61 protein-coding genes (2 of these 61 cut by a window edge) are annotated in these 54,679 nt (G+C 72.2%); 31 read left to right on the top strand and 30 right to left on the bottom strand.

The genetic code is table 11. The features are described 5' to 3' along the window. The 7 genes from AB0H62_RS19650 to AB0H62_RS19620 form a co-directional block, all read left to right on the top strand. Positions 1-1,257, top strand: partial view of an NAD-dependent succinate-semialdehyde dehydrogenase gene (locus AB0H62_RS19650; protein ID WP_360587310.1) — the 3' portion only. Its footprint begins 234 nt before the window's first position; the window shows 1,257 of its 1,491 coding nt (coding positions 235-1,491); its start codon lies beyond the left edge, outside the window; its stop codon occupies positions 1,255-1,257. Next, complete coding sequence (locus AB0H62_RS19645; RefSeq protein ID WP_360587308.1) at positions 1,254-2,486, top strand: iron-containing alcohol dehydrogenase; 1,233 nt, start codon at positions 1,254-1,256, stop codon at positions 2,484-2,486. Before AB0H62_RS19650 ends, AB0H62_RS19645 begins: the two co-directional genes overlap by 4 nt. Beyond that, on the top strand, positions 2,483-3,409 hold the full coding sequence (locus AB0H62_RS19640; RefSeq protein WP_360587307.1) for a 3-hydroxyacyl-CoA dehydrogenase: 927 nt from the start codon (positions 2,483-2,485) through the stop codon (positions 3,407-3,409). The genes AB0H62_RS19645 and AB0H62_RS19640 overlap by 4 nt, the downstream gene beginning before the upstream one ends. A gap of 233 nt (positions 3,410-3,642) precedes the next feature. Then, entirely contained in the window at positions 3,643-4,788 is a 1,146-nt protein-coding gene (locus tag AB0H62_RS19635; protein WP_360587305.1) for a substrate-binding domain-containing protein, read from the top strand. Positions 4,789-4,819: 31 nt separating this feature from the next. Beyond that, complete coding sequence (locus tag AB0H62_RS19630; protein WP_360587303.1) at positions 4,820-7,354, top strand: ATP-binding cassette domain-containing protein; 2,535 nt, start codon at positions 4,820-4,822, stop codon at positions 7,352-7,354. Further along, entirely contained in the window at positions 7,351-8,379 is a 1,029-nt protein-coding gene (locus AB0H62_RS19625) for an ABC transporter permease (protein WP_360587301.1), read from the top strand. The genes AB0H62_RS19630 and AB0H62_RS19625 overlap by 4 nt, the downstream gene beginning before the upstream one ends. Next, entirely contained in the window at positions 8,379-8,534 is a 156-nt protein-coding gene (locus AB0H62_RS19620; RefSeq protein ID WP_220241113.1) for a hypothetical protein, read from the top strand. The genes AB0H62_RS19625 and AB0H62_RS19620 overlap by 1 nt, the downstream gene beginning before the upstream one ends. A gap of 41 nt (positions 8,535-8,575) precedes the next feature. On the opposite strand, the gene AB0H62_RS19615 is transcribed toward AB0H62_RS19620, so the two are convergent. Continuing rightward, a complete protein-coding gene (locus AB0H62_RS19615) occupies positions 8,576-10,315 on the bottom strand; it encodes a helix-turn-helix domain-containing protein (RefSeq protein WP_360587299.1) in 1,740 nt (579 codons plus the stop codon). 137 nt (positions 10,316-10,452) lie between these two features. Here AB0H62_RS19615 and AB0H62_RS19610 point away from each other — a divergent pair, with 137 nt between their 5' ends. The 3 genes from AB0H62_RS19610 (at position 10,453) to AB0H62_RS19600 (ending at position 12,452) form a co-directional block, all read left to right on the top strand. Further along, complete coding sequence (locus AB0H62_RS19610) at positions 10,453-11,136, top strand: GntR family transcriptional regulator (protein ID WP_220241111.1); 684 nt, start codon at positions 10,453-10,455, stop codon at positions 11,134-11,136. A gap of 67 nt (positions 11,137-11,203) precedes the next feature. After that, entirely contained in the window at positions 11,204-11,773 is a 570-nt protein-coding gene (locus AB0H62_RS19605) for a TetR/AcrR family transcriptional regulator (RefSeq protein ID WP_255638059.1), read from the top strand. 82 nt (positions 11,774-11,855) lie between these two features. Next, on the top strand, positions 11,856-12,452 hold the full coding sequence (locus tag AB0H62_RS19600; RefSeq protein ID WP_220241109.1) for a TetR/AcrR family transcriptional regulator: 597 nt from the start codon (positions 11,856-11,858) through the stop codon (positions 12,450-12,452). A 14-nt stretch (positions 12,453-12,466) separates the two neighbouring features. On the opposite strand, the gene AB0H62_RS19595 is transcribed toward AB0H62_RS19600, so the two are convergent. Continuing rightward, a complete protein-coding gene (locus tag AB0H62_RS19595; RefSeq protein ID WP_360587296.1) occupies positions 12,467-13,102 on the bottom strand; it encodes a DUF4232 domain-containing protein in 636 nt (211 codons plus the stop codon). Between the two features lie 174 nt (positions 13,103-13,276). On the opposite strand from AB0H62_RS19595, the gene AB0H62_RS19590 reads away from it, so the two are divergent. Further along, entirely contained in the window at positions 13,277-13,636 is a 360-nt protein-coding gene (locus AB0H62_RS19590; protein ID WP_220241107.1) for a hypothetical protein, read from the top strand. Between the two features lie 11 nt (positions 13,637-13,647). Beyond that, on the top strand, positions 13,648-14,301 hold the full coding sequence (locus tag AB0H62_RS19585) for a phosphate uptake regulator PhoU (RefSeq protein ID WP_220241106.1): 654 nt from the start codon (positions 13,648-13,650) through the stop codon (positions 14,299-14,301). A 237-nt stretch (positions 14,302-14,538) separates the two neighbouring features. Here AB0H62_RS19585 and AB0H62_RS19580 read toward each other — a convergent pair whose 3' ends face one another. Continuing rightward, positions 14,539-15,681, bottom strand: coding sequence for a serine hydrolase domain-containing protein (locus tag AB0H62_RS19580; protein ID WP_360587294.1), 1,143 nt, complete (start codon positions 15,679-15,681; stop codon positions 14,539-14,541). A gap of 104 nt (positions 15,682-15,785) precedes the next feature. Between AB0H62_RS19580 and AB0H62_RS19575 the strand changes: the two genes are divergently transcribed. Then, positions 15,786-16,625 carry an alpha/beta hydrolase gene (locus AB0H62_RS19575; protein ID WP_360587292.1) on the top strand — a complete coding sequence of 280 codons (840 nt, stop codon included), beginning with the start codon at positions 15,786-15,788 and terminating at the stop codon, positions 16,623-16,625. An 18-nt stretch (positions 16,626-16,643) separates the two neighbouring features. On the opposite strand, the gene AB0H62_RS19570 is transcribed toward AB0H62_RS19575, so the two are convergent. Together AB0H62_RS19570 and AB0H62_RS19565 are read right to left on the bottom strand one after the other, a co-directional pair. Beyond that, positions 16,644-17,147: a hypothetical protein gene (locus AB0H62_RS19570; protein ID WP_220241103.1), complete on the bottom strand. Its 504-nt coding sequence runs from the start codon at positions 17,145-17,147 to the stop codon at positions 16,644-16,646. A gap of 144 nt (positions 17,148-17,291) precedes the next feature. After that, on the bottom strand, positions 17,292-17,672 hold the full coding sequence (locus AB0H62_RS19565) for a hypothetical protein (protein WP_220241102.1): 381 nt from the start codon (positions 17,670-17,672) through the stop codon (positions 17,292-17,294). 60 nt (positions 17,673-17,732) lie between these two features. Here AB0H62_RS19565 and AB0H62_RS19560 point away from each other — a divergent pair, with 60 nt between their 5' ends. Both AB0H62_RS19560 and AB0H62_RS19555 read left to right on the top strand, forming a co-directional pair. Beyond that, positions 17,733-18,338, top strand: coding sequence for a hypothetical protein (locus AB0H62_RS19560; protein ID WP_360587289.1), 606 nt, complete (start codon positions 17,733-17,735; stop codon positions 18,336-18,338). A gap of 4 nt (positions 18,339-18,342) precedes the next feature. Then, positions 18,343-19,482 carry a hypothetical protein gene (locus tag AB0H62_RS19555; protein ID WP_360587287.1) on the top strand — a complete coding sequence of 380 codons (1,140 nt, stop codon included), beginning with the start codon at positions 18,343-18,345 and terminating at the stop codon, positions 19,480-19,482. Here the strand turns inward: AB0H62_RS19555 and AB0H62_RS19550 are convergent. Continuing rightward, entirely contained in the window at positions 19,400-20,401 is a 1,002-nt protein-coding gene (locus AB0H62_RS19550; protein WP_360587285.1) for a DMT family transporter, read from the bottom strand. The genes AB0H62_RS19555 and AB0H62_RS19550 overlap by 83 nt on opposite strands. Before the next feature lie 73 nt (positions 20,402-20,474). On the opposite strand from AB0H62_RS19550, the gene AB0H62_RS19545 reads away from it, so the two are divergent. Then, positions 20,475-21,398 (top strand): LysR family transcriptional regulator, encoded by a 924-nt coding sequence (locus AB0H62_RS19545; RefSeq protein WP_360587283.1) that lies wholly within the window; start codon positions 20,475-20,477, stop codon positions 21,396-21,398. Between the two features lie 142 nt (positions 21,399-21,540). On the opposite strand, the gene AB0H62_RS19540 is transcribed toward AB0H62_RS19545, so the two are convergent. The 3 genes from AB0H62_RS19540 to AB0H62_RS19530 form a co-directional block, all read right to left on the bottom strand. Further along, positions 21,541-21,834, bottom strand: a complete 294-nt coding sequence (locus AB0H62_RS19540; protein WP_220241097.1) for a muconolactone Delta-isomerase family protein — start codon at positions 21,832-21,834, stop codon at positions 21,541-21,543. A gap of 97 nt (positions 21,835-21,931) precedes the next feature. Beyond that, positions 21,932-22,861, bottom strand: a complete 930-nt coding sequence (locus tag AB0H62_RS19535; protein WP_220241096.1) for a LysR family transcriptional regulator — start codon at positions 22,859-22,861, stop codon at positions 21,932-21,934. A gap of 21 nt (positions 22,862-22,882) precedes the next feature. Beyond that, complete coding sequence (locus AB0H62_RS19530; RefSeq protein ID WP_360587280.1) at positions 22,883-24,310, bottom strand: hypothetical protein; 1,428 nt, start codon at positions 24,308-24,310, stop codon at positions 22,883-22,885. A 57-nt stretch (positions 24,311-24,367) separates the two neighbouring features. Between AB0H62_RS19530 and AB0H62_RS19525 the strand changes: the two genes are divergently transcribed. Further along, entirely contained in the window at positions 24,368-25,060 is a 693-nt protein-coding gene (locus AB0H62_RS19525; RefSeq protein ID WP_220241094.1) for a TetR/AcrR family transcriptional regulator C-terminal domain-containing protein, read from the top strand. Positions 25,061-25,063: 3 nt separating this feature from the next. Here AB0H62_RS19525 and AB0H62_RS19520 read toward each other — a convergent pair whose 3' ends face one another. Continuing rightward, complete coding sequence (locus tag AB0H62_RS19520) at positions 25,064-27,367, bottom strand: LuxR C-terminal-related transcriptional regulator (protein ID WP_360587278.1); 2,304 nt, start codon at positions 27,365-27,367, stop codon at positions 25,064-25,066. Positions 27,368-27,955: 588 nt separating this feature from the next. Here AB0H62_RS19520 and AB0H62_RS19515 point away from each other — a divergent pair. Together AB0H62_RS19515 and AB0H62_RS19510 are read left to right on the top strand one after the other, a co-directional pair. After that, a complete protein-coding gene (locus AB0H62_RS19515) occupies positions 27,956-29,524 on the top strand; it encodes a phosphodiester glycosidase family protein (protein WP_360587276.1) in 1,569 nt (522 codons plus the stop codon). Positions 29,525-29,788: 264 nt separating this feature from the next. Then, positions 29,789-33,421 carry a discoidin domain-containing protein gene (locus AB0H62_RS19510; RefSeq protein ID WP_360587274.1) on the top strand — a complete coding sequence of 1,211 codons (3,633 nt, stop codon included), beginning with the start codon at positions 29,789-29,791 and terminating at the stop codon, positions 33,419-33,421. A gap of 54 nt (positions 33,422-33,475) precedes the next feature. Here the strand turns inward: AB0H62_RS19510 and AB0H62_RS19505 are convergent, their stop codons facing one another. Next, positions 33,476-33,973 (bottom strand): SCO family protein, encoded by a 498-nt coding sequence (locus AB0H62_RS19505; protein ID WP_220241091.1) that lies wholly within the window; start codon positions 33,971-33,973, stop codon positions 33,476-33,478. A gap of 89 nt (positions 33,974-34,062) precedes the next feature. On the opposite strand from AB0H62_RS19505, the gene AB0H62_RS19500 reads away from it, so the two are divergent. Both AB0H62_RS19500 and AB0H62_RS19495 read left to right on the top strand, forming a co-directional pair. Beyond that, positions 34,063-34,551, top strand: a complete 489-nt coding sequence (locus AB0H62_RS19500) for a hypothetical protein (protein ID WP_360587272.1) — start codon at positions 34,063-34,065, stop codon at positions 34,549-34,551. Next, entirely contained in the window at positions 34,508-34,657 is a 150-nt protein-coding gene (locus tag AB0H62_RS19495; RefSeq protein ID WP_360587270.1) for a hypothetical protein, read from the top strand. The genes AB0H62_RS19500 and AB0H62_RS19495 overlap by 44 nt, the downstream gene beginning before the upstream one ends. A gap of 8 nt (positions 34,658-34,665) precedes the next feature. On the opposite strand, the gene AB0H62_RS19490 is transcribed toward AB0H62_RS19495, so the two are convergent. Further along, positions 34,666-34,968 (bottom strand): hypothetical protein, encoded by a 303-nt coding sequence (locus AB0H62_RS19490; protein ID WP_360587268.1) that lies wholly within the window; start codon positions 34,966-34,968, stop codon positions 34,666-34,668. A gap of 181 nt (positions 34,969-35,149) precedes the next feature. Here AB0H62_RS19490 and AB0H62_RS19485 point away from each other — a divergent pair, with 181 nt between their 5' ends. Further along, positions 35,150-35,803 (top strand): TetR family transcriptional regulator, encoded by a 654-nt coding sequence (locus tag AB0H62_RS19485; protein ID WP_360587568.1) that lies wholly within the window; start codon positions 35,150-35,152, stop codon positions 35,801-35,803. Between the two features lie 131 nt (positions 35,804-35,934). Continuing rightward, positions 35,935-37,167: a cytochrome P450 gene (locus tag AB0H62_RS19480; RefSeq protein WP_360587266.1), complete on the top strand. Its 1,233-nt coding sequence runs from the start codon at positions 35,935-35,937 to the stop codon at positions 37,165-37,167. Here AB0H62_RS19480 and AB0H62_RS19475 read toward each other — a convergent pair. Next, on the bottom strand, positions 37,157-37,717 hold the full coding sequence (locus AB0H62_RS19475) for a TetR/AcrR family transcriptional regulator (protein ID WP_360587264.1): 561 nt from the start codon (positions 37,715-37,717) through the stop codon (positions 37,157-37,159). The genes AB0H62_RS19480 and AB0H62_RS19475 overlap by 11 nt on opposite strands. Positions 37,718-37,828: 111 nt before the next feature. On the opposite strand from AB0H62_RS19475, the gene AB0H62_RS19470 reads away from it, so the two are divergent. The 4 genes from AB0H62_RS19470 (at position 37,829) to AB0H62_RS19455 (ending at position 41,280) form a co-directional block, all read left to right on the top strand. Beyond that, positions 37,829-38,677 carry an SDR family NAD(P)-dependent oxidoreductase gene (locus AB0H62_RS19470; protein ID WP_220241079.1) on the top strand — a complete coding sequence of 283 codons (849 nt, stop codon included), beginning with the start codon at positions 37,829-37,831 and terminating at the stop codon, positions 38,675-38,677. Between the two features lie 107 nt (positions 38,678-38,784). Then, positions 38,785-39,171, top strand: coding sequence for a YciI family protein (locus tag AB0H62_RS19465; protein ID WP_220241077.1), 387 nt, complete (start codon positions 38,785-38,787; stop codon positions 39,169-39,171). Next, the gene (locus AB0H62_RS19460) at positions 39,164-40,414 is read left to right on the top strand and encodes a DUF6596 domain-containing protein (RefSeq protein WP_360587566.1); all 1,251 of its coding nucleotides are present in this window, start codon (positions 39,164-39,166) and stop codon (positions 40,412-40,414) included. The genes AB0H62_RS19465 and AB0H62_RS19460 overlap by 8 nt, the downstream gene beginning before the upstream one ends. After that, positions 40,411-41,280 carry a hypothetical protein gene (locus tag AB0H62_RS19455; RefSeq protein WP_220241074.1) on the top strand — a complete coding sequence of 290 codons (870 nt, stop codon included), beginning with the start codon at positions 40,411-40,413 and terminating at the stop codon, positions 41,278-41,280. The genes AB0H62_RS19460 and AB0H62_RS19455 overlap by 4 nt, the downstream gene beginning before the upstream one ends. A 58-nt stretch (positions 41,281-41,338) precedes the next feature. Here the strand turns inward: AB0H62_RS19455 and AB0H62_RS19450 are convergent, their stop codons facing one another. The 3 genes from AB0H62_RS19450 to AB0H62_RS19440 form a co-directional block, all read right to left on the bottom strand. Beyond that, positions 41,339-41,539 carry a hypothetical protein gene (locus AB0H62_RS19450; protein ID WP_220241072.1) on the bottom strand — a complete coding sequence of 67 codons (201 nt, stop codon included), beginning with the start codon at positions 41,537-41,539 and terminating at the stop codon, positions 41,339-41,341. 24 nt (positions 41,540-41,563) lie between these two features. Next, positions 41,564-42,151: a TIGR03086 family metal-binding protein gene (locus tag AB0H62_RS19445; RefSeq protein WP_220241071.1), complete on the bottom strand. Its 588-nt coding sequence runs from the start codon at positions 42,149-42,151 to the stop codon at positions 41,564-41,566. A 79-nt stretch (positions 42,152-42,230) separates the two neighbouring features. After that, positions 42,231-43,331, bottom strand: coding sequence for an ionic transporter y4hA (locus AB0H62_RS19440; protein ID WP_360587261.1), 1,101 nt, complete (start codon positions 43,329-43,331; stop codon positions 42,231-42,233). A gap of 80 nt (positions 43,332-43,411) precedes the next feature. Here AB0H62_RS19440 and AB0H62_RS19435 point away from each other — a divergent pair, with 80 nt between their 5' ends. Further along, positions 43,412-45,019 carry a malic enzyme-like NAD(P)-binding protein gene (locus AB0H62_RS19435; protein WP_360587259.1) on the top strand — a complete coding sequence of 536 codons (1,608 nt, stop codon included), beginning with the start codon at positions 43,412-43,414 and terminating at the stop codon, positions 45,017-45,019. Between the two features lie 161 nt (positions 45,020-45,180). Here the strand turns inward: AB0H62_RS19435 and AB0H62_RS19430 are convergent, their stop codons facing one another. Genes AB0H62_RS19430 through AB0H62_RS19415 form a run of 4 tightly spaced genes read right to left on the bottom strand, consistent with a single transcriptional unit; the run spans position 45,181 to position 48,863 of the window. Continuing rightward, positions 45,181-46,275 (bottom strand): Vms1/Ankzf1 family peptidyl-tRNA hydrolase, encoded by a 1,095-nt coding sequence (locus AB0H62_RS19430; protein ID WP_360587257.1) that lies wholly within the window; start codon positions 46,273-46,275, stop codon positions 45,181-45,183. A gap of 26 nt (positions 46,276-46,301) precedes the next feature. Beyond that, positions 46,302-48,092, bottom strand: coding sequence for a thiamine pyrophosphate-requiring protein (locus AB0H62_RS19425; protein ID WP_360587255.1), 1,791 nt, complete (start codon positions 48,090-48,092; stop codon positions 46,302-46,304). A gap of 49 nt (positions 48,093-48,141) precedes the next feature. Further along, positions 48,142-48,453 carry a DUF3618 domain-containing protein gene (locus tag AB0H62_RS19420; RefSeq protein WP_220241065.1) on the bottom strand — a complete coding sequence of 104 codons (312 nt, stop codon included), beginning with the start codon at positions 48,451-48,453 and terminating at the stop codon, positions 48,142-48,144. Next, positions 48,450-48,863 carry a phage holin family protein gene (locus AB0H62_RS19415; protein ID WP_255638057.1) on the bottom strand — a complete coding sequence of 138 codons (414 nt, stop codon included), beginning with the start codon at positions 48,861-48,863 and terminating at the stop codon, positions 48,450-48,452. Before AB0H62_RS19415 ends, AB0H62_RS19420 begins: the two co-directional genes overlap by 4 nt. 229 nt (positions 48,864-49,092) lie before the next feature. Between AB0H62_RS19415 and AB0H62_RS19410 the strand changes: the two genes are divergently transcribed. Next, positions 49,093-49,500: an SRPBCC family protein gene (locus AB0H62_RS19410; protein WP_220241061.1), complete on the top strand. Its 408-nt coding sequence runs from the start codon at positions 49,093-49,095 to the stop codon at positions 49,498-49,500. Between the two features lie 57 nt (positions 49,501-49,557). On the opposite strand, the gene AB0H62_RS19405 is transcribed toward AB0H62_RS19410, so the two are convergent. The 8 genes from AB0H62_RS19405 to AB0H62_RS19370 form a co-directional block, all read right to left on the bottom strand. Then, positions 49,558-50,169 carry an endonuclease gene (locus tag AB0H62_RS19405; RefSeq protein ID WP_360587253.1) on the bottom strand — a complete coding sequence of 204 codons (612 nt, stop codon included), beginning with the start codon at positions 50,167-50,169 and terminating at the stop codon, positions 49,558-49,560. A 40-nt stretch (positions 50,170-50,209) separates the two neighbouring features. Then, positions 50,210-50,506, bottom strand: coding sequence for a hypothetical protein (locus AB0H62_RS19400; RefSeq protein WP_360587251.1), 297 nt, complete (start codon positions 50,504-50,506; stop codon positions 50,210-50,212). Beyond that, positions 50,506-50,709 (bottom strand): hypothetical protein, encoded by a 204-nt coding sequence (locus AB0H62_RS19395; RefSeq protein WP_360587249.1) that lies wholly within the window; start codon positions 50,707-50,709, stop codon positions 50,506-50,508. Before AB0H62_RS19395 ends, AB0H62_RS19400 begins: the two co-directional genes overlap by 1 nt. 168 nt (positions 50,710-50,877) lie before the next feature. Then, positions 50,878-51,333, bottom strand: coding sequence for a hypothetical protein (locus AB0H62_RS19390; RefSeq protein WP_360587247.1), 456 nt, complete (start codon positions 51,331-51,333; stop codon positions 50,878-50,880). Between the two features lie 37 nt (positions 51,334-51,370). Continuing rightward, entirely contained in the window at positions 51,371-51,730 is a 360-nt protein-coding gene (locus AB0H62_RS19385; RefSeq protein WP_354880711.1) for a VOC family protein, read from the bottom strand. A gap of 93 nt (positions 51,731-51,823) precedes the next feature. After that, positions 51,824-52,156 carry a plasmid stabilization protein gene (locus AB0H62_RS19380; protein ID WP_360587246.1) on the bottom strand — a complete coding sequence of 111 codons (333 nt, stop codon included), beginning with the start codon at positions 52,154-52,156 and terminating at the stop codon, positions 51,824-51,826. A 55-nt stretch (positions 52,157-52,211) separates the two neighbouring features. Continuing rightward, complete coding sequence (locus AB0H62_RS19375; protein ID WP_360587244.1) at positions 52,212-52,349, bottom strand: hypothetical protein; 138 nt, start codon at positions 52,347-52,349, stop codon at positions 52,212-52,214. Further along, on the bottom strand, positions 52,346-52,510 hold the full coding sequence (locus tag AB0H62_RS19370; protein ID WP_360587242.1) for a hypothetical protein: 165 nt from the start codon (positions 52,508-52,510) through the stop codon (positions 52,346-52,348). Before AB0H62_RS19370 ends, AB0H62_RS19375 begins: the two co-directional genes overlap by 4 nt. Before the next feature lie 246 nt (positions 52,511-52,756). Between AB0H62_RS19370 and AB0H62_RS19365 the strand changes: the two genes are divergently transcribed. Beyond that, positions 52,757-53,314, top strand: coding sequence for a hypothetical protein (locus AB0H62_RS19365; protein ID WP_360587240.1), 558 nt, complete (start codon positions 52,757-52,759; stop codon positions 53,312-53,314). A 4-nt stretch (positions 53,315-53,318) separates the two neighbouring features. Here the strand turns inward: AB0H62_RS19365 and AB0H62_RS19360 are convergent, their stop codons facing one another. Next, the gene (locus AB0H62_RS19360; protein WP_360587239.1) at positions 53,319-54,152 is read right to left on the bottom strand and encodes an alpha/beta hydrolase; all 834 of its coding nucleotides are present in this window, start codon (positions 54,150-54,152) and stop codon (positions 53,319-53,321) included. 34 nt (positions 54,153-54,186) lie between these two features. Then, positions 54,187-54,543, bottom strand: coding sequence for an ArsR family transcriptional regulator (locus AB0H62_RS19355; RefSeq protein WP_360587237.1), 357 nt, complete (start codon positions 54,541-54,543; stop codon positions 54,187-54,189). A 100-nt stretch (positions 54,544-54,643) separates the two neighbouring features. Here AB0H62_RS19355 and AB0H62_RS19350 point away from each other — a divergent pair, with 100 nt between their 5' ends. Then, positions 54,644-54,679, top strand: the start of a protein-coding gene (locus tag AB0H62_RS19350; RefSeq protein ID WP_360587235.1) for an SDR family oxidoreductase. It continues 729 nt past the right edge of the window; 36 of the gene's 765 nt are visible here — the first part of the coding sequence; its start codon is at positions 54,644-54,646; its stop codon lies off the right edge, out of view.

The raw sequence follows: 54,679 nt of genomic DNA, 5'->3' as shown, positions 1-54,679 counted from the left end.
GCCACGCTGTTCCACCGCGCCCACGCGATGCTCGTCGAGCGGGCCGACGCGTTCGCCGACGTGATGGTGCTGGAGAGCGGCAAGCCCCGCGCCGAGGCGGCGGGGGAGTTCGCCCTGTCGGCCGGGTTCTTCCTCTGGTACGCCGAGCAGATCGCCCACCTGCACGGCACGTACGCGCCCGGCTCGCCCGGCGGGTACCGCGTGGTCACCACCCACCAGCCGGTGGGTCCGAGTTTCCTCGTCACGCCGTGGAACTTCCCGCTGCTGATGGTGGCGCGCAAGGGCGGCGCGGCGCTCGCGGCCGGCTGCACGGTCGTGGTCAAGTCGGCCAAGGAGACGCCGCTGACGGCGGCGCTGTTCATCCGGACGCTGCACGACGCCGGGTTCCCGCCCGGCGTGGTGAACCTCGTGCACACCAGCGACTCCGCTGCGGTGTCCGACGTCGTGCTCGCCGACCCGCGGCTGCGCAAGATCAGCTTCACCGGGTCGACCGGCGTCGGCAGCCTGCTGCTGGCCAAGGCGGCCCAGCACATTGTGAACTCCTCGATGGAGCTCGGCGGCGACGGCCCGTTCGTGGTCCTCGACGACGCCGACGTGGACCTGGCCGTGCGCGAGGCGATCGCGTGCAAGTTCCGCAACGCGGGGCAGGCGTGCGTCGCGGCCAACCGGATCATCCTGCACCGCGCGATCGCCGACGAGTTCACGGAGAAGTTCGTCGCGGCCACGCGGGCGCTGCGCGTCGGTGACGGGTTCGAGGACGGCGTGGACGTCGGCCCGATCATCACGCCGCTCCAGCTGGAGCGTGTGCAGTCGCTGGTGGACACCTTCACCGCGGCCGGCGCCGAGCTGCTCGCCGGCGGAAACCGCATCGAGTCGGCGGGCAACTTCTACGAGCCGACCGTGCTGCGGCTGCACGAGGCGGATCCCGCGCTGTGCAACCAGGAGCTGTTCGCCCCGGTCGCCGCGCTGTTCACCGTGGACTCGGCGAGGCAGGCGCTGGACTTCGCCAACGACACGACCTACGGACTCGCGTCGTACCTGTTCACGAAGGACCTGTCGCGCGCCTTCGCGATCGCCGAACGGCTCGACTTCGGCATGGTCGGCATCAACCGCGGCATCATGGCCGACCCGGCCGCCGCGTTCGGCGGCGTCAAGGAGTCGGGCCTCGGGCGCGAGGGCGGCCACGACGGCATCTACGAGTTCCTCGAGCCGAAGTACCTGGCCGTGACCGTGAACGAAGAGGAGGTGGGCGCGTGAGCTCCGAAACCCTGGGCCTGCTGCGCCAGCCCAAGACCGTCCTGTTCGGACCCGGCCGCCGCGCGCAGCTGCCGTACCTGGTGAAGCCGCTGGGCCGCACGGTATTGGTGTGCACCGACGAGCGGATGGCCGGCAGCCCCGAGTTCGCCGGGATCCGCGACTCGCTGACCGGCCAGGGCCTCGACGTGCGCGTGTTCTCGCGCGTCGAGCCGGACCTGCCGCGCGAGAACGTGGAGGCGCTGCTCGCGGAGGTCGACGGCGGCGAGATCGACGCGGTGATCGGCCTGGGCGGCGGCAGCTGCCTGGACTTCGCCAAAGTCGCGTCGATCATGCTCAAGCGCGGCGGGAACGTCGCGGACCTCTACGGCGAGAACCTCGTCGAGGGCCCGGGTCTGCCGCTGGTCACCGTGCCCACCACGGGCGGCACCGGCGCCGAGGTCACCTGCATCGCCGTGGTGTTCGACGCGGACAAGGGGATGAAGGTCGGGGTGGCGAGCCCGTACCTCGAACCGTACGCGGCGGTCGTCGATCCGGAGCTCACGCTGAGCTGCCCGCCGGGGCTGACCGCCGCCACCGGTGCCGACGCGCTCTCGCACCTCGTCGAGTCGTTCACCGCGCGCGAGAAGCACCCGGACGCCGAGCACCTGCACCGCCACCTCTACGCCGGCAAGAACGTGCTGACCGACCTGTACGCGTTGCGCGGTTTCACATTGCTGGGCAGCTCGCTGGAGCGCGTCGCGAAGGACCCGGCGGACCTGGCCGCGCGGACCGACACGATGCTCGGCGCGCTGAGCGCGGGCATGGCCATCAACACCGCGGGCACGGCGGCCGCGCACGCCATCCAGTCCCCGATCGGAGCGCTCACGCACACCGCGCACGGCTTCGGCGTCGGGGCGCTCCTGCCGTACGTGATGCGGTTCAACCTCCCCGCGCGGGAGGCGGAGTTCGCCGAGATCGGGCGGGCGTTCGGCATCGCCGATCCGGCGTTGTCGCAGACGCAGCGCGCGCGGGCGGCGATCGAGCGGATCGAGGAGATCCTGGGCGCGCTCGGCGTGCCGCTGAACCTGAAGGACCTGGGCCTCGAACCGGACCGGTTCGGGTTCGTGGCCGAGCAGGCGATGCTCGCCACGCGGCTGACCGCGAACAACCCGCGCGAGCTCACGGAGTCCGCGATCGTCGAGATCCTCAAGCGGGGATACGCCGACGACCGCACGTGGTGGGAGCTGTGACCGAAGACCCCGTCGAACCGGTCGCGGTCATCGGCACGGGCGCGATCGGCGTCGGGTTCCTCGTGCTGTTCGCCCTGGCCGGGGTCCCGGTGCGGGCGTGGGACGCGGATGCGGCGGCCTACGACCGGGCCCGCGCGGCCGTGGCCGATCGGCTGGCGCTGCTCGGGAAACACGGCCTGCTGCCTGGGAAACTCGCGGAGGTTTCCTACCACGAGCAGCTCGGCGAGGCCGTCGACGGCGTCGCGCTGGTGCAGGAATGCGCGGCCGAGGACGTGGTGGTGAAGCGCGCGTTGTTCGCCGAGCTGGCCGCTCGTGCCGGTCCGGACACGGTGCTCGCCAGTTCCAGCTCGGCGTTGGTCCCGAGCTCGTTCGGCACGGGCCTCGGCGGCCGGGTGCTCGGCGCACACCCGGGCAACCCGCCGTACCTGCTGCCGGTCGTCGAGCTGGTCCCGGCGTCGGACACTCGCGCGGACATCCTGGCCCGCGCGCGGGCGGTGTACGAGCGGGCGGGGATGAGACCCGTGCTGGTGCGCAAGGAGGTCGAGGGCTTCGTCTTCAACCGCCTGCAGGGCGCGCTGCTGCGCGAGGCGTACTGCCTGCTGCGCGACGGCGTGGCCGACGTCGAGGACATCGACGAGGTGGTGCGCAGCGGGCTCGGTCCACGGTGGAGCGTGATCGGTCCGTTCGAGACCGTCGACCTCAACACCCGCGGCGGCATCGCCGCGCATGCCGCGCGGATGGGCCCCGCCTACGCGCGGATGGGCGCGGAACGCGGGCAGGACGATCCGTGGACCGACGAACTCGTCGCGCTCGCGAGCGAGCAGCGCAGAGCCCTCGTGCCGCTGGACGAGTGGGACGCCCGCGTGAGCTGGCGCGACGAGCGGTTGATGCGGCTGCGGGCCGCCTTGAGACCGCGCGACTGAACACGGCGAAAAGCCAACACGGCGAAAAAGCCGGAGCCGCCCCGACAACCGGGGCGGCTCCGGCTTTTTCGCGTCCGCCGGAGATCCTTTACCACCTCGCGCGGAAAACGGTCGGGAAACCTCCGCGGCGTGTGTCAAATTGACACAGCCGCGTCTCACACTGACCGGGTCCGCACCCCCTGCGGTAGCCGACACTTTTGCCAACTCGGGGGCGGAATATCGGGAAGGCGAACATGGCGATCAAGAAGAAAACCGCGGTTGCGGCCGTTTCGGCCGCGCTGTTCCTGGGCGGCTGCGCCACGGGCGCTCCCACCGGCCAGGGCGGGAGCGAGGCCGGCGCGGACAACGCGGCCCTGCAGCAGAAAGTCGGGGTCGTCGGCACGCAGGACCAGATCCAGGACGTAGGCAAGTTCTGCGGCACGAAACCGCTCACCGTCGCGTTCGCCGATGGGTTCGGCGGCAATTCCTGGCGCAAGATCACGCGCAAGCTGTTCGAGGAAGAGGCCGCGAAGTGCCCGAACATCAAGAAGGTGCTTTACACCGACGCGCAGGGTGACACGCAGAAGGCCATTTCCGACCTCAATTCCCTCGTCGCGCAGAAGGTGGACGTGATCGTCACTTTCGTCGACGGCGGCGAGGCGCTGCTGCCGACGATCAAGAAGGCGACCGCGGCCGGGGTCAAGGTTGTGCCGTTCGTCGGTTCGCCCGGTGGGGTGCCTGGCAAGGACTACGTGGACTTCGTGTCCGAGGACATCAAGACCTACGGCTCCGCCCTCGCCGAGTGGACGGTGAACGCGATGCACGGCAAGGGGAACCTGGTGATGCTCGGCGGCATCGCCGGCAACTCCTACTCCCAGGGCGTGTACCAGGGCGTGCTCGACGCGGTGAAGAAGCACCCGGACGTGAAGCTGCTCAACACCGACGGCCCCGTCGCCACCGACTGGGAGCCGGGCAAGACCCAGCAGGTCGTGGCCGGGCTCATCACGAAGTACGGCACCATCGACGGGATCGTGTCGGACTACGGCGGCGGCTCGGTCGGCGGGGTGCGGGCGTTCATCGCGGCGAACAAGCCGCTGCCGGTGTGGTCGGCCAACGACTCCAACGAGTTCGGCTGCCTGTGGTACCAGTACAAGGACTCCCAGCCGGGCTACCAGATCGCCACAGAGTCCTCACGCAACTGGATCGTCAACGTCGCCCTCCACAAGGGACTCGCCGCGGCCAACGGCATCGCCGACGACGAACCGTCCACTTACGACCTGAAGATCATCGAGGACTCGGCCGATCCGGCCAAACAGCCGAAGTGCGAGAAGTCGCTGCCGCCGGACGCGATCCTCTCGTCCGGGCTGTCGGTGCCCGACCTGCAGGCGCTGTTCAAGTGAGCGCACCGGCCCGAGGAGGAGAGGGGCGACCGTGACGCAGTTCGAAGTTCCCGTCGTCGGTGAACGCGCCGGCGAGCCGGCCGGGACCGCCGGCGCGACCGCACCGGCGGTATTGAGCCTGACCTCGATCTCGAAGTCGTTCGGCCCCGTCCGGGCGCTGTCCGACGTGGACCTGGAGATCCGGGCCGGCGAGGTGCACGCCCTGGTCGGTGAGAACGGCGCGGGCAAGTCCACGCTGATGGCCGTCGCGTCGGGGGTCCTGGCCCCCGACGCGGGGACTGTGGTCATCGGCGGCGAGCGGCTCACGTCGGCCTCGCCCCAGCTCACTCGCGAGCTCGGTCTCGGCATCGTGCGGCAGGAGCCGGCGCTGCTGCCGGACCTGACCGTCGCGGAGAACATGGCCGTGGCCGTCGGCTACGGGCGCGTCGGCGGTCTGCGGCGCGCCCCGGCGTGGGCGCAGGAGCAGCTCGACCCGTGGGGCATGGGCATCCGCGCCCGCAGCCGCGTGGCCGAGCTGAGCGTGGAGCAGCGGTTCGTGGTCGAGATCGCCAAGGCGCTCGCGCTCGGGCCGAAGGTGCTGATCCTCGACGAGCCGACCGAGCACCTCAGCCTCGACGAGGTGCAGACGCTCTTCGACCGCGTCCGCGAATGCGTGCGCGCCGGCGCGGCCGTCGTCTACATCTCCCACCGGATCCCCGAGGTGAAGCTCATCGCGGACCGGATCACGGTGCTGCGCGACGGAGCCGTGCGCGGCACGTTCGCGGCGTCCGAAGTGGACGAACAGCAGATCGTCGAGCGGGTGATCGGCCGGGCGCTGGAGACGGTGTTCCCGCCGAAGGGCGGCGGCACCGGGGAAACCGGGCTGCTGCGGGTCGAGGGACTGTCCGGCGCGGACTTCGCCGACGTGGCCTTGACCGTGCGCCCCGGCGAGATCGTCGGCCTCGCCGGCGTGCAGGGCAACGGCCAGAGCTCGGTGCTGCGCGCGCTGGCCGGGCTGGAGCCCGCCACCGGCACGGTCACGGTCGCCGGCCGGCAGGTGCGGCTCGGCAGCAACGCCGCGGCTGCGCGAGCCGGGGCGGTGTACGTGCCCGCCGACCGGCACGGCGAGGGGGTCTTCGGGCCGCTCGCCGTCGGGGAGAACACCGTGCTGGCGACGCTGGACGAGGTCACCACGGCCGGGCTGGTGTCCGGCCGGCGCGTCGACGCCGTCGCGCGCGGCGAGGTGGAGCGGCTCGGGGTGAAGACACCGGGTGTCGCCACGCCGATCTCCGCGCTGTCGGGTGGCAACCAGCAGAAAGTCGTGCTGGCGCGCGCGATGCTCGCGAAACCACGCCTGCTGCTGGCCGAGGAGCCCACGCAGGGTGTCGACGCCGGCGCCCGCGTGGACATCTACCGGATCCTGCGCGAAGCGGCCGACGCAGGCGCGGCGGTCTTACTGCTCTCCTCGGACGGCGTCGAGCTTGAAGGGCTCTGCGACCGCGTGCTCATCATGTCCCGCGGCTCGATCGTCGCGGAGCTGGCGGGCGACGAGGTCTCCGAGGCCGCGATCACGCAGGCAGCCCTGACCGCGACCACCGTCCGGGCGCGCGTCGCGTCGCGGGCCGGGCGGTGGCTCACGGCGCACCGGTGGCTGCGCGGCGACCACACGCCCGCCGCCGTGCTCACGCTCGTGTTCCTCCTGCTCGGCCTCGTGGTCGGGGCCGGGAGCACCAGCTACTTCTCCGAGTTCAACCTCTACAACCTGCTGTTCGCCGCGGCCCCGCTGATCCTGGTCGGGACCGCGCAGCACGTGGTCGTGCTCGGCGCCGGGATCGACCTGTCCGTCGGCCCGCTCGTCGGGCTCCTGGTGGTGATCGCGTCGTTCTGGGTCGTCGCCGGGGGACCGGCGGGCATCGGGTACGCGCTGATGTTCGGCGCCGCGCTGCTCGTGGGCGTGGTCAACGGCCTGCTCGTCGCCAGGTTCCAGGTCAACGCGGTGGTGGCGACTTTGGCGACGTACATGGCGCTGCAAGGCGTGTACTTGACACTGCGCAGCACCCCGGGCGGGGTGTTCCCCGACGGCGTGACGGCCCAGATCTCGCTGCGCGTCGGGGTGCTGCCGATGGTCACGATCGGCGCGGTGGTGCTGATCGTGGTCCTGGAGTGGGCGCTGCGGCGCACGCGCTGGGGCGTGGAGCTGCGAGCGGCCGGCTCGAACCGCATGGCGGCCGAGCAGCTCGGCGTCCGCGTCGGGCGCACACAGCTGCTGTCCTACGTGGCCTCGGCACTCCTGTGCTTCCCGGCGGCGGTGATCGTGATGGCGCAGATTGGCATCGGCGACGGGCGGCCCAGCCTCACCTACACGCTCTCGTCGATCACGATCGTCGTGCTCGCCGGGGCCAGCGTGTTCGGTGGGCGCGGGTCGTTCCTCGGCGTGCTGGCGGCGGCGCTGCTCGTGCAGCAGCTGGTCACGGCGTCGCCGTTCCTCGGGCTGTCGCAAGCCTGGTCGTACTGGCTGCCGGGACTGATCACGTTGGGTGCGGCCCTGCTCTACGCCCGGCTGCGCGGCGGAAGGAGCCGAGCATGACTCGACATTCGAGTGTGGACACTGTGGACACCACGCCCGTGGACCGGGTGTGGACGCGCCTGCTCAGCGGCCGGTCCGCAGCCATCTGGGTCGCGTGCGTCGTGCTCTTCGCGATCAGCCCGCTGGTGGCCCCGGGCAGCCTGGGCGCGGCGCCGATCCTGAGCATGCTCCCGTTCGCGGCGGTGCTCGCGATCGCCGCGGCGGGACAGACGCTCGTAGTGCAGCAGCGCGGCCTGGACCTGTCGGTGCCGGGGATGATCGCGCTGGCCGCCGCGCTCGGTACCGGGCTGCCGCAGAACCACGGCTGGCCGGTTTCCGCCGCCGTCGCGGCCGGGGTCCTGGTCCCGGCGGTGGCGGGCCTGATCAACGGCCTGCTGGTGACCGTCTTCCGCGTGATGCCGCTCGTCGTCACGCTCGGGATGAACGCCGTGCTGCTCGGCACGGTGTTCGCGGTGGCCAACGGCACGCCCGCCGGTGCCCCGGAGGGGCTGAACCAGTTCGCGCTCGACCGCACGGCGGGCGTGCCGAACACGGCGCTGATCGCGATCGTGGTCGTCGGCGTCACCGGTGTGGTCGCCCAGCGGTCGGCGTTCGGGCACCGGCTCACCGCCGTCGGGGTGAGCGAGCGCGCGGCCGCCGCCACCGGCATCCGCGTGCCCTCGCACCAGCTGCTCGCCTACGGGTTCGCCGGCGTCTGCTACGGGCTCGCGGGCGTGCTGCTGGCCGGCTACACGAAAACCCCGCCGCTGTTCCTCGGCGACTCGTACCTGCTGCCGACTGTCGCGGCGGTGGTGCTCGGCGGCACGGCGCTCACAGGCGGGCTCGCCAGCGTGGTCGCCTCCGGCGCCGCGGCGTTGTTCCTGACGCAGCTCGGCCAGCTGCTGCGCGCAGTCGGCTGGCCCGACTCGACGCAGCTGATCGCGCAGTCGGTGGTGCTGGTGGCGGTGGTGTTGGCGCGCGAGCTGGTGCCGGTGTTCGTGCGGCGGTTGCGTCGGCCGGATCCGGCGCTGCCGGCGGTGATGTGATGGTGGTGGGTGGGTTGTGGGCCGGCCCCGGTCGCGAGGTGCAGCTGATCGCGCAGTCGGTGGCGCTGGTGGCGGTGGTGTTGGCGCGCGAGCTGGTGCCGGTGCTCGTGCGGCGGTTGCGTCGGCCGGGCCCGGCACTGCCCGCGGCGGTCTGACCGTGATGCACCGGGGCCTGCCGGCTCGCGGCGGGCCCCGGTCACGCCGTGAGCCGGTAGGCCTTCATCTTGCGGTACACCGTGGCGCGCGAGATGCCGAGGATCTCGGCCGCCTTGCCGCGGTTGCCGCCCGCCTCCTGCAGTGCGCGCTGGATCGCCTCGAGCTCCATCCGCTCGATCATCGTGAGCGTCTGCGCCTTCTGCAGCGCCCGCGGCAGGTCGGCCGGCTCGACCGGGCCCTTGCCGCGGCTCTTGACCGCCTGGGTGAACACGGACTTCAGCTCTCGGACGTTGCCGGGCCACGGGTAGGCGCGCAGCAGCTCGAGGGTCTCGCGGCCCGGCACGAGGCCCGTGCCGGGCGCGGCCGCGAGCGCGAAGGCGTGCCACAGCACGGAAATGTCCTGCGGGCGCTCGCGAAGCGGCGGCACCCACAGGTGCGCGATGCCGAGTTTGAGCGCGAAGGCCTCGGCTTCGGCCTCGTCTGCCGCGGCCAGCGTGAGCACCACCGGCCCGCGCGCGGGCGTCGACTCCACCACCGACCGCAGACCCGCCAGGACCTTCGCGTCGAGCGTCTCGACGCCCCGGACGACCAGCGGCCCGGCTTCAGCCAGGCGGCTCGCCACCTGCTGCAGCCACGGCGAGGCTCCGCAGACGTGCGCCTCGGCGGCGTCGGCGATCCGGCCGCCGCGCGCGTGCGCCTCGGGCCGGAACGGGGTGCCGAGCGCGAGCGAGGTCTTCCCGGCCCCGGGCTCGCCCGCGACGATCAGCGGGGTGCCGGCCTCGCGGTGCGCGGCCACCTCGCGCGCGGTCCGCAGCCAGTCCGCGGAGTGCCCGGCGAGCTCGTCGCGCCGCGGGCGCTCCGGTGCCGGTGCCTGCCGCGCGACCGGCGCGCCCGCCTCGCGGGGGAGCAGCACCACGATCCGGTTGCCGGGGTCGAGGTTGGTCACGGAGATCGTGGCCGTGCCGCGCGAAAGCGGCACGGAGTGCTTGCCGTCGCGCATCCCGTCCTCGCACAGCTCGCGGATGAGCCCGATGTCCTCAGTGGACAGGCTGCCCGACTGCGGGTTTTGGATCAGCAGCCCTTCGGGGCCGAACGCGAGCACGGGCGCGGTCTGCGTGCGGGTGGCGCTGAGGAACGCGTTGAACGTGTGCCGGGCCGAGGGCTGCTCGACGTCGAGCACGTGCTGTTCGAGCTGCGTGGTCACCGATCGCAGCAGCGGCCGCAGGAAGTCGGTGCCCGGGCGGACGTCGCACGAGACCGTGACGACCGCGAGGAGCTTGCCCGTGGCCGGGTGCAGCACGGGCGCGCCGGTGCACACGGCGTTGCGGTAGAGGTCGGCGAAGTGCTCGACCCCGCGGATCTGCACGCTCTTGCCGGTGACGGCCACCGTGCCCACGCCGTTCGTGCCCACCGCGTTCTCGGCGAGCACCGCGCCGCGCGAGGTGCCGATGCGGTCGAGGTGCGCGGCCGCCGTGGTGTCGTGGCACCAGCGCTGCAGGATCCGGCCGCTGGAATCGGCGAGCAGCACCGCGAGACCGGTCCCGTCGAGGCTCTCGGAGAACCGCGCGAGCGGCGCCTGGAACATGTCGAGCAGGTGCGCGTCGAGCAGGTCCTCCCGCACGTGGGGCACGTCGATGACGTTCTCCGGCGTGCCGATGGCCAGCTGCGAACGCTGCCAGGAGCTCATGAGCTCGACGTTGTGCCAGCGTTCGGGTGCTGCCGTGGCGAGGAAGTCGTCCTTCGCCTTCTGGATGCGGCTGACTTCGTCGTCATGGGCCACGGTCGGACTCCGGCGGTAGGCTGGGGACGGGAGCGTAATACGATCACACAATCATACGAGGGGGCGGGGATGAACACAAAGGTGACCGTTCCGAGACCGGGGTGTCACTCCCAGGGATGGAACGAGGTCGACTGCTCATGAGCCTCGAGCGGCACGCCGCACCGCTGCGCCAGCAGGTCGTCCGGCAGCTGCGGGGCGAGATCCTGGACGGGGTGCGCAAACCGGGCGAACGGCTCGTCGAGACCGCGCTCTGCGAGGCGTACGACGTCTCCCGCACGGTCGTGCGCGAGGCGCTGCGCCAGCTGGAGACCGAAAGCCTGATCACCATGCGGCCCAACCGCGGGCCCATCGTCACGGTCCTGACTCCGGACGACATCGAAGCACTCTACGAGGTCCGCCAGAATCTGGAAGGGCTCGCGGGGGAAAAGTTCGCGCAGCGCGCGTCGGAGTCCGACGCCGAGGCGCTGGTGGCCCAGCTGGACCACATGGAGTCGACGTTCCTCGCAGGCGACGTGACCACGCGTGGCCGGGAGAAGGACGAGTTCTACCGGCTGCTGCTGCTCGGCGCGCACAACCCGGTGCTCGCCGACCAGCTGCGCGGGATCCACTCGCGGATCAGCATCTTCCGGCACTTCGCGTTCGTCGACGACCGGCGGGCGGAGCTGTCGCTGCGAGAGGTGCGGGCGATCGTCACCGCTGCCGCGGTGCACCGCGACCCGGCCGAGGCCCGGCGCGCCTGCGAGGAGCACATCCGCCTGGCCGGCGAGCTCGCGATCGTCGAGTACGAGACCCGGCGCGAAGGCGGCACGGTCGCGGTCTGAGCCCGGCCACCATGACATCATGGGCAGGCGGAACACTGTTCCGTTCAGGCCGGTGAGGGGAGCTGTGGTGAACGAGGAGCCCGTCGCGCGGACGAAGCGGGCGGACGCGCGGCGCAACGAGGAGTCGCTGCTGGCCGCGGCGGCCGCGGTGTTCGTCGCGTCCGGGGTCGACGCGCCGGTGCGCGACATCGCGGCGAAGGCCGGCGTCGGAATGGGCACGATCTACCGCCACTTCCCGACGCGGGCGGAGCTGATCGTCGCCGTGTACCGGCACCAGATCGAGGCGTGCGTCGAGGCCGGGCCGGAGCTGCTCGCGGCGGGCCCGACGCCGCACGCCGCGCTGGGGCGCTGGATCGAGCTGTTCGTCGACTTCCTCGTCACCAAGCACGGGCTGGCCGGTGCGATGCAGTCGGACGAGGCCGGGTTCGAGGCGTTGCACTCGTTGTTCCTCGAACGCCTGATGCCGGTGTGCGCGCAGCTGCTCACCGCGGCGGCCGAGGCCGGCGAGATCCGCGCCGACGTCGAGGCCTACGAGCTGATGCGCGGCGTCGGCAACCTCTGCATCGGCGCGGAGAACGACGACCGCTACGACGCGCGCCGCCTGGTCTCGCTGCTGGTCGCGGGGCTGCACACGTAGTCCTCCGGCGCCGGCTGGACCGGCCCGGCGCCCGGCGCTACGCTCCGCGTGGCCCGAGTCGGGCCGATGCGGAAAGGTGCAGATGACTGCGTCGACGACGATCCCGCACCGGGAGAAGCTGCTGCGCGAGGGCATGCGCCGGCTCTACGTCCACGGCTTCCACGGAACCACGATCGACGCGATCCTCGAGGGCGCCGGCGTGCCGAAGGGCTCGTTCTACCACCACTTCGGCTCGAAGGAAGGCTTCGCGAAGCAGGTGCTCGCGCGGTACGTGCAGTTCCAGCTCGATCAGCTCGGCGAGTGGAGCGGCCGCGCGGACCTGACCACACCCGCTGTGCTGTCGGGGTATTTCCGCGCGATGGCCGGCCGGTTCATCGCCTCCGGGCACCGGGACGCCTGCCTGGCGGGCAAGCTCGCCACGGAGCTGTGCGCGGAACACGAAGCGTTCCGCGCACAGCTGGCCGAGGACCTGAGTGTCTGGAAAGGACGGATCGCCGAGCTGCTGCGCCAAGGGCAGCGGCGCGGTGACGTGCGGGCGGACCAGCCGGCCGAGGTGCTCGCCGACGCCGTGCTCGCGTTGCTGCAAGGGGCTTTTGTCGTCGCGCTGGCTTCGCGCGACGACGCTTCGCTGGCGTCGGTGGGCACGGCGCTGGAACTCTTGGTCGCGCCGCCCGGCTGACGTCCTTTGTGGACTCAGAACACGAGCACGCCCTGCGCGGCCGGCTGCAGCGTGCCGACCTCCACGGACTTGATCGGGAACTGGGGCACCTGAACGGTTTGGCCGTCGAGGCCGATGAGGTCGATGTTCGTGGTTCCCGTGGCGCCGGGCGGGGTCGCCTCGAAGTTGCTGGCCACGAACGCGTCGGAGTCGGCCTTGTCGCCGAGGGTCCACTTCACGCCGGCGAACGCGGTCGTGCCGGGCTTGAGGGTGACGGGGATGGCCGCGCCCGGGATCTCGACGTCGTGGATCGGGAAGTCGAGCGGCGAGCCGTCGGCGCCGAGGAACCGCAGCTTCGGCCAGCCCTTGAGCGTCACTGTGGTCTTGCCGCGGTTCTCGAGCGTCAGGAGGGCGACGTTCTGGTCGGGCTGCAGGGTGAGCTCCGCGTGGAACGTCCCGGCCGCGGTGGCCTTCTGGACAGGCGGTTTCGCGGACGTCGAAGGGGCTCGGGTGGTGGCCGGAACCGTGACGGGCGCGGTGGCCGACGCCGTGGCGTTGCGGGCGACGAGCGGGTCGGGCGAGGCCGCGCCACCCGTCGAGCCGCTGCACGCGGTGAGGGACACGGCGAGCGCGGCGAAGGAGACGACGGTGGCCACGGTGGTGACGCGCATGGGACACGAACCCTTTCTCGAGGTGCCGGATCGTCCGTCCGGCTCACCGCCCATCACGGACGCCGGAGGAATCCGGTTCACTGCAAGGGTTTCCCGGTCTGTGACCAGGCATGACGCGCCGATGGACCAGGGCCGGGAGGTGGGCGTGGGCGAATGCGCCTAGGCTGTACGGCCATGGCGGATCGCGCGCTGTGCCTGGAGCCACTGGAGCTGTCCGGGCGGGAACGATCGGTCCTGCGGAGCGTTGCGGTCCGCGGGGCGTCCTCGTCGTTGTACTGCGAGCTCGAAGCAGGACACGGCCACGAGCACGTCGCGGGCGTCCGCGGTGACGGGCCGGGCGGCCCGAGGTGGTGGTTGCGCTGGTGGCCGGGCCGGCGCGTGCTGGAGGCCCGCGCGGAGTGCGGCGCGCTCGCCGAAAACGGCGCGGTGTGCCGCGTACCCGGTGGACACGAGGGCGGTCATCCGTCTGACCTCGTGGACCTTGAGCACCTCGAGGAACTGGCCGACGCGGCGAGGCCGGGCGGACCTCGGTAGAGTCGCGATTCATGCGCGAAGGTTTCAAGGACGACCTCGACCGGCTCGACGAACGGCTCGCCGGGATGGGTGATGCCGCGGCCGCGGCGATGCGGTCCGCGACTCGCGCGTTGCTGACCGCGGATCTCGCGCTCGCCGAGCAGGTCATCGGCGCCGACTCCGCTCTCGACGGCCAGCGCGCCGAGTGCGAGGAAGAGGCGTACTCGCTGCTCGCCCTGCAGGCCCCCGTCGCCGGCGACCTGCGTGGCGTGCTCGCGGTGGTGTACTGCGCCGAGAAGATCGAGCGGATGGGCGACCTGGCCGCCCACATCGCCAGCACGGCCCGGCGCAGCCACCCGGAGCGCACCGTGCCCGCCGACCTGGAGCCGGTCTTCGCCGAACTGGGTGACGTCACCGCCCGCATGGCCGACCGCCTCACGCAGTTCATCCGCGGCGGCGGCGTCGAAGGCGGCTACGCGGAGCTCAGCCGCTCCGACGAAACCGTCGACGCTCTCCACGCCCGCGTCCTCGCCACGATCACCTCCGCGCAGTGGACCCACGGCCAGCGCACCGCCGTCGCGGCCACGCTGCTCACCCGCTTCTACGAACGCTTCGCCGACCAGACCGTGTCGGTCGCCAAGCGGCTCGAATTCGCCGCGACCGGCGCGCTGCCGGGCCCGCGCTGACCCTTCAGGCCGGCGGTTCCTCGCACTGGGACAGCCGTCGCCGCCTGCTCGCTGCCGTTTCGGTGAGCGCGTTGCCGACGCAGCCGGCTCGGTCGGCGAGCGCCCGCGACTCGCGGCGACGAATGCTTTCCGTGCCCTCGCTGATGCGCCCCGCAGCGGCCGGCGCTTACTCACGCTGAGCGAAGCCACACCGGCCGCCGGTGGTGTCCGATGTGGACTTTCAGCCGGGTAGCCCGGTCAGCCCAGGCACTCGCGCAGCGCGGTGACAAGGTTGGCGGCCCGCGCGTCGCCGTGGCCGACCATGCGGTTGGCAACATAGGCGAAGCCCACCCCGTGCTCGTCGTCGGCGAAGGAGAACTGGCCGCCGGCGCCGTCGTTGCCGAAGCTGCGCGCGCCGAGCATCGGGCGGAACGCCGAATCGAGCAGGAAACCCGAGCCCCAGCGGGCTCCCGCGTCGAAGCCGAACCAGTCTTGGCCGGACGAGACCTCGCGGACGGCGTCGGTCACGGTCTCCGGAGACAGCAGCCGCGGGCTGCCGTCGAGGCCGGTGACCGCGGCCGCGTACAGGCCGGCGAGCCCGCTCGCCGACGCGGTCGCCCCCGCGCCCGGCAGTTCCATGCCCAGCAGCGCCGGGTCGTTCCAGCCGCGCGGTTCGTCGAGGCCCGGGAACACGAGCGCGCCGTTCATCGTGACGATCCGGGTCAGGATGTGCTCGGGCGGCGGCATGGGCGGGCGACCCTCGGCTTCCGCCAGCCGGGCCCGCGCGGCCATCTCGGCTTCGGGAAGGCCGAGCCACGCGCGCAGCCCGAGCGGCTCGCCGACCACCGAACGGAAGTACGCCCCGGGCGTCAGCCCGGTGAGCCGCCGCACGAGCTCGCCGAGCAGGAACCCGAACACGTGGCCGTGGTAGGCGTACGTGGTTCCCGGTTCCCACAACGGTTTCTGCTCCTCGATCGCGCGGATCACCGGCGTCCACCGCGCGATCTCCTCGAACGGCACGGTCTTGTCGAGCACCGGCAGCCCCGCGCGGTGCCCCAGGACCATCCGCGGCGTGATGCCCTTTTTGCCCTCCGGCGCGAACTCTGGCCAGTACCGGCTGACCGGCGCGTCGAGGTCCAGCTTCCCCTCCTGCGCGAGCAAGTGCGCGCACAGGCTCACGATCGCCTTGGCGCAGGAGAAAACCGGCACCACGGTATCGTGTTGCCACGCGCGTCCCGTGGCCTCGTCGGCGACGCCACCGCAGAGCTCCACGACCTTGCGGCCGCCCACGAACACCGTGACCGCGGCGCCGAGTTCGGGGAACTCGGCGAAATTCCGCGCGAACGCGTCGGCGACCGCTCCGAACCGCTCGTCGGCTTCCCCGTGGTAGGTCGTGCTCACTGTCCCGCTCCTTCGCGCTCGATGCCGACGCGGACGCTACGGCGGGAGCCCCGGTCCGACCACCGAATTTGCCGCCGGTCACCCGGCGGTGCCAAGATCCGCGCATGCCGACCTTCGCCGCGCCGGACGGGACCACCCTCGCCTACCGCGTGCTCGGTTCGGGCACACCGGTCGTCTGCCTGCCGGGCGGCCCGATGCGCGACGCGGCCTACCTCGGCGACCTCGGGGGCCTGGCCGCGCACCGCAGCCTGCTGGTGCTCGACCTGCGCGGCACGGGCGCGTCCGCGGAGCCCGAAGACCCGGACACCTACCGCTGCGACCGCCAGGTCGGCGACGTCGAGGCCCTGCGCGCGCACCTCGGCCTCGAAAGCCTCGACCTGCTCGGCCACTCCGCGGGCGCGAGCCTGGCGATGCGGTACGCGGCCACGCGGCCCCAGCGCGTCGGCCGGCTCGCACTGATCACCCCGAGCGCCCGGTCCGTCGCCTTCGAACAGACACCCGGCCAGCGCCGGCACTCGATCGCCCGCCGGGCCGCGGAACCCTGGCACGCGGCCGTCGCGGCCGCGTACGAAGAGATCGCCGCCGGCCGCGCCACGAGCGCCGCCTGGGCCGCCCTCGCGCCGATGTACTACGGCCGCTGGGACGACACCGCGAAAGCCCACCACGCCACCGAATCGGCCCAGCGCAACGCCCGGGCCGCCCGCGGCTACAACTCCGAGGGCGCCTTCGACCCGCCGCGTACGCGAGCCGAACTGGCCGCCGTCACGGCCCCGGTGCTCGTGCTCGCGGGCGAGCTCGACTGGATCACCCCGCCCGACGTCGCCGCCGCCATCGCGGCCCTCTTCCCGGACGCGCACACCGTGGCCCAGCACGGCGCGAGCCACTACCCGTGGATCGACGACCCGGGCGCCTTCACCGAGACCGTCGCGAAGTTCCTGTCCTGACGCGGTACCTGGCGCGGCTCAACGCCGCTTTCGCCGCGCCGCCCGCTGCCACTCTTGGTCTTTGACGCGCAGCCCGAACGCCGCCTTCACCTCGGGCCGCTGCAGCGGCCGCAGCACGGCTTGCGCCAGGAGCAGCCAGAGGAAGATGCCGACCGGCGCGGCGCTGCCGCCCGCGTCCGAGAGCAGAGTGATGACGCCGCCGACCACGAGGATCAGCGCGAACCCGAGCTCGACGCCGAGCGTCGTCCACCACACCGCGGGCCGGCGGCGACCGAGGAGCACCGCGCAGACCGCGACCGCCACGGCCAGCGCGGCGTCGAGCGAGGCCAGCGCGAGGACGCCGCCCAGGCCGGCGGTGTCGGCGGTGCTCGTCACGAGGACCCAGATGAACACCGACAGTGCGAGGTAGAGCGTTGCCTGCGCGGCCATCGCCCACCGGGCCGAGGAGATGGCGCGGCGGATGTCTTCGTCGTCGTACGGATCTTGCTGAGCCGGCAGCTCGAAGGGACTCGGGTCGGACACGGCGGGCACCACCTCTCGGGGACGTCCGCCGAACAAACCCCCGCGGGGCCTTTCCGGTGGACGGCGGCAGGAACCGGCCAAGACCACCACACCCGGGCGGGACCGGTCCCGACGTCACCGATCAGCGCGGCCGGTAAAGCCGCCTCAGTCGTCCGTGGTCTTGCTGCACGTCACCGGCTTGCCGGGCGCGGGCGAAGTCGCCTTCGCGAGCTCCCTCTGCTTGTCCAGCAGGATCCGGCACGTCAGCGTGACGTTGCCGGTCGGTGTGGCGGTGACCGAGGCGTCGCGGCCCGCGCTGATGATCACGTCCTGCTTCCACGGCAGCCCGAGCGGGCCGGTGAGCTGGTGCTGCGTCGAGTCGTCCTGGTAGCGGTCGACCGACTCCGCGTAGGTGATCCCGCTCGTGGTCCCGCTGCCGGTGACCTCGTAGCTGATGGCCCACGACTTCCCGGTGGGGTTGGTGCAGGCGACGAGACCGAGGAGCGCGGCGGGCACGACCGCGGCGGAGAGTGCCTTCTTGATCACGCGGCGACTGTACTGGGTGTCCGGTTCGCCCGCCGGGCAGGTGAGGGGCAGGATCGGGGCATGACGGCGTTGACGACGACCAGGCGTTCCCTCCACGGCGTGGCCGAGTTGCTGCTGGCCGGACCGCAGTTCCGCACGTCCGAGCGCATCGAGCTGCGGGTGGCGGGTGAGGGGTTCGCGACGATCGCCGAGCCCGGCCTGGCGGTGGAAGGAACCCGGCTGCGCACGGCTACCGGGGCAGTCGACCTGCCCGGCCGTACCTACCGCGAGGTGGCGGCGTCGATCGGCGTGGAGCCGAGCGACCTCGCCGACGTCTACTCCGACGGACCGTCCGTGCGCGCCGACGAGACGATCGAGCTCGACGCCGAAGCGGTGGCCACCCTGCTGTCCGCCTTCGCCGCCGGGGATCGGGCACTGCGGGAGTTCGCGCCGGACGAGACCCCGGTGCTGTGGCCGGAGCACTTCGACGTCGCGATCACGCTCGGCGCGGTCAACTACGGCGTCTCGCCCGGCGACGGCTACCTGCCCGAGCCGTACGCCTACGTCGGCCCGCACGAGCCGCGGGAGGGAGAGTTCTGGAACGCGCCGTTCGGCGCCGCGCACCCGGTGCGGGAGCTCGACGACCTCCTCGCGTTCTTCCGCGAAGGCCAGGCGCTCGCGGGATGACCGCGTGTCGCTGACTTCGGAGCTGGCCGACCCGGCGAGCGTCCTCACGTCCTGGTGTGCCCGCGTGTTCACCGGCACCCCGGCCGTGGCGGCCCAGGTCGAGGCAGCGGTGCAGGACGTGCGGCCGGTCCGCCCGGCCGCCCGCGACGTCCCGCGCCGCCACTGGGCCGAGATCGGGGGCGCGTTCGGCCAGCGCGTGGCCGATCTCGTGCAGCCGGCGCCGCCGTATTACGCGCTGCTCGGCCTCATCGGTGCGCAATGGGCCACCGGGGCGTGGGCGCACGCTCAGGCAGCCGAGTACCCGACGCACCGCGGGTTGCCGGCCGAGTTCCGCGCCCGCGCGCTCGGCGTGCGGCCCGCCGCGACGACGTGGCTGGATCTCGGCGACCAGCTCGGCGGTGCGATGGCCGAGCCGCTGCCCGGCGTCGCCGAGGCGTGGGCGGAGTTCTTCGACCGCACCCGCTCGTACCAGGACCGGTACGCGCCGCCGGGCACGCTCGGGTCGCCGGGAGTCGAGGCCGGCCTGGCGCGGACGAACTTCGTGCTCTCGGCGTGCGAGGACGTCTACCGGTCGGGCGGGATCGACCCGCGGCTGGCGCGGGTCGTCGACGGCGGCGGGGCGAGCGTCGACGCGCTGCGCGGGCTGGCGACCGACGACCAGGTCTCGGAGCTGGCGGAAATCGCGAAGCGGCTGCACGACCGGGGCGCATTGTGGGAGCTGCGCCGCAGGGGCGGGAACCCGCCGGACGGCACGCAGCTCGGCATCGCCGGGCCCACGATCGTGCCCGGCTGGGCCGACGGCGACGTGCTGCTGGGCGCGATCGACCCGGCCGGCGGGATCGGCGACGGCACGGCGACGCTGCTCGACGTGAAGACCGTGGTCGGTGTCCGCGATCCGGACCGCGTCGGCCGCTGGCTGTGGCAGCTGCTGCTCTACGCGTGGCTCGACGTCGGGGACATCTACCGGATCCGCGACGTCGGGCTGCTGCTCGCGCGGCACGGCACCGTCGTGACGTGGCCGGTGGAGCAGCTCGAAGAGGAGCTGCTGGGCACGCCGGACGTCATCGAGTTCTGTCGCGACGAGGCGCGTGAGCTCGTCGGCGTGATCCTCGCGTCGGTGGGGCTGGCGTTCCCGGAGAGCTGACCCCTCGCGGTGCGCGGCCGGCGAAACACACCGCCGCCACGACGACCGCGCAGCCGGCCAGCTGCAGCACTGTCGGCTCCTCGCCGAGCAGCACGATGCCGTAGACGACCGCGCCGATCGGCTGCAGCAGCATCAGGACCGAGCCCGTCGCGGACGTCATCCGCGGCAGCCCGGCGGCGATGAGCAGCCAGCCGACGACCTGGCCCACGAGCGCGAGCGCCACCAGCCAGCCGAACGCGGGCCACCCCGGCGTGAAGTCGAGCCGGTGGGTTGGCACGCCGAGCGCGACGGCGACGACGCCGGCCGAGACCGTCGCGAGCAGCAGCGACCGGATCTGCGTGGCAGGGCCGCTGCTGAGCCGGATGAGCAGCAGGTAGCAGGAGTAGCCGGCGCCCGCGGCCAGCGCGAGGAGCGCGCCACTGAGTGGGTCGGAGCCGACGGCGCTCTTGCCGAGGAACCCGCCGCTCAACACGATGCCGACGAGCAGCGCCGGGGCCGTCAGCAGGAAGCGCCGGCCCGGGCGCTCGGAGAGGAACAGCAACGCCAGCAGCGGCACGATCACGACCTGCACGCCGAGCAGGACCGTCGCGATCCCGGCGCCGACGCGCGGGATCGACTCGCCCCACAGCACGAAGTCGAGGCCGAGACCGAGGCCGCCCAGCAGCGGGAACAGGATCTTCGGCCGCACGCCCGTGCGCCGCCACTCCCAGAAGGCAAGCGTGGCCAGCACGGGGATCGAGAGCAGGCACCGCCAGAACGAGCTCGTGGAGCCGCTCGCGCCCGACACCTTGATGAACACCGACGACAACGCGATGCAGAGGCTGCCGGCCGCCGCGAGCAGGCGCGGGTCGACCCGATCGGTGAGAACGGTGATCGGCCCGGCCACCGGGGGACGGGACGGGAGCTCGGTCGTGGTCACCCCTCAAGCCTGCGGTGCTCAACTGTCAAGGACAAGCGAATGTTCCTGAGCGGAATTCGGTAGCATCACTACTGTGTTCAGTCTCGACCGGATGCGCGCCCTGCACGCGGTCTCCCAGCACGGCTCGGTGGCCGCGGCGGCCGCGGCGCTGCACGTCACGCCGTCCGGGGTGTCGCAGCAGCTCGCGAAGCTGGAACGCGAGGCCGGCCAGGCGCTGCTCGAACCCCGCGGCCGCGGCGTGCGGCTCACGCGCGCGGGCCAGGTGCTCGCCGGGCACGCCGGCCGGATCCTCGCCCAGATCGCACAGGCGCGGTCGGATCTGGAGCTGCTCAACGAAGACGTGCTCGGCCCGCTGCGCCTCGGCGCCATCCCGACGACCATCCACGCCCTCCTGCCGCCCGCCCTCGCGACGCTCGCCGCCCAGCACCCGCGCCTCGAGGTGACCCTGCGCGAGGGCGAGGCCGAGCAGACCCTGCCCCAGGTCGTGGCGGGCGACCTCGACATCGCCGTGGCCGAGAGCTGGGCGGACCGCCCCACGGTGCTCCCGCCGACGGTCACCGCCACCACGCTGTTCTCCGACGTCGCCGACCTTGCCCTTCCCGGCACCCATCGCCTGGCGCACCGCCGCACCGTCGACCTCGCCGAGGTCGACGACGTGCCCTGGATCGCCTGGACCGCCGGCTCGGGCTGCTACGAATGGCTCGTCCACGTCCTCCGGGCGCAACAGCTGGAGCCGAAGATCAGCTGCACCGTCGGCGGCTATCCGACGCAGCTCGCGCTCGTCGCCGGCAACGCGGGCGCCGCGCTCGTGCCCCGCCTCGCCCGCGGCACGCCGCCCGCCGGAGTGCGCATCCTGACCACCCGACCCGCGTTGTCGCGCACGATCGTCGCGATCTGCCGCGCGGGCGAGGAAGAACACAGCGGGATCCGCGCCGCACTGGACGCCCTGCTCGCCGCCTCGGCCCGCTTCGCGACGGGGGCGCAGCCGGTCCGCTGAGGTGGGTTCAGGTTTTCGCGGCATGGATGCGGTGTCGAGGGATCTGGTCCCGATGGGCTTCGGCCGGACGTTCTCGCCGTCTCCGCGCCGAGGTCCTCGACCGCCGTTGCGGCGGAACCGGCTCGGACGTGCGGCGGGAGCTTCAGGCCTTCGGGCCCGGGTCGTTCGGATGCGGTTCGAGGGCCGTGACCTCGAACGTCATCCAGTCGTGCAGCGGGAGTTCGCCCAGGACGTCGCTGCGGAGGGCGGCTTCGGTGTCGGCGCGCCAGAGGCCGATGCTGCGCAGCTCGCCGACCGGGCGCCACAGGCGGCCGAGGTGGCCGGTGGCGGCGAGCTCGCGGGCGCGCACGGCTTCGGCGGCGCGGCGCCGGTCGACCTCGGCCGGGTCGGTGCCGTCGGGGACGGTGGTGGTGATGCGGACCAGGAACTCCTGCATGACTGTCTCCTCGGGAAGCCGTTCCGACAGGGAGATCTTGCGCCGCGCCGGCCCGCGGGGGCCACGACCGGATCGCTCGTAGGTCGGAGGCCGCGGCTCACACGGGGTCGGCGGTGCGCCGGGAGTACGGGTCGGTGGCCGGCAGCCATGTGGAGTCGTCGAGGCCGAAGGTGCCGAGGTCCGCGGTCAGAGCGTCGACGACGGCTTGGACGGAAGCGCGGGTGTCGTCGCGGCGGGTGACGAGCGACCAGGTCCAGCACGGCGTCGGGGAGACGATGGGGCGGCGCACCAGGTCCGGCGGCAGGGGAGTGGTCTGGCCCTTCGGCGAGTTGACGACGGGCCGGCGCAGGCGGCGGACGTGCTCGAAGAACGCGGGGCCGGTGACGCCGCCGTCGTCGGTCTGCACGACGGTGGCGCCCGTGTCGCGAGCGAACTGACCGGCGTAGAGGTTCCACGACGACCAGCTGAGCGTGTCGGAGTCGACCAGCACCACCAGGTCCTTCGCCGCCACGGGCGAGGTGTCGGTGCCGGTGGCCACGGCGTAGAGGTGGTCGGCGCCGATCAGCCGCGCGGTGAGGTCCTGGTCGGCGAGGTCGGGCGTCTGCACCCAGCAGATGGCCAGGTCGATGCTGCCGTCGGCGACTCGCCCGGCCTGCGCGTGCGAGGGCAGCACCCACGCGTCGACCTGCACGCGCGCGACGCCGGCGGTGCGTTCGACGAGGTCGGCGGGGCGCCAGTTCACGTAGCCGAGCCGCACGGCTTCGGTGCCCGACAGCCCGGTGGCCTGGCGGCGCAGGTCGTCCGCCTGCTGCAGCAGCGCGCGGGCGCCCGGCAGCAGCGACTCGCCGATCGCGGTCAGCGCCACCGACCGGCGGTCCCGGTCGAACAGGCGCACGCCCAGGTCGCGCTCGAGCGCCTTGATCTGCTGGGAGAGCGACGGTCCGGCGATGTGCAGCCGTTCCGCGGCCCGTCCGAAGTTCATCTCCTCGGCGACGGCGACGAAGTACCGCAGCTGGCGCAGCTCCACCAGCGCATCGTAGTTCCCGCGTCACCGCCCGCTGACGAACACCGGCGTGAGCGACACGTCCAGCCGCACCGAGCCGCTCTCGAGGCGCACGGAGACGGGCGCACCGAAGGTGTCGACGGCAACCGCCTCGGGCGCGGTCCACGGCAACGTCACCGGGACCGGCGGCTCCTGCTCCCCGTCCACCGGGTCGCGCTGGTCCCACACCACCACCAGCGGACCGCGCACGGCGCGCTCGACGGCGTAGGCCTGAACCCCGGCGTCCATTCGCGACACTCGCTCGGCCCCCGTGAGCTGCTCGGCGACCAGCGAAAACGTGTCCGCCATCGGCCGCCGCACCTCCAGCGAACGGCCGCGGTAGCCCAGCAGCGGCAGTTTCCCGAACAGCAGGTGCATCATCTGCAGCGGGTCGACGGGTCCCGGCACCTCGGGCGCGAGGTTCCAGTACGCCGTGCGCCGGATCCCCGCCGCGAGCGCCAGCACCGTCCGCACCACGAGCTGCCGGCAGCCGATCCGGTCGCGCAGCGCGTCGAGCTCGGGCGGGCAGCCGTCGAGGAACATCCGCAGCCGCGGCGGCAGCTCTGCCATTCGCGAGTACAGCGCCCGCATCGCGGCGCGCTCCGGCGTCTCCCGCACCGCACGTTCCTGCAGCTCGCCTGTGCTCTGAGTGGCCGGCGCGTCGGCGAACGCACCCAGGAACGCCTGCTGCATCACGGGTTCCAGCTCCGGGAACTCGAACGGCACCGGCCCGCCGTGCTCACCCGCCACGATCGGCTTGGGCTCCCCGTACGCCGCCATCATCGCGCGCGCCGCGTCCACAGTGGACGGCACCGTCAGCGGGTCACCGTAGAGGTGCGCGCTGAACATGTCGAAATGTTCGCGTCCCGCCGACACGAGGTGGTCGAAGAACCGCCGCGGCTCACTGCCGGGTTCGCTCGAGAACACGTCGTACCCGCAGCCGCCGAGTACGACCAGCGCGGCCGGATCGACGTCCTTGACCACCTCGTGCAGCACCTTCAGCTGCGTGACGTACTCCTCGGCCGTCCCGGCCCACAGCAGCCCGGTGTTGCTCGGTTCGTTGTCGCACTGCCAGAACTTGACCCGGCCCGCGCACCGCCGCACCAGCTCCCCGATGAACCGCCCGTAGACCGCCGGATCGTGCGCCGGCGAAGGCGGCAGGAAGTCCGTGGACACCTTCGTCGCCCACGGAGAGCTCGAACAGACGGTCAGCCACACCTCTTCGTCGCCGTCGAGCTGAGCCAGCAGTGCGTCGACGGCCGTCCAGTCGTACTCGCCGGGCCGCGGCTCGACCTGGCTCCAGAACACGTAGGCGCGCAGCAGCCCGGCACCGAGTGCGCGAGCCTGCGGCACGAACTCACCCGGTTCGCCGAACAGCCCGTAACTGATGCCCCGCACCACACCCAGCCGGACGCCCGGCAGTGCTTCGGTCACCACATCCCCCTGAAAGTTTCACTGATAAACTCTAACTATATGCGATAAACTCCGGGCATGCCAGCAGAGCCCCCATCGATCTGGACGCTGCCCCCGCCTCCGCCGCGCCAGCGCTCCCTCGGCCGCGAAGAGATCGTCGCCGCGGCGATCGCCCTGGCCGACGAAGGCGCCGCGGTCACCATGAAGTCCGTGGCCGCCCGGCTCGGCCCCTACACGTCGATGGCGCTCTACCGCTACGTCCACAGCCGCGAAGGCCTCAGCGACCTCATGCTCGACGCGGCGGTCGCCGAGGTCCCCGTGCCCGCCGCCCCGAGCAGCGACTGGCGTGAAGACCTCCGCGCCCTCGCGCTCGACACGCGCGACATGCTGAGTCGCCACCCGTGGTCCGCCCTGCTCGCCCACACCCGCCCGCCCGCCGGCCCGCACCTCATGCGGCGCCTCGAGTTCATGCTCGCCGTCCTCACCACGCGCGGCGCCACGCTGCCCGACGCGATGACCTACGCCGCGCTGATCGACCGCCACGTCCTCGGCAGCGGCGCGCAGGAAGCCGAAGAAGCCCGCCACGAACCCACCGGCGAAGCTTTCACCGAGGCGCTGGCGTCCGTGCGGGACCTCGCCGCCGCAGACCCCGCCGTGCCGCTGCTCACCGCGTGGCTCACGAACCCGTCCGGCCCGCCCCGCGACGCCCAGTTCGACCTCGGCCTCGGCTTCCTCCTCGACGGTATCGAGTCCCGGCTGCCGGCGAGGTGATCCTCAGCCGCCGCGCCGCTGCGCGAGCCACGCCGGGATCCGGCTGCGCGAGCTGAAGCCCAGCTTGCCGAGGATGTGGTCCACATGGGACTCCACCGTCCGGCGGCTGATCACCAGCCGCTGCGCGATCTCCTTGTTCGTCAGGCCCTCGGCGACGAGCTCGGCCACTTCGAACTCGCGGCTCGTGAGCTCCGGCTCCGACGTGTCCCGGGAGGGCGCGACCGGCGCGGGAGGGGCGACATTTTCACCGAGCAGGTGGGCGAGCGCGGCCTCGAACCCGGTCGACGCCTCGACGCCACGCTTGAACGCCGTGCGAAAACGGGCATCGCCCAGGACTTCTCGGACCTCGCGTTCGCAGGTGGCGTGCTCGTCGATCATGCGGCACAGCCCGAGCATCGCCTTGCCGCCGACGAGCGGCCACACTCGGTTCGCCACGCCGAGGCGCTCGGCCGCCAGCTCGGTCCGGCCGGTCGCGGCGGCGACCCACGACAACAGCTCCACCGACAGCGACGCCCCGAGGATGTCGTTGAACAGCCGCGCCGTGCGAAGTCCGCGTAGCAGCCCCACTTCCGCCGCCTCGTTATCGCCGAGCATCCACTGCGCGAGCGAGCGCGCGTACAGCAGGTGCGTGCGGGCGCGGAGCTCACCGGTCGAGTCGCACGCGGCCAAACCCTCGTTCGCGACGGTCACGGCCGTGGCAGGGTCGCCGCCCCACGCCTCGGACTGCGCCACCATGCCCAGGCTGAGGACTTTGATGCTGGTGTAGCCGGGAATCGCGGCGAACCGGACGTTCGCTTCGCGGAACAACGCCGTGGCGGTGGCGAAATCGCCCTCCAGGAAGCGGCACGCGGCCGTGAGCATCTCCGTGTAGCCGAGCACGACCTCGTCGCCGCTGCGGCGTCCCCACTCCTCGGCCTCGCGGATGAGCGGCAGCGCCGCGCGGGGTTCGCCCATCAGGCACGCGGCGTACGCGCTGATCCACAACGCCCGCGCGCGATCGCGGCTCGGCCGGGGGTTCACGCCCAGTGCCCGCGCGAGCCACAGCCGCCCCTCGGTGAGGTGCCCGCAGTGCAGCCAGAAGAAGTGCAGCGAAACGACGAGATCGAGGCCCGCGGCGAACCGTTCCGGCGCGCCGAGGTCGTGTTCGAGCGCCGTACGCAGGTTGGCGTGGTCGCGCAGCACTGTCGCGTACACCTCGACCTGGTCGGCTCCCGTGTCCCAGCCGCTCTGCGCGCGCCCGGCCAGGCGGTGGAAGTACTCGCTGTGCCGGTCCCGCAGCGCCCGTTCGCCGCCCGCTTCGGCCAGCTTCTGCCGGCCGTACTCACGGATCGTCTGCAGGAGGCGAAAGCGCGTCGGTGCCCGGTTGGCCGAGGTCTGCACGATGGACTTGTCCACGAGCCCCGCCATCAGGCCGAGCACCTCGCCGGTTTCGATGCCGTCGCCGGAACACACCTCCTCCGCCGCGGCGAGGTGCAAGCCACCGGAGAACACCACCAGCCGCGTCCACAAAACCCGCTGACGCGGCGTGCACAGTAGGTAGCTCCAGTCGATCGTGCCCATCAGCGACTTCTGCCGCTGCGGCGCGACCGGGTTGGGGCTCAGCAGCTGGAAGGTGCCGTCGAGCCGGTCGAGCAGCTCGTCGATCGCCAGGGTGCGCAGCCACACGGCCGCGAGCTCGATCGCGAGCGGCAGCCCGTCAAGGCGGCGGCACACCTCGACGACGGTGGACCAGTTGGTGCTGTCGAGGGTGAACCCGCTCGACACGGCGGTGGCCCGTTCGGTGAACAGTGTTACCGCGTCGAGGCCGATGGCGTCGGCAAGGTCGTGGACTTCCGGCACCGCCAGCGGTGCCACGGAGTACACACGTTCGCCTTCGATGCCCAGCACGTGCCTGCTGGTGGCCAGGATCCGGAGATCCGGTGCGCGGGCGAGGAGGTCGCGCGCGAGCCGCGCGCACGCTTCGGCGAGGTGCTCGCAGTTGTCGAGCACCAGCAGCGGGCTCTTGTCGCGAAGGTACTCGGCGAGCCGGCCCGGCGGATCCTCGTCGGCGTCGCGGATCCCGAACTCCGCGCCGACTGTCTGGGCGAGCAGCGCGGGATCGTGGAGGTCGCCCAGCTCGATCAGCCAGACGTCGTCGGGGAATGTGTGCGCCACCTGGTCGGCGATGCGGACGGCGAGGCGGGTCTTGCCCACGCCACCGGCCCCGGTGAGCGTGACGAGGCGCCCCGCGGAGAGGAGCCTGCGGATCTCGACCAATTCCCGCTGCCGACCGATGAAGCTGGTCAGCTCCGCGGGCAGCGTCCCCATCGAGACCACCTCCACGAGTTGGTGTGAGAGTACGTCTCGCGGTGGCCGATGTCAGATTGGTCCGTTTTACGCAGGCAGCACGGGACCCCGTACCACGTCGTGTGCTCCGTGGTACGGGGTCCAGCGGGTCGGCTCACTCCATCGGGGGGAGAGTGAGCACCTCCTTTCGGCGGGAACGGCGAAACTTGGTTCAGGCAGCCAGATCCGATGAGGGCGGTCTGGTGTCCGGTGCCGGGGAGTGGGACGCTTCCCGGTCGCGCCCGGCCGGCTCACAGCCCGGCCGCCAGGTACCCACGTGCGTCCACTGCCGGCCCCACCAGTGGCTGATGAGGACCGTGGACCGGAAGCAGGCCGGACACGGCTGGCGAAGGGAGTCGATCGCCATTGCGGGACCTCCGTGTCGGTTGTGCTTCTTGCTCTTCCAGAGTCGCGGCTCGGCGCGGCCCGCACATCGGGAGTCCTACGGAGAAACTACGTACGTATCCGGTTCGGCAGAGGTTCACCGGCGCTCCAGCCGACGGACAGGTCCGGGTCGACCGCAGCGAGTGAACTCACCCGGATCCGCTTGAGCCAAGGGAGAAACCCACAGTGTTCACTTCGTCACGCGCTCGGCGCGTGCTCGCGGCAGCCGTCGTCGTCGCAGGGGCGGCGGCGGTTCTCACGCCGGCAGCCGACGCTTCGGTGGCCGGTCCCGCCGGCTACACCTGGACCACCGACGCGGTCGCGCCGGGCGTTACCGTGCGCACGGGAGTGCTGAGCGCCACGGCCCACCCTCCGTTCTGGACGGTCACGATCACCGCGCCGGCCAAGAACATCGTCACCGGCGCCGCGACGACCGCCGAGCTCGGCACGGCGGCGTGGGCGCGCGACACCGCCGCCCGGCTGCAGGCGGCGGGCTACCCCGCGCGCCAGGACACCGTCCGCTGGCCTGGCTTCTCCGACACCCCGCACGGCGTCGAGGGCGTGCGCGTGCGCACCGGCTCCTACCCGGCGCAGGCGGCGGCCACCGCGGCCGCGACGACGCTCAAGGCGGCCGGGTTCAGCGCCGTCGCGGAGTGGACGGGATACGACGCCGACCAGGTGCCCGACGCCGAGCGCGTGCACGTCGCCGTGATCGACCGCGGCCGCTTCCACGGCAGCATCGAGGCAACGCACGACGGCACGGTGGCACAGCGGGAAACCACGTCGTCGATCGCGGCGAAGACGGGTGCGCTCGTGGCCGTGAACGGCGGGTTCTTCGTGACCGCTGACGCCGACGGTTTCCAGGGCGTGCCCGCCGGGCTCGCCGCGTACGACGGCAAGCTCGAGTCGCAGTCGTCCGGCGCCCGGGCCGCGCTGGTCCTGGGCCACCGCGGCGACGTGTCCATCGAGAACCTGACGTCCACGGTGACGCTGCGCTCCGGCGCGGCGTCCCACGCGGTCGAAGGCGTGAACCGCAAGCCCGGTGTCGTGCGCGACTGCGGCCGGCCGGGCCTGACGCCCACCACGAAGCCGCGGCAGGACTTCACCTGCACCACCGCCGACGACCTCGTGCTCTTCACCGCCGAGTTCGGCGCCGCCCTGCCCACCGGCACGGGCACACAGGTCACGCTCGACCGCAACGGCCGCGTGCTCACCGTGGGCGCGCGCGGTGGCGCGGTGCCCGCAGGCGGTTCCGCCGTGCAGGGCATCGGCCCGGCCGCCGGCTGGCTCGCCGCCCACGCCGCGATCGGCCGCAAGCTGACCGTCGACGAGCGCGTGCGCACCGCGTCGGGCCGGCCGGTCGACCTCCGCGCCGGCGACGGCATCGTCAGCGCGGCGCCGGTGCTGCTGCGCCACGGCCGCGAGGCCATCGACGCCGCGACCGAGGGCGTGCTCGACCCGAAGGACCTGTCGTTCGGCTACGCCTGGGCCGAGCAGCGTCAGCCGCGCACGATGGCCGGGCTCGACGCGCAGGGCCGCCTGCTCCTCGTGACCGTCGACGGCCGTCAGCCCGGCGTCAGCGAAGGCGTGACGATCGAGGAGGGCGCGCAGCTGATGCGCAGCCTCGGCGCGGTCGACGCGCTCAACCTCGACGGTGGCGGCTCCACCGCCATGGCCGTCGCGGGACAGCTCGTGAACCACCCGTCGGACGCCACGGGCGAGCGTCCGATCGGCGACGCGGTGCTCGTGCGCTGACCCGTCCGGCCGGGCCCGTCCGCTCCACTCGGACGCGCCCGGCCGGACAAACCGGGCACCTCGGCGTTCACTCCGGCTCTTGACGACCGGCGCCCTCCCGAGTTCCGACATCGATGTCATCTCGGCCGATTCTTGTCTCTCTTGTCTTCTTGACGGGCGGGTGACCGGCCGGGAAGCTTCCTGGCAACGTTGTCACCCGTCGACGTCGACGCCTGCGGTCCCCGCGTCATGTGGACGGGTTTTGTCTCGAGATCGGGAGATCCCATGACGTTGGACCAGAGCGGCGCGCCGGGCGCGGATTCGGCACTGTCGCGACGGGGCGTGCTGGCCGCCGGCACCGGGTTGCTGGCCGGGTTCGGCCTGACGGCGGTGCTGCCCGGCGTGGCCTCGGCGGCGCCCGCGTCCCCCGCGGTGACGGACGGGCACACCTCGACCGACCTGGCGTTGTTCCGCCCCGTGCAGGTGTCCTCCACCGACTACGCGGCCACGCCCGCCGAGTTCGCGGTGGACGGCCTCGCGCAGGTCGGCGTGCAGGGCTCCGGCTGGCGCGCGGCCAAGGGCGACTCGCAGTGGATCATCGTGGACCTGCAGGGGCGCTGCCAGGTCGACTCCGTGGTGCTCACGTTCGAGGCCCGCCCGGGCGACCCGGCGTTCGACACGACCGCCTCGCGCAGCAACACGAAGGGCACCGAGGTCCAGTCGAGCTACGCGACCGTGTTCGACCTCGACATCTCCCAGGACGGCAAGTCCTGGCGCACCGTCCACAGCACCGCGCAGGGCACCGGCGGCGTGGTGACCATCCCGCTGAAGCCGGCCGTCACCGCGCGCTGGGTCCGCCTCACGAGCTCCGCGGGCTCGACCATCAACCCGTTGGGGCTCAACGGGTTCCAGGTCTACGGCACGACCGGCGACAACCGCCCGGCCGTTCGCGGCTGGACGTCGTTCCCCGTGCGCGGGCACGACAACCCGCCCGCGCTGGCGGTGGCCGCCGACGGCTCCGTGCCGCTGGAGTCGGGCTGGGTCCTCACCATGCAGGACTGGGCGCCGAGCACCGACGGCGCCGTCCTGTCGGGCACCGCGGTCGACACGCGCGGCTGGCTGCCGGCGTCCGTGCCGGGCACCGTGCTCGGCTCGCTCGTGGAGCAGGGCCAGCTGCCCGACCCGGCCAAGGGCATGGGCAACATGCACATCCCGGAGGCCCTGTCGCGGCACTCCTGGTGGTACCGCCGCACGTTCTCCGTGCCGCGCGGCCTCGACACCTCGGCGGGCCGGCACGTGTGGCTCGAGTTCGACGGCGTCAACCACGAGGCCGATATCTGGCTCAACGGCGCCCACGTCGGCAACCTGGCGCACCCGTTCGGCCGCGCCGCCCTCGACGTCACGGCCGCGCTGCGCCGCACCGGCGACCAGAACGTCGCCGTGAAGATCGCGCCGATGCCGTTCCCCGGCAGCCCGGGCGACAAGGGGCCGGCCGGGCAGTCCTTCGTGGACGCGGGCGGCACGATGTTCGCCAACTCGCCCACGCTCGTCGCGGTGTCCGGCTGGGACTGGATGCCCGCGGTGCGCGACCGCGCGTCCGGCATCTGGAACCACGTCCGGCTGCGCTCGACCGGCGCGATCGTGGTGGGTGACACCCGCGTGGACACCAAGCTGCCCAACCTGCCCGCGACCGACGTCGCCGAGGTGACCATCACGGTCCCCGTCCGCAACGCCGGATCGGTGGCCCAGCGGGTGAAGGTCACCACGGCGTTCGACGGGATCTCGTTGTCCAGCACCGTCACCGTCGCGCCGGGTGAGGAGGGCGCGGCCGTCTTCGCGCCGTCGGCGTTCGGCCAGCTGCGGATCAAGAACCCGAAGCTGTGGTGGCCCAACGGGTACGGCGACGCGACCCTGCACGACCTCACCGTGACCGCCGCCATCGGCTCCGCGGTGAGCGACCGCAAGAACCTCAAGTTCGGCATCCGCCAGATCACCTACACCTACGACCAGCCGGTGACGCCGGTCGACGGCGTCGCCTCCCAGACCGTGGACCTCGCGCCGCAGCAGGCGCGCTACGTCCGCGTGCAGTGCGACAAACGCGCTACCGGATGGGGTTTCTCGCTCTGGACGATGTCCGTGGTGGACAGTGCGAACGCCGGCACCGACCTGGCCCAGGGCAAGACGGGCACCAGCTCCACGGTCGCCGACGGCAACCCGCCGCCGAACGCGTTCGACGGCGACCCGAAGACGCGCTGGACCTCGGAGTACGCCGACAACCAGTGGCTGCAGGTCGATCTCGGTGCCACGACGTCGTTCGACCGCGTCGTGCTGGCGTGGGAGACCGCGTACGCGCAGACGTTCCGGATCCAGGTCTCGGCCGACGGCGACGCCTGGACCGACGTGGCGTCGGTGGACAACTCGGCGAAGCCGCTGACGTTCATCGTCAACGGGGTCAAGGTGTTCTGCCGCGGCGGCAGCTGGGGCTGGGACGAACTGCTGCGCCGGATGCCGCCGGAGCGCGTGGACAACGTCGTCGCGATGCACCGCGACATGAACTTCACCATGCTGCGCAACTGGATCGGCTCCTCCTACCGCGAAGAGCTGTTCGAAGCGTGCGACCGCTACGGCATTCTCGTGTGGACGGAGTTCTGGGACGGTTTCTCGACCGATCCGGCCAACCACGACATCTTCCTGGCCCAGGCCAAGGACACCGTGCTGCGCTACCGCGCCCACCCGTCGGTCGCGGTGTGGTTCGGCTGCAACGAGGGCACCCCGCCGGCGGTGATCGACCAGGCGCTGCGCTCGATCGTCACGGAGAACACGGACCTGCTCTACCAGAGCAACTCCGCCGGCGGCGTGATCACCGGCGACGGCCCGTACCGCTGGCTCGACCCGAAGCAGTACTTCACCGGTGAGGCGACGGGCGGCAAGGCCGGCTTCTGGAGCGAAATCGGCATCCCCACCGTGTCCGTGGTGGAGAGCATGCGCAACCTCGTCGGCGAGGACGACGCGGGCTGGCCGATCGGCGCGCCGTGGTTCCTGCACGACTGGTCCACGCAGGGCAACCAGTCGCCGCAGACCTACCTCGCGGCGATCGACGCGCGGCTCGCGCCTTCGTCGAGCCTGGAGGAGTTCTGCCGCAAGGCGCAGTTCGTGAACTTCGAGAGCATGCGCGCGATCTTCGAGGCGTGGAACTCCAAGCTGTGGAACGACGCCACGGGCGTGCTGCTGTGGATGTCGCACCCGGCCTGGCACAGCACGGTGTGGCAGACCTACGACTACGACCTCGACGTGAACGGCAGTTACTACGGCTCGCGCAAGGGCTGCGAGTCGCGGCACGTGCAGGCGGATCTCACGACCTGGCAGGTGCGGGCGATCAACCACACGCCCGACGCGATGAGCGGCATGACCGTGACGGCGCAGCTGCACGGACTCGACGGCAAGCCGCTGGGCGCGGCGCAGACGCAGAAGGTCGACGTGGCCCCGATCTCGGGCACGGCCGCGTTTACGGTGCCGTTCGGTGCGGACCTTCCTGCGCTGCACCTGCTGCGCCTGACGATGACGGACTCGCACGGCGCCGTCGTCTCGGAGAACACGTACTGGCGCTACCAGGCGGACACGTCGATGCGCGCGCTCAACCAGCTGGGGCGCACGCAGCTGTCGACCAGCCTTCGTTCGGCGGGCAAGGACGGTTACACCGCAACGATCCGCAACACGGGCAAGACCGTGGCCGCGATGGTGCGGCTGTCGCTGCGCGAGAACAACGGCAAGGACCGCGTGCTGCCGACGATCTACGGCGACAACTACTTCTGGCTGCTGCCAGGGGAGTCCCGCACGGTCACGGTCGCGCCGCGGCGGTCCGTGAAGTCCCCGCGGCTGTCGGTGGAGGCGTACAACGTGCCGGCGACGCTGAGCTGACTTCCGGTTGCCGGAGCCGGCCGTAGGGCGGCTCCGGCAACCGGTCCCCAGCTTTCAGGCTTCTTGCGTGACGGTTTCGCGCAGCCGTTCGGTGAACGTCTTGTCGTCGAGGCCGTCGGTGAGGTGCGTGGCGTAGGCGCCGTCGGGGTCCAGCACGTAGGTGATGGCGGTGTGCGGCACCGCGTAACCGTCGGGGTCCTCGGGATCGTCCTTGCGGCGCGCGAAAACGCGGAAGGCGCGCTTGGCCCGCTCGATCTGCTCCGGCGTGCCGGTGAGGCCGGTGAAACGCGGGTGGTCGCCTTCGAGGTAGGCGCGCATCACCTCGGGACTGTCTCGCTCCGGGTCGACGGTGATGTACAGCGGCTGCACCTTGTCCGCCGGCGGCCCCAGCTCGTCCAGCGCGGTCGTCAGGCGGCCGAGCGCACGCGGGCACACCATGCGGCAGTGGGTGAAGCCGAAGAAAACCGTGACCCACTTGCCTCGGTAGTCCTGCTCGGTCACCGCCGCGCCATGGTGGTCGACGAGGCTGAAGGTGGCGTCGATCGGCGTCACGCCGGGTCCTCCCTGTCGTGCTGGCTGTCGCGCAGTGTGACGCTACTCCGTCGTGAACGTGCGTTGGCGCCCCGGATTACCCTGGCTTCGTGGCCACCGACGCGCTTCACCGCGCTCTGACCGAACCCGGCGATCCACCCCTCCGGGTTCTGCCACCGGAGGCCGCGCGGCTCCTGACTTCGCTGGCCGCGCCCGCGCGATTGGCTGCTCACCTGCGCGCGGTGCACGACGTCGCGTGGGATCTGACCGCCTGGCTCCTGCGGTCCTACCCGACGGTCGCGTTCGACCGGCCCGCGGTGCTGTTCGGCGCGGCGACCCACGACATCGGCAAGATCGCCCACCCCGGGGAACTGTCCGGGCCCGGCTCGGACTACGAGGCAGCGGGGTACGAGCTGCTGCTCGCACAGGGCATCGACGAGCGGCTGGCGCGGGTTCGCGCGGACTCACGGCTGCTGGGATCAGCCCGACACCAAGCTCGACGACCTGCTGGTCAGCCTGGCCGACAAGATCTGGAAAGCGAAACGGGTCCCGGACTTGGAGCAGCTCGTCGTCGCCCGTCTCGCCGATGCCACCGGTGAGCAGCCGTGGCAGACGTTCCTGAAGCTCGACGAGGAACTCGACCACCTGGCGGCAGGGGCCGATCACCGGCTGGACTTCCAGAACCGGTACCCCGTCGCGGCGTAGCCGCCCCGTCAGTCGAGCCGGTGGATCACCGGCCGGACCCGGAAGTCGACGGTCGCCTGGTCGATCATCGCGTGCACGGGGGAGGCGGCGAGCTCGGTCATGATGCCGGCGGCGCCGTCGCGTGCGTCGGCTTCGCTGTCCCACGCGACGACGTCGACCACCGTGCCGTCTTCGTCCTGCGTGATGCGCCGCCAGCGGAAGCCGGGGCGGGTTTTGAGGTAGGCGTCCACGTCGGAGTTCACGGCGATGAAGTCGGTACCGCCGAAGTCGCCGGTGAGGTGGAACGTGGTGATCTCGAGTGCTTCGGTCATGGTCGCCTTCTTGAGGGGTTCGCTCCCCAGCATTCGGTGGGTGTCGTGCGCGCGGAAGGACGCGGCTTCCTGGGTGCCGCACACCCTGGGTTGAATTCAAGCGCTTGACTTAACTCACGAAGATCCGGTTGACTGATCACGAACCGCAGGTGCGACGCGGGGAGGAGCAACGGTGGCCAGAATGACCGGGAAGGCGATCCGCGCGGAGTCGACGCGGGAACGGATCCTCGCCACGGCCGAGCGGCTGTTCGCCGAGCACGGCGTGTACGCGGTGTCCAACCGGCAGATCAGCGAGGCCGCGGGCCAGGGCAACAACGCCGCCGTGGGCTACCACTTCGGCACGAAAGCCGACCTCGTCCGCGCGATCGCCCGCAAGCACGCCGAGGGCATCGAGACGATCCGGACGCGCATGGTCGCGCGGGTCGCCGAGGACGCCGGCGTGCGCGACTGGGTCGAGTGCCTGGTGCGGCCCGTCACCGACCACCTGGCCGCCCTGCGCGCCCCGACGTGGTTCGCGCGCTTCGCCGCGCAGGTGATGACCGACCCCGCGCTGCGCGGGATCATGATCGAGGAGGCCCTCAGCGCCCCGGCGCTGCACCGCATCCTCCACGGCCTCGACACCTGCCTGCCCCACCTCACCCCCGCCGCCCGCACCGAACGCGACGCCATGGCGCGCCTGCTGATGGTCCACACCTGCGCCGAACGCGAACGCGCCCTCGCCGAAGCCATCCCCACCCCGCGCCCCGACTGGCCCACCGCCGGCACGGGCCTCGTCGACGCCATCGTCGGCCTCTGGCTCGCCCCGGCCACGGTGACGACACCCGATGCCCGCTGACGCTCGAGCCGGTCGCGCACGTGTGCTGGGTTGCCCGGGCAAGCGCCCCTCAGACGCGGCAAGAACACACGGCTGACCACCCCACCACTGTCCACTTCAGACCGACGAACCCACCCGCCGCGGAGGAACGCATGACGAGCACGCTGGACCAGGCCACCCCGGGCGCCGACGAGGTGCCCGAGTTCCCGATGGCCCGGGCGGCCGGGTGCCCGTTCGACCCGCCGCCGCGGGCGCGCGAGCTGCAGGAGGCCGGGCCGCTGGCGCGGGTGCGGCTGTGGGACGGCAGCACGCCGTGGCTGGTCACGCGGTACGCGGACCAGCGGGCGCTGCTGGCGGACGCACGGGTGAGCGCGGACATCACGCGGCCGGGCTACCCGAGCCCCGCGCCGTTGCCGCCGGGTGGGTCGGCGATCAGCTTCATCCTGATGGACAACCCGGAGCACGCGCGGTTGCGCCGCATGGTGACGGCGCCGTTCACGGTGCGGCGGATCGAGGCGCTGCGGCCGGCGGTGCAGAAGATCGTGGACGACTCGCTCGACGCGATGCTCGCCGGGCCGAACCCGGTGGATCTGGTGGAGGCGTTCGCGTTGCCGGTGCCCTCGCTGGTGATCTGCGAGCTGCTCGGCGTGCCCTACCGCGACCACGACTTCTTCCAGGCCAACAGCAAGGTCATCATCAAGCGCGACGCCGACCCGGCCGAACGGGCCGCCGGGCACCGCGCGCTGCTGGGGTACCTCGACGAGCTGGTGGGGGAGAAGCTCGCCCACCGGCAGGACGACCTGCTGTCCGGCCTCGCCGACCGCGTCGAGGCCGGGGAGCTCACGCGCGCCGAGGCCGCGCAGATGGGCGTGCTGCTGCTGATCGCGGGCCACGAGACCACGGCCAACATGATCGCGCTCGGCACGCTGACCCTGCTGCGCCACCCCGAGCAGCTCGCCCTGGTCCGCGAGGCCGGCGACCCGGCCGTGATCGCCGGTGCGGTCGAGGAACTGTTGCGCTACCTCACGATCACGCACAACGGCCGCCGCCGCGTGGCGATCGAAGACATCGAGATCGCCGGCGAGACGATCCGCGCGGGCGAGGGCCTGATCATGGCCAACGACATCGCCAACCGGGACGAGAGCGTGTTCCCCGATCCCGACGGGCTCGACGTGCGCCGCCCGGACTCGCGTCGGCACGTGGCGTTCGGGTTCGGCGTGCACCAGTGCCTCGGGCAGCCGCTCGCGCGGGTGGAGCTGCAGGTCGTCTACAACACGCTCTACAGGCGCGTCCCGACGCTCGCCCTCGCGGCCGGCTTCGACGAGATTCCCTTCAAGCACAACGGTTCCGTGTACGGCGTGTACGAGCTGCCCGTCACGTGGTGATGCGAAGCCCTTCCAGCACGACGTCGAGGTAGGGCTCGGCGGTGCGGCCGGTCGCCGGGTCCTTCGGCAGGGCGCCGACGAGGGTGAGCACCTGCGTCGCCGTCACGTCGGGCCGCACGTGGCCGTCGGCGCGGGCGCGGTCGAGCAACGCGGCGAAGCTCGCCTTCATCGGGGCGCACGTGGTGGCCACGGGAGAGCCGTCGTCGGCCAGCCCGTCGCCGACGTGCCCGCTCATCCCGGGGTACTCGGTGGCGGCGCGGTCGTAAAGCCGTAGCCACTCCGGAAGCCGGCCGGCGCCGTCGGGTGCGTCGAGCAGGTCGCGGGCCTGCGCGTCGAGCAGGTCCGCGCTGTCGCGCATGATCGCGGCGAACACGTGCTCGCGCGACGGGAAGTGCCGGTACAGCGTGCCGCGCCCGACCCCCGCCTCCTGCGCGACGACCTCCAGCGGCGCGTCGGTGCCCAGGCGCGCGAAGACGTCCTTCGCCGCTTCGAAGAGCACGTCGTAGTTGCGGCGCGCATCGGCGCGCTGGCGTTTGGCCGGACCGGTCACGCCGCCAGTGTATCCGGACGCCGTGTCCGCTATCACCGTGACATCCGGACGCCGTGTCCATATCGTCGGTGGCAGGAAACGGACACGACGTCCGGATGGAGAGGAGATCCCATGGCTCCCGTGATCGCCGTGGTCACCGGCGCGAGCCGCGGCGCCGGCAAGGGCATCGCCCTGGCGTTGGGCGCGACCGGCGCCACGGTCTACGTCACCGGCCGCAGCGCGAAACCCGGCGACTCGCCCCACGGCGGCACGGTCGCCGACACCGCGGCCCTGATCGACGAGGCCGGCGGCACCGGCGTGCCCGTGGTCGTGGACCACGCCGACGACGAAGCCGTCGCCGCGCTGTTCGCCCGGGTCGCGCAGGAGCACGGCCGGCTCGACATCCTCGTGAACAACGCGGCGAAGGTCGCCGAGCCGATGCGACCCGGCGGGTTCTGGGCCAATCCGCTCGAGGCGGCCGACCTGATCACCGTCGGCCTGCGCTCGCATTTCGTCGCCGCCCACCACGCCGCGCCGCTGCTGCTGGCAAACGGCCGCGGCCTGATCGTCCACACGGGCCACTACGGCGCGGTCTCCTACCACCAGGGCCCGGCCTACGGCGCGCAGAAGGCGGGCGCGGACAAGATGGCCGCGGACATGGCGAAAGACCTGCGCCCGCACCGCGTCGCCGCCGTCTCGATCTGGATGGGCGGCCTGCGCACCGAACGCGCCGAGGCGCACCTCGCGACGCTCCCGCCGGCCGCCCGCACCGCCGTCCCGCGTGAATCGCCGCAGTTCACCGGCCGCGTGATCGCCGCGCTCTACGCGTCGCCCGACCTGATGGCCTACTCGGGCCGTGCGCTCATCGGCGCGGAGCTCGGCGGGCGGCTCGGGGTCACCGACGTGGACGGCACCGCCCCGCTCAGCCGCCGCGACGAGCTCGGCGCGCCGCCCGTGCCGCACCCGTCGCTGCTCGGCTGAACGGGCCCGAAGAAACTTTTCGCCACGCTCGCCGCGCCGTGTCGAGTTACGGTCGGGCTGTTCGTCATCCTCTTCGGACGACCTGGACCAGATGAGGCGGAGGACACGTGCAGTACATGCTGCTGATCTACAACTGCGTACGCCCCGAACCGGGCGACCCCGGGTTCGAAGAGGCGGTGGCGCGGGTGAACGCGTTCGCCGACGAGTGCCGGCGCCGCGGCGTGTGGGTGGAGGGCAAGCCGCTGCACCCGGAGTCGACGGCGACCACCGTGAGCGTGAGGGAGGGGCGCACGTTGATCACCGACGGCCCGTTCGCGGAGACCCACGAGCACCTCGGCGGGTTCTACCTGTTCGACTGCCGCAACCTCGACGAAGCCCTCGAGCTCGCCGCGTTGTGCCCGATGGCGGAGGAAGGGTCGATCGAGGTACGGCCGGTCGTCGGGATCCCGGGTGTGAGCCACGCGCCGGTCGACGTGGCGGCCCCTGCTGAGTGAGCCGGCGGCCGCCGCGGTGGAGCGGGTCTACCGCGCGGACCGTGCGCGGATGCTCGCCGCGCTGATCCGCGTGCTCGGCGACTTCGAGCTCGCGGAGGACGCGTTGCAGGAGGCGTGCGCACTCGCCCTGCGCAAGTGGAGCGCCGTACCCGACGACCCGGTCGCGTGGCTGCTCACGGCGGCGCGCAACAACGCGATCGACCGGCTGCGCCGCGCCCGCCTGGGCCGGGAGAAGCTCGCGGCGATCGGGGTCGAGCCGGAGGAGGTGCCGATGTCCGACTTCTCCGACCGGCGCCTGCTCGAGGTCGGCGACGAACGGCTGAGCCTGATCTTCACCTGCTGCCACCCGGCGCTCGCCGAGCCGGCGCGCGTTGCGCTGACCCTCCAGGCCGTCGTCGGGCTGACGGCCGGGCAGATCGCGCGGACGTTCCTGATCGGTGAAGCCACGCTCGCGCAGCGGCTGGTCCGGGCCAAGCGCAAGATCCGCGACGCCGGCATCACGCTCGAAGTTCCGCCGGACCACCTGCTGCCCGAACGGCTTGCCGGCGTACTTGCCGTGGTGTACCTGATCTTCACCCAGGGCTACACCGCCGCGGCCGGCTCACCCGAGCACACCGCGTTGCGGCAGGAAGCGATCCGGCTCGGCAAGCTCGTGGCCACGCTGATGCCGGACGAACCGGAGGCGCTCGGCCTCGTCGCCGTGCTGCTGCTGCACGATTCGCGCGCGGCCGCGCGGCACGACGGCGACGGTGACGTGGTGCTGCTGGAAGACCAGGACCGCACGCTGTGGGATCGGGCCGAGATCGCGGAAGCCCTCGGGCTGCTGGACCGCGCGTTGCGCCACGGCGAGCCCGGGCCGTACCAGGTGCAGGCCGCGATCGCGGCGCTGCACGCGCAGGCGCCGTCGGCCGAACGCACGGACTGGGCGGGCATCGCGGGCCTGTACACGCGGCTCCTGGAGCTCACGCCTTCGCCCGTCGTCGCGCTGAACCACGCCGTGGCGGTCGCGATGGCGCAGGGCCCGGTCGACGGGCTCGCGCTGATCGACCGCATCGACGGCCTTGACCAGTACCACCTGATGCACGCCGCGCGCGCCGATCTGCTGCGCCGCCTCGACCGGCGAGCCGAAGCGGCCACCGCCTACCGGCGTGCCCACGAACTGGCCCACACGCCGGCGGACCGGCGGTTCCTCGCCCGCCGCCTGCTCGACCTCGACGCACTCGGCCCTGGGGAGACACCGTGAGACTGTCCATTCTGGAGCGCGGCCACCGCCGTCGCGCGAAGCTGTTCCTGTCGGCCACGTCCGCGGTGTCTCGTGTGGACAGTCCCGACATCGTGCTGACGCTGTTGTACCGGCCGGAGTTCATGACCCGCGCGCTGCTGGACCTCACGGCGCCGGCCATGCGCGGCCCGTCGTCCTGGACGGCCGGCGAGCGCGAGTACCTGGCGATGGGCACGGCGAAGCTGCACGAGTGCCCGTTCTGCATCGTCACCCACGCGGAGCTCACGCGCATCGCCGGCGAGGGCGCCCTCGACCCGGACGAGCCGGCGTCCGCCCGCCCGGAACTGCGGGCGGTGCGCGCCTTCCTCGACACCGTTTCGCGGCCGGGCGGCGAGCCCGACGCGTCGCTGGTCGCCGACGTGCCCGCGCCGGCCGTGCTGGAGGCGCTGCGGGTGAACCTGGTGTGGGACGTCGTCAACCGCCTGGCCAACGCGTTCGGCTTCGAGCTGCGCGACGGCCAGCTGGAGAGCGGCACCCGGTCGCTGCACCGCTTCGGCTACCGCTTCCCCGGCTTCCTGCTGTCGGGCGGCCCGCGCGCCGACCACGGCGACGTCGTCTCGAACCTCCGCCACGCGGTGACCGAGGCCAGCGGCGTCACCGACCGGGCCCTGCGCGCGGCGCTCGTCGCGGGCGACCCGGTGGCCGAACCGTGGCAGACCTACGCCGGCGCCGTCCGCACGGCGTCCTACCGCGTGACCGACTCCGACGTCGCCGCGCTGCTGGCCGCGGGCCACACCGAGGACGAGGTCTTCGAGGTCACGGTCGCGGCCGCGGTCGGCGCCGCACTGGCCGCGTTCGACCGGGGCCGGAAGGCGCTCGGGGAGTGACCCGGCGCGGGCGCGACCTCGAAGACCGGGGTCACGCCCGCCGTTCGCCGGTGCCGCGTCAGGGGAGGGAGACCCAGAGTGCGGTGATCGGCTCGCTCGGCCAGGTCGTGCCCGCTTCCTGACGGTTCTTGCCGGATTGCTGCCACCCGCCGAAATCGGGCAGGTACGCCGAATACTCGATTTGCTGACCGGGCTGGTTGCCGAACAGCTCGACTCGACCTGGCGCGGCACCGACTGCCGTGCCGGTGGGTGTGTCCACATCGGACACACCCACCGGCCGGCGTCACGCGGCGACCGGCTCCCACGCGGCCCGGCCGAGGAACGCGAGCATCCGCGTCTGGTCGTCCGAGCCGGGTGGCGGCGTGAGTTCCGGGCCGAAGAAGCCGGGGGCGCGCACGGCGTGCGCGCGGGCCCAGTCGAAGGCGGCCGCGACCGTGGCGGGGTCGAGGCGCACGTCGGCGCCCAGGGCGTGGCCGATGTCCCACGCGTGGGCCACCAGGTCGGTGGTCAGCAGGCTCACCACGGCGGCGACCGGTACCTCGCCGAGGCCCGGGATCGTGGTGGTCCGCGCGAGCGCCGCGGGGGTCAGCGCGGCGAGGCAGGCCGTGCGGGCCGTCCGCCAGCTCGTGAGCGGATCGTCACCGGCGATCGGCGCGGGGTGGGGCGAACCCGGTGCGCCCGAGCGGTCGGCGTAGTCCTCGCCGGTGGCCCAGGCGCGCAGCTGGTGCTGGCCCCAGACCGCGTGGCCCGCGAGGTCGCGCACCGACCACTCGGGGCACGTCGAGCGCGCGTCCCAGCGCTCGGCCGGCACCACGGCGAGCACCGCGTCGAACCCGTCCTGCGCCTGCCGGTACAACGCCAAAGTCTCCATCGTCCGTCCTTTCCACGAGGTCCTTGCACCCCGAGGACGAACGGGCGCGGCCCGGCTCGACAGCGGCCTGGGAACTGGCTCAGGGACTGGCGGCGAGGAACACGAAAGCCGCCAGCAGCGCGAGGTGGACGCCGCCCTGCAGGCGCGTCGCGCGGCCCGGCACCACAGTGAGGCCGCCGACCACGACGGTGATCACCAGCAGCACGATCTGCGTGGCGTCCAGGCCCAGCAGCAGCGGCCCGCTGAGCCAGATCGACGCGAGCGCGATCGCCGGGATCGTGAGGCCGATGCTGGCCATCGCCGAACCCAGCGCGAGATTCAGGCTCACCTGCACGCGGTCGCGCCGCGCGGCGTTGGTGGCGGCGAGCGTCTCGGGCAGGAGCACGAGCAGCGCGATCACCACGCCGACGAACGACTGCGGGTACCCCAGCGCCGCCACGCCGGCCTCGATCGCCGGCGACTCCACTTTGGCCAGCCCGACCACCGCCACGAGCGCCACCAGCAGCAGTCCGAGGCTGAACAGGGCGGTGCGGGTGGTCGTCGGCTTCGCGTGCGAATCCTCTTCGACCACGGCGCCTTCGTCGTCGATCGGCAGGAAGAAGTCGCGGTGGCGCACGGTCTGCGTGACGACGAAAAGCCCGTAGAGGATCAACGACGCGATGGCGGCGAACGCCAGCTGCCCGGGGGAGAACTCCGGGCCGCTGCGGGAAGTGGTGAACGTGGGCAGGACGAGGCTGAGGGTGGCGAGCGTCGCGACGGTGGCCAGCGCGGAGCCGGTGCCCTCCGCGTTGAACACCGCCGTCTTGCGCCGCCACGCACCCACCAGCAGCGACAGGCCGAGGATGCCGTTGCACGTGATCATCACGGCGGCGAACACCGTGTCCCGCGCGAGCGACGCCGTCTTCGGGCCGCCGGAGATCATGAGCGTGACGATGAGCGCCACCTCGATCACCGTGACGGCCACCGCCAGCACGAGCGACCCGAACGGCTCGCCGACCCGGTGCGCCACCACCTCCGCGTGATGCACCGCCGCGAGCACCGCGGCCGCCAGCACCACCGCGACGATGATCACCGGCACCGTCCCGAGCACCCGCCCCCACGTCACCGCCAGCACGACCACCGCGACCACCGGGGCGATCGTCGTCCAGCGCAACCAGGGAGAACTCGTCCGGGAAGCCATGGAAGGCAGCTTCGCAGATCACCCCGGGCAACGCCCCCGGAGCGCGCCGCGCCGGGTGACGGCGAACCGGTGACCAGGCGGTGTACCGGTTCGCCGCGCGGGCCGACGTGATGATCGCGGTCGAGCCCGACCCGGCGCTGTGCGGCGAGTGGGACGCCACGCGCCTCGGCCCGCCGATGCGCAAGGTCGCGCAGCTGCCGTGCTGGGATCCCGACCGGGACGCGGCCATCCGGCGAGCGCACGACCAGTTCCGCTGGTTCAGTGGGGGGTGGAAGGTCAACTCGGAGCTGCCGGGGCCGGCCGGGTTCGCGGGCGCGACGCAGTTCGTGCGCCAGGACGACGTGGCCGCGGGTATCCCGGGTGGTCCGGAGGTGGGGCCGATCCGGGAAGCGGTGCAGCAGTTCGCGGATTCGGGCGTCACGGACCCGGCGCTGATCCAGGTCGGAGGCGACCGGCGGGAGGAGTTCCTGGCTTTCGCGAGAAGGAGCTGTTGCCGGCTCTGCGGGCGTAACGCCGGTGAAAAACCGGCTGATTTCCCGGTGTCCGCCCGGGGTATCCGGCGGGACATGAGCCGTAGCCGTGGAAAAGTGGAGATCTCGGTCCGGGTCCGACTCGAGGGACCCGAGGACTTGGCCAAGGAGTACACGCCCGGGGTCGCCGAGGTGGCCGAGCGGGTGGCCGACGACCCGTCCGCGCTGATGCGCGAGACGGTGAAGGCCAACTCGGTCGCGATCGTGTCCGACGGTTCGGCGCTGCTCGGCCTTGGCGACCGCGGCCCGGCCGCCGCGCTGCCCGTGATGGAGGGCAAGGCGGCGTTGCTGAAGCGGTTCGCCGACGTCGACGCGTGGCCGATCTGCCCGGTCAGCCGGGATCCGGACGACCTGGTGCGGACGGTGAAGGACCTCGCGACCTCGTTCGGCGCGATCAACCTCGAGGACATCGCCGCGCCGAGGTGCTTCACCGTCGAGCGCCGCCTGCACGACGAGCTCGACATCCCCGTCTTCCACGACGACCAGCACGGCACCGCGGTCGTCGTGCTCGCCGCGCTGCACAACGCGATGAAGCTGACCGAGCGCGAGCCCGCCGGCACTTCCGTGGTGATCTCCGGCGCGGGCGCGGCGGGCAGCGCCACGGCGCGGCTGCTGCGCGAGGCCGGGTACGAGCGGATCGCCGTCTGCGACAGCCAAGGCGTGCTGCACCCCGACCGCGACCTCGTCGGCGAGAAGCGCTGGCTCGCGGAGAACACCAACCGCGACGGTGCCGTCGAGGGCAGCCTGCACGACGCGCTCTCCGGCGCCGACGTCTTCATCGGCGTCAGCGCCGGCGGCCTGCTCGGCGAAGACGACGTCGCCGCGATGGCCGACCGCGCGATCGTGTTCGCACTGGCCAACCCGGACCCCGAGATCGACCCGGACATCGCGGGCAAGCACGCGGAGATCGTCGCCACGGGCCGCAGCGACTACCCGAACCAGATCAACAACGTGCTCGCTTTCCCGGGCGTCTTCCGCGGCCTGCTGGACTCCGGCGCGCCCCGCGTCACGAGCCGCATGCTCCTCGCCGCGGCCCGCGCCCTCGCCGACGTCGTCGCCGACGACCTCACCCCGCAGCGCATCGTGCCGACCGTCTTCGACGACGGCGTGGTGGAAGCCGTCGCGGGCGCGGTGATGGGGGCTGCGAAGGAGGATTGAGGCAGCGCAGAGGGCCGGCCGGAACGGCGTGTCCGGCCGGCCCTCTGCAGTGTGATGTCTGGCGGGGGATGTCTGGCACCGCCGTGGTGTCCGGGCGGTGCGGGCACACCCCGCCGCCTGCCCGCACCGCCCGGGGGTCAGAGGGTCACGGGGTCACGGGGTCACGGGTGGCGCAGCAGGGCGGCGAACCCGCCGGGCAGGTCGAGGCGCTCGTCCATCACCACCACGTCCGCGCCGACGGCCACGGCGGCGTAGGGGAGGGCCTCGTCGGCGCGGTGGGGTGCGGGTTCGGGAGCGCCGAGCGCCGCCAGCCGGGGCGCGGCGACGCCGACCTGGGTGGGTTCGCGGCCGGTCAGCACCTCGGCGTCGCCGGGGTCGCCGACGAGCAGGGTGGCGACGTTGGCCTCGGACAGCGCCGCCGTCACGGCTTCCAGGCCGCTGACGGCGAGGCCCGAACCGCGCCCGACCTCGGCGCGGAAGCGTTCGGCGAGGTCGTCGAGCTCGCCGAGGTGGCGGCCGGCCAGCAGCTCGTGGACGTGTTCGTCCAGCTCGGCGCGGTCGGCGCCGGCGGCGCGGCCCCCGACGTCGGTCTCCTCGGCGATCGCGCGAACGGGCGCCGGCAGCAGGCCGAGCAGCTCGGCGCGGGCCTGCACCTCGCCGGCCAGCACGACCAGGCGGGCGCCGGTCCGTTCGACCGTCTTGACCACGGCCGCGGCGACGCCCTCGAGGTTGTGCCGCACGGCTTCCTCGGTGCGGTGCTGCAGGTTCCGGTGCGCCGGGCCGCCGCCGCGGACCTTGTGCACGTCGTCCTCGGGGCCCTGCACGGTTTCCGCGCGCACGGTGCCGTCGGGGTGGTGCACCTCGACGTCCGCGCCGTGGCGATCGACGAGCACCACCACGTGCTCGGGCGCGTCCTCGGCGTGCGTCACCACCGGCAGGAAGTACGGCAGGTCCGAGTACCGCGCCTCCTGCGCGGCAGGTGGCGCGGCGAGCCGCCGGTCGGCCACGATCTCGCCGTGCGCGGCGATCAGGCTCCGCCCGGCCGGCCCGACAGGCGGGGGAGCGGCTTCGATCGCCTCGACGATCGCGGCGACCGTCGCCGGGTCGGCGTCCTGCTCGGACAGGGCCGCGTTGATCTCCCTGAGTCGCAAGCGAAGCTGCTTGGCCGCGTCTTCCGTGTCATGTGACTGGTCGAAGTGGACCGAGGCGAACGGTCCGGTCGCTGTCGTCAGGGGACGCAGGTCGTGCGTGTCCACAAGGGACTCCTTTCTGGTGCGCGGGATCAGGTGCGCGTCGGCAGGAGCTCCTGGACCTTGGTCTTGAGGCCCTGGGCGACCAGGTGCCACGCGTGGGGATCGCCCTTGAGCACCGATTCGGTCATGGATTTGATCTGCTCGAAAGTCGCGTGCGGCGGGATCGGCGGCACCTCGGGGTCGCACCGCACGTCGAGGACGGTCGGGACGTCGGCGTTCAGCGCCGTGGTCCAGGCGTCGCCGAGCCGCTCGGGGTCGTCGACCGCGATGCCGCCCAGCCCGATGCCGCGGGCGAAGTCCGCATAGGACACTTCGGGCAGCGACTGCGACGGCTCGAACTTCGGCGCGCCACCCATCGCGCGCAGCTCCCACGTGACCTGGTTGAGGTCGCCGTTGTGGAAGACGCAGATCACGCACCGCTGGTCGGGCCACAGCTCGCGGTAGCGCGCGAGGGTGAGCAGCTCGGCCATGCCGTTCATCTGCATGGCCCCGTCGCCCACGAGTGCGACCACCGGGCGGTCGGGATGCGCGAACTTGGCGCCGATCGCGTACGGCACCCCCGGGCCCATCGTCGCGAGCGTCCCCGACAGCGAAGCGCGGATCCGCCCGCGGATGCGCAGGTTGCGGGCGTACCAGTTGGCCGTCGAGCCGGAGTCGGCGGTGACGATGGCGTCCTCGGGGATCCGCTCGGACAGCTCCTGGACGATCCGCATCGGGTTGATCGGGTCCGCCGCCAGCATGGCCTGCCGCGTGACGGTGTCCGTCCACTCGGTCACGTTCTTCTCGATCCGCTCACGCCACACGCGGTCGGTCTTGCGCTCCAGCAACGGGAGGAGCCCTTCCAAAGTGGACTTGGCGTCGCCGAGGAGGGTGACCTCGGTGGGGTAGCGCAGGCCCAGGTACCGCGCGTCGAGGTCGATCTGCACCGCGCGCGCCTGCCCGAACGGTGGCAGGAACTGGCTGTACGGGAAGCCGGAGCCGATGATCAGCAGAGTGTCGCAGTCGTGCATGAGCTCGTAGCTCGGGCGCGTGCCCAGCAGGCCGATCGCGCCGGTCACGTACGGCAGGTCGTCGGGCAGCACGTCCTTGCCCAGCAACGCTTTGGCCACACCCGCGCCCGTCAGCTCGGCGACCTCGCGGACCTCGGTCACGGCGTTGCGCGCGCCCTGGCCGAGCAGGATCGCGACCTTCTCACCGGAGTTGAGGACCTCGGCCGCCCGCGTCAGCTCCTCGTCCGGCGGCACGACCTTCGCGCGCGGGTGGCCGGGCGGGCTGGAGGGCACGTGCTTGAACTCGTGCCCGGGCGGCGAGTACGGCAGCTCCTGCACGTCCGCCGGGATGATCAGGGCCGTGGGGGCGCGCTGCGCGAGCGCGGTGCGGATGGCGCGGTCGAGCGCGTTGGGCAGCTGCTCGGGCACGTTGACCTCGACGAGGTACTCGCTCGCGACGTCCTTGAACAGCGCCTGCAGGTCGACTTCCTGCTGGTAGCTGCCGCCCATCGCGCTGCGCGCGGTCTGGCCGACGATCGCCACCACGGGCACGTGGTCGAGTTTGGCGTCGTAGAGGCCGTTGAGCAGGTGGATCGCGCCGGGCCCGGACGTCGCCGCGCACACGCCGACGCGTCCGCTGAACTTCGCGTACCCGACGGCCTCGAACGCCGCCATTTCCTCGTGCCGCGCCTGCACGAACCGCGGGTCGTTCCCCGCGGCGCCGAACGCGGTGACGAGGCCGTTGATCCCGTCCCCGGGATAGCCGAACACCTGCTCGACGTCCCATTCGCGCAGCCTCTGCAACACGTAGTCCGCAACGGTTGTGGTCATGCCGCCCGGGTACCGCGGGGCCGCGGCGGGCAAACATCCTTGGCGCCACTCAATCTTCGTGCGAGCGCCGGCGCAGGATGAGCCGCAGCACGACGATCAGGCCGAGTAGGCTCGCGAAGACCGGGACCGGGTTGGCGCGCACGGTTTCGGCGCCCTGGCGGAACTTCGCGGCCGTCGGTTCGCCGACGACCGTGCCGACCTTGGCCTCGGCCTGGTCGAGCCGGTCGTCGATGCCCTGCTTGATCTTCGGGCGCACATCGAGCTTCTGCTCGAGGGTTTCCAGCGTCTGCGCGAGCTCGGCGCGCGTGGCGTCGCGGTCGATGCGGACGTCGTCCGGGGTCTCCGGGAACTCGCGGTTCACGAGCGCACCTCCTGCTTGACGACCTCGACGTCCTTGCGGACGCCCTCGATGGCTTCCTGCGGCACGGGCGGCGTCGCGTTCTTGATCTGCGTGCGCCCGACGAGCGCCGAGATCCCGGCGACGACGAACAACGCGCCCGCGACGACCAGCGCCGCCGCCCATCCGGGCAGCACGAGCGCGAGCGCCATGATCGCGGCGGCCACCAGCGCCCCCGCGCCGAACAGCGCGACGAGCCCGGCGGCGCCGAACAACCCGGCGCCCACGCCCATCCGCGTGCTCTTCTGCTTCAGCTCCAGGACCCCGAGCCGGACCTCGTCGCGCACCAGCCGCTTCACCTGGTCGGTGAGGTCGGAGACGAGCTCGCCGAACGAGCGTTCCTTCGGCGGAATCGGCTGCACCTCTTCGGTCACCACAGCACCTCCATCGTCGCGTCGCCCTCCGGCACGGGCCGCCGGGTGGTCCCCGGGTTCCCGCTCTCGCGGCGGCTCAACCTTCAGCGGGCGCGGTTCGCTTCGAGCGCCGCAGCCGTACCAGGACCCGAAGTACGTGGTGGTCCCGCAACGTGAGCGGCCGGGGGAGCCGCCAGGCGGTGGTTGGCGCGGCGGCCCGCGGGTACTCGGCGGGCCAGGAGGTGTTCCCATGACCGACTACCGGCACAGCGCCACCGTGGAACTGCCCGCCGATGAGCTGTTCGCCTACCTGCGCGAGCCGCGCAACCTGCCGCACTACTTCTCGCAGATGCAAGCGGCGCGTCCTGAAGGCGGCGACACCGTCCACGTCGAGGCCGAGGTCCACGGCCGGCACGTCGAGGGTGACGCCTGGCTCGAAGTGGACGAAGGCACCCGCACCCTGTCCTGGGGCGCCGAAGGCCCGGACGACTACCACGGCACCCTCTCGATCGACGAGGCCGGACCCGCGGCCAGCCGCGTGGAGGTGACCCTGAGCAGCGTCCGCGAGGGCTCCGGCGACGAGATCCAGCGCGGCCTCGAGGAGACGGTCGCGGCACTGGCCCACACCGCGGTCGCCGACTCCACTGTGGACCCGTGACGGTGGACCCGTGATCGAACCGACGCTGCCGGGCGCGAGACCCGGCAGCGTCGGTTCTCAGTCCTTCTTCGCGCGGATGTTCACCTGCACGAGGGCGGCGGCGAGCCGGGCCACGTCGTCGCCCGCCACGAGGCCCGCGAGCTTCTCGGGATCGGCCGGCAGCCCGGCCTTCTTCGCGCCGGCCAGCGCCCGTTTGTCGAAGTACGGGCGCACCCACGGCCACACGGCCTGGACCTCCTGGCAGAAGATCTGCGCGCCGGTCGGACCGATGCGGGGGAACTCCGTGAGCAGCTTCTCCAGCCGTTCCGGCGAGCGGCCGGCGGCGTCGGCGAGGTTGCGTAGGTCGTCCTGGTAGCGCTCGTGCAGGAACTCCGCGCTGTCCGCGAGGTAGCGGGCGGTGCTCTCGTCGTAGCGCACGTAACGGCCGCGCCCCAGCGCGTGGACGCGGTCGGTCCATTCGGAGTCCCGCATGGCCTTCGGGGTCCGCCAGCCCGCCTGCCACAGCTCCTTCGCCGCGGCCACGGCGATGTCGGAGCCGATGCGCGCCGACATCAGCGTGGTGAGAACGAGCAGCTGGTACAGCGGCTGCGGCTTGTCGGCGAGCTTGATGCCGGCCCGCTCGGCGTGGGTGGTGCCGTACTCGGCCAGCACGTCCTCCACTGCGGTCATTCGCGGGTTCCTCCGGTTCGAAGCTGGTGGCGAACGGTCCTCAGTGGACGGAGGTCAGCGTCGCCCGGACGCGGTCGACGAACCCCGGCCCCGTTCGCAGCAGCGCGTTCGGGGGTGTGCGGCCGGCGATCGCCGGGTGGGGCAGTGAGTCCGCGGCCCGGCGGCCTTCGCGGACGTCCTGGCCGAGCTCCCGCAACCGGTCGGCCGGGTAGCGGTTGCGCGGCCTGGTGACCGCGGGCCCGGCTTCGCGCAGATGTTGCCGCACGGCGTGAAGCAAGGTCGCCAGCAGGCGCTCGAAGCGTGCGTCCTGCGGGCCCAGGCCTTCCACCAGGCGCATCAGGTCGTCGGCGCCGTGCAGGGCGGGGCCGGCGGCAGGTACGGCTCCTCGGCCACCTCGTGCCGCACGAGCTGGGCGATGAGGTGATCGGCCACTTCCCGGCGGTTCTCCGGGCTGCCGTGGTCGATTTCCAGCTCGGTGCAGATCCTGCTCAACCCCAGGTGGTCCTCGGCGAGGACGGAGACGAGGTCATCGGTGCTCATGGCTGTGCTCCCAGCGTCATCGCCCCGCCGGGTACCCACTCCGAATGGGGTCAACCGTCCGGGTGAAGTGTCACTTCCCGTGGTTGTTGACCCGCGCGATCGTGACCTCGGGGTGCGCGCCTGTGCTGTCGAAGACTTCCTGGGCCTTGGTCACGGGTGACGCTCTGTTCAGCGGTCGGCGACGCGGTTGACGACCTCGGCGACGAGCTCCGGCTCGTCGACCGTCACGGTCAGGCCGGGGTGGCGGACCAGGCCCCACGGGTCGAGCCCGCGGACCGGCCCGCGGAAGCCGAGGCAGACGCCGCGTTCGGTCGTCGTGCCGAGGGTGAGGTCGCGGTCGGCGAGGGACAGGTGCGGGCCGAGCGCGCGCCACGAGCGGTAGGGCCCGGTGACCCGGGCGCCGGCGAGGTTGTCCAGTGGCGTCGTGACGAGCCAGGGGCCGAGGCGCACGTACAGGCCTTCTGCGTCGAGGCGAAGGCCGTTGCGGTCGCCGAGGAGGCGGCGCAGCCACGCGGGGCCGGCGAAGCGGGCCCACAACCGGTAGTGCACCTCGGTGAGCTGCGGGGGTTCGGCGGATTGCCTCCGCTCGGTCGCTTCCAGGACCGGCTGTCGTCCACGCTGCATGGACCCTCCTCGGTACTCGCGTCGGAACCGGCCGAGGTCAGCGCCGCGGCAGGACACAGAACTCGTTGCCCTCGGGGTCGGCCAGGACGATCCAGTGCTCGTCGTCCGGGTCGTCGAGGATCTTCGCGCCGAGGGTGACGAGGCGTTCGACCTCGTCGCGCTGCTCGACGGTGGTGGGCGCGACGTCGAGGTGCAGCCGGTTCTTGACGGTCTTGCCCTCGGGCACGGGCTGGAACAGCAGCGACGCCCGGCCGGGCGCTTTGAGCTCGACGTAGGTCAGCCCGTGGTGGTCGGTCCAGCGTTCGGTGGCCGGGTAGTCCAGGGCCTCTCGCCAGAACTCGGCCAGTGCCTCGGCGTTGCGGCAGTCGATGGCGACGGCGATCAGCCGGCTGTTCACGGTCGGCCTCCCTCGTCAGGCGAAAAAGTCCAGAGTGGACGCGCCGATCCCGTCGGCAGGGGGCTGCCGACGGGATCGGGCCCAGGGCCGGAGTCAGCGGCCCAGGGCTTTTTGCAGTTCCTTCTTGGTCATGCTCGAGCGGCCCTTGATGTTGCGCTGCCTGGCCTCGTTGTACAGCTGATCCCTGGTCGGCCCGCCCGGCCCGAGGCCCTTGCCGCTGCGTTCCCCGCCGCGCTGCTGCGGGCTCTTGTCGCGGATCGAGGTCGTGCTCGCGGTGCGGGACTCGCCGGAACGGGCGCGGTTCTTGTTCACCGTGCGGGCGGCGATCTCCTCGGCCCGCGAAGTGCTGGCGCCGCGGTCTTTCTGCGCCGACTTGATGTGCTCGTACTGGCGCTCGCGCTTGTCGCTCCAGGTTTCCTGAGGCACGGCTCCTCCTTCGCTCGTGAGCGGCGGATACCCGTTGCGGCGCAGGTGAAACCGGTCAGGAGCCCGACTGCGGGTCGGTGTCGTCGTGCGGGTCCTGCGAGGTGCCCTGTTCGCCGCGGACGGTCTCGCGCTGCGCCTCGGCGGATTCGCCGTAGGGATCGTCGTGTTCTTCGTGCTTTTCCGGGTCGCTCATGGTGCGTCCTCCTCCCGCTCGCCGGGACCCGCCGACCCGGACCCGGCGCCCATGGGGTCCGGGCGCGAGTCGCGGGCTTCCTGAGCGGCGTCCTTGGCCTCGCCGATCGCGTGGCGCACTTCCTCGAGCTGCTCGTCCAGCTGCTTCTCGTCGGCAGTCATGGGTGGTTCCCTTCCTGCCTCTCGGTTACCACCGCGCACGGGCGGTGAAACCGGGTCAGCGCTGCGGCGGGGGAGCGACGTCACCGCACCGCGCGCTGGTCGGGGTGTTGCGAGGCAACCCCGCGGAAGACGCACCGCCACTCGGGTGGGTTGACTCTTTCGGAAGTTACGTCGGAAGCCTGTGCGTCACAGTTCGATTTGTGGTCTGATATGCCTCGCTATCCGATATGACACAGCGGGGGATGAATGAAAAGCGTGGTTTGGTGGTCTGTCGGCCTGCTGTTCGGGCTGGGGTTGATGGCGCTCGGCCTGTTCGGCACCGGGTCGTCCGGCAAGGTGTTGTGCGGCAGCGACGAGATGCGGCCGGGGCAGACCTGCGACAGGACCCAGTACGGCGTGACGTCGAGCGAGACCTACGAAGAGAAACTGCAGGAGTCGATCGACGACGCGGAGACCTTCAAGGGCGGCGGCCGGTGGGTCACGTTCGGGATCGGCGCGGGGATCGCGGCCGCGTGCGGTTGGCGGCTGGTGGTCGCGATCCGGCGCAGGGCCGACCAGGGGTCCGGCCCGGTTTCCCAGCCCGTGCCCGGGCAGCAGCCCGCCTTCGCTCCGCCGCCGGGATTCGCGCCGGCGCCGGGGTACGAGCAGCAGCCGGGATTCGCGCCGCAGCCGGGATACCAGGAGCCGTCGGGGTATCAGCAGCAGCCGGGATACCAGCAACAGCCGGGATTCCCGCCGCCGGGAGGGTTTCAGCAACCGCCGCCGCCGGGATACCAGCCGCAGCAACGGCCGTATCAGCAGTAGCGAGTCAGACAGCCGCGGGCAGGAACTTTCGCAGCACTTCGGCCAGGCGGTCCGGCTGATCCTCGGGGACGAGCGTCCACGAGTCGGCGATCTCGACGAGCCGGCCGCCCGGGAAGAGCTCCGCCAGGCGGCGGCCGTGGGACACCGGCATCATGCGGTCCTCCGGCGCCCACACGACCAGCACGGGGCGGTCGAAGTCGGAGAGCCGCGCCGTCCACCGCAGCAGGACGTCGCGGCCCGGTGTCGAGACGGCGAACTTGGCGAGGTCGCGGCGGATGGCGCGGTCGCGGGTGGCCGGGGCGAACCAGTCGTCGAGCACGGTGTCGGGGATGCCGTGCTTGGCGAGGCCGCCGTAAGTCTTTTCGTTGTGGCGGAAGAACTTCGTGCGCAACAGTCGCATGAGGAGCCAGACGCCGCCGGGAACTTCGGCCAGCCGCGCCAGCGGCCGGGCGGGTGGCGGCGGGAAGTTGTCGAATGCCTCGCACGCGACGAGCACCAGGCGGCCGACGCGGTCGGCGCGGCCTTCGGAGACGAGGAACTGCGGGCCGCCCCAGTCGTTGAGGACGAGGGTGACGTCGGCGAGGCCGAGGCGTTCCAGGAACTCGCCGAGCAGCAGTGCCTGGCCGCGCTGGGAGAGGTCCGCGTCGCGGCGCATCGGCTTGCGGTGGGCGCCGAGGGGGAGCGTCGGCAGCACGCAGCGGTAGCCGGCCAGCAGCGGGACGACCTTGCGCCACTGCGTCTCGTTCATCGGAAAGCCGTGCGTGAACACGACCACGGGTCCGGGGCCGCCGGTGTCGACGTAGTCGATCGGCCCGGCGGACAGTTCGATCGTCGGCATGGCGCCTCCCGCTGGAGCGATCGCTCTAGTCAGGCTAGGGGCGAGGGGCGGTCCTGTCGAGCGCGGGCGCTTCGCCGATCTGCTCTTCGTCGGCGGCCTTCAGCACCGCGTCCAGGAGGCCGGGAAACCGCTGGTCGAGCGCGCGACGGCGGAGGGTGACGAAGCAACGGGTGCCGTCTTCGCGGGTTTCGGTGACGCCGGCGCCGCGGAGCGTCTTCAGGTGGTGGCTGAGTGTGGACTTCGCGACGGGCGCACGCAGGTCGCCCCACTTGCGTTCGGCGCCGTCGGCGAGCTGGCGCACCAGGCCGAGGCGCACGGAGTCGCTCAACGCGGAGAGCACCTCGGCCAGCTTCATGTCCTCGGGCGCCGGCGGGGGCGTCGGGTGCCTCATGCGGATCCGTTCGTCGGGGGAGTGTCGCCCGTCATTCTACGACGGCCGAACAACGTGCTACGTTCGACGTTCGCAGAACATCGAACGAAGGAGTGAACCCGTGAACCCGACGTTGAGCGACCTGTCCGGACACGTC

The organism is Amycolatopsis sp. NPDC050768 (assembly GCF_040654155.1).
Lineage (GTDB): Bacteria > Actinomycetota > Actinomycetes > Mycobacteriales > Pseudonocardiaceae > Amycolatopsis.
Note: the sequence above shows the minus strand (reverse complement) of the source record. Positions and strands in the feature narration are given on the sequence as shown.

Coding starts and splice junctions, on each gene's coding strand:
- AB0H62_RS19635 (WP_360587305.1), top strand. CDS start 3,643: ATGGCGATCAAGAAGAAAACCGCGGTTGCGGCCGTTTCGGCCGCGCTG.
- AB0H62_RS19625 (WP_360587301.1), top strand. CDS start 7,351: ATGACTCGACATTCGAGTGTGGACACTGTGGACACCACGCCCGTGGAC.
- AB0H62_RS19620 (WP_220241113.1), top strand. CDS start 8,379: ATGGTGGTGGGTGGGTTGTGGGCCGGCCCCGGTCGCGAGGTGCAGCTG.
- AB0H62_RS19610 (WP_220241111.1), top strand. CDS start 10,453: ATGAGCCTCGAGCGGCACGCCGCACCGCTGCGCCAGCAGGTCGTCCGG.
- AB0H62_RS19600 (WP_220241109.1), top strand. CDS start 11,856: ATGACTGCGTCGACGACGATCCCGCACCGGGAGAAGCTGCTGCGCGAG.
- AB0H62_RS19595 (WP_360587296.1), bottom strand. CDS start 13,102: ATGCGCGTCACCACCGTGGCCACCGTCGTCTCCTTCGCCGCGCTCGCC.
- AB0H62_RS19590 (WP_220241107.1), top strand. CDS start 13,277: ATGGCGGATCGCGCGCTGTGCCTGGAGCCACTGGAGCTGTCCGGGCGG.
- AB0H62_RS19585 (WP_220241106.1), top strand. CDS start 13,648: ATGCGCGAAGGTTTCAAGGACGACCTCGACCGGCTCGACGAACGGCTC.
- AB0H62_RS19575 (WP_360587292.1), top strand. CDS start 15,786: ATGCCGACCTTCGCCGCGCCGGACGGGACCACCCTCGCCTACCGCGTG.
- AB0H62_RS19560 (WP_360587289.1), top strand. CDS start 17,733: ATGACGGCGTTGACGACGACCAGGCGTTCCCTCCACGGCGTGGCCGAG.
- AB0H62_RS19540 (WP_220241097.1), bottom strand. CDS start 21,834: ATGCAGGAGTTCCTGGTCCGCATCACCACCACCGTCCCCGACGGCACC.
- AB0H62_RS19525 (WP_220241094.1), top strand. CDS start 24,368: ATGCCAGCAGAGCCCCCATCGATCTGGACGCTGCCCCCGCCTCCGCCG.
- AB0H62_RS19520 (WP_360587278.1), bottom strand. CDS start 27,367: ATGGGGACGCTGCCCGCGGAGCTGACCAGCTTCATCGGTCGGCAGCGG.
- AB0H62_RS19510 (WP_360587274.1), top strand. CDS start 29,789: ATGACGTTGGACCAGAGCGGCGCGCCGGGCGCGGATTCGGCACTGTCG.
- AB0H62_RS19490 (WP_360587268.1), bottom strand. CDS start 34,968: ATGACCGAAGCACTCGAGATCACCACGTTCCACCTCACCGGCGACTTC.
- AB0H62_RS19485 (WP_360587568.1), top strand. CDS start 35,150: ATGACCGGGAAGGCGATCCGCGCGGAGTCGACGCGGGAACGGATCCTC.
- AB0H62_RS19480 (WP_360587266.1), top strand. CDS start 35,935: ATGACGAGCACGCTGGACCAGGCCACCCCGGGCGCCGACGAGGTGCCC.
- AB0H62_RS19470 (WP_220241079.1), top strand. CDS start 37,829: ATGGCTCCCGTGATCGCCGTGGTCACCGGCGCGAGCCGCGGCGCCGGC.
- AB0H62_RS19445 (WP_220241071.1), bottom strand. CDS start 42,151: ATGGAGACTTTGGCGTTGTACCGGCAGGCGCAGGACGGGTTCGACGCG.
- AB0H62_RS19440 (WP_360587261.1), bottom strand. CDS start 43,331: ATGGCTTCCCGGACGAGTTCTCCCTGGTTGCGCTGGACGACGATCGCC.
- AB0H62_RS19425 (WP_360587255.1), bottom strand. CDS start 48,092: ATGACCACAACCGTTGCGGACTACGTGTTGCAGAGGCTGCGCGAATGG.
- AB0H62_RS19410 (WP_220241061.1), top strand. CDS start 49,093: ATGACCGACTACCGGCACAGCGCCACCGTGGAACTGCCCGCCGATGAG.
- AB0H62_RS19405 (WP_360587253.1), bottom strand. CDS start 50,169: ATGACCGCAGTGGAGGACGTGCTGGCCGAGTACGGCACCACCCACGCC.
- AB0H62_RS19400 (WP_360587251.1), bottom strand. CDS start 50,506: ATGCGCCTGGTGGAAGGCCTGGGCCCGCAGGACGCACGCTTCGAGCGC.
- AB0H62_RS19395 (WP_360587249.1), bottom strand. CDS start 50,709: ATGAGCACCGATGACCTCGTCTCCGTCCTCGCCGAGGACCACCTGGGG.
- AB0H62_RS19390 (WP_360587247.1), bottom strand. CDS start 51,333: ATGCAGCGTGGACGACAGCCGGTCCTGGAAGCGACCGAGCGGAGGCAA.
- AB0H62_RS19375 (WP_360587244.1), bottom strand. CDS start 52,349: ATGAGCGACCCGGAAAAGCACGAAGAACACGACGATCCCTACGGCGAA.
- AB0H62_RS19370 (WP_360587242.1), bottom strand. CDS start 52,510: ATGACTGCCGACGAGAAGCAGCTGGACGAGCAGCTCGAGGAAGTGCGC.
- AB0H62_RS19365 (WP_360587240.1), top strand. CDS start 52,757: ATGAAAAGCGTGGTTTGGTGGTCTGTCGGCCTGCTGTTCGGGCTGGGG.
- AB0H62_RS19360 (WP_360587239.1), bottom strand. CDS start 54,152: ATGCCGACGATCGAACTGTCCGCCGGGCCGATCGACTACGTCGACACC.
- AB0H62_RS19355 (WP_360587237.1), bottom strand. CDS start 54,543: ATGAGGCACCCGACGCCCCCGCCGGCGCCCGAGGACATGAAGCTGGCC.